The sequence below is a fragment of the Glaciecola sp. KUL10 genome, from assembly GCF_003203515.1.
In the GTDB taxonomy this organism is placed as follows: domain Bacteria; phylum Pseudomonadota; class Gammaproteobacteria; order Enterobacterales; family Alteromonadaceae; genus Glaciecola.
This window is the reverse complement of record NZ_BGNG01000001.1, coordinates 634,386-692,056: the sequence shown is the minus strand read 5'-3', so window position 1 is coordinate 692,056 and position 57,671 is coordinate 634,386. Positions and strand designations below refer to the sequence as shown.

Genomic DNA, 57,671 nt, shown 5'->3' with positions numbered 1-57,671 from the left:
TTAATACCGGAGTTCAGGTGAAATAGCTCACGTTAATCAAAGATTGGAAGGAAACACGTGGATTTTTGTTCTTTTATCTCCGATTAAAGTAAAAATTGATGAACCAGTCACACTTAAAAGATAGATAAAAAACGGATTAAAGGTACCCAAATGAATGCGCTAGATTTGTTGCTTAACAGAAGTTCACAACCGCGATTGCAAGCACCCGCCCCGGAAGGAGAGGTACTGGAAAATATCATGCAATCCGCGTTACGAGCGCCAGACCATCGTTGTTTAACACCTTGGCGGTTTGTAGTATGCACCGGTAAAGGTTTGAATAGGCTAGGTGATATATTTCAACAAGCTGCAATTTTGGCTGACGCGGATGAAGCTGTGGTGACTCGAGCTGCACAATTACCTTTGCGTGCGCCAATGGTGGTAGTTGCGATTGCTGATTACAAAGAGGATGAAAAGGTACCAAGAGTTGAACAAATTGCTTCTACAGCATGCGCAGTCAACGCAATGCAGATGGCAGCTGTTGCACAAGGGTTTCAAGGCGTATGGAGAACGGGTTCGTATGCGACGGATGAAAACGTAAAAAGGCTTTTGATTGTAAACCCGAGGACGAGATTTTGGGTTTTTTATATTTGGGCTCTTCTACAATTAAGCCATTGCCGAAACCCACTAGAGTGTCACAGCAGTTTTTCACACTTTGGGAACAATAAGATACTCACTAATAAGTGAGTATCTGTCTAATTTAACTTTTAATAACGAAGCAGGTTAAACTTCAACTTTAAAGCTTAGGCCTGCGTGTTTTTCAAGCCTTTCAATTAGTTTATTGCCAAAGGCAGGTGCTGTAGTGTAAAAACCACCCTCTAGCGTATTGAAGTGTTCGACAAGGCAAATTGCACTTTCTGTAATCATGCGTGAAGTCGAACCATAGCCAGGGTCTAGATCACCTGAAACTGACGTAACATGAGTCTTTCCATTTGTATCCTCAGCAACAAACATTACATCGTAAAAACCATTTTCTCTTTCTTCTTTGCTAGGGCCTTCTCCTGGCTTAGGGCCGTCGTCACTGGCTAACGATTTATCCTTAGCGACAATCTGCGCAAGTTTCTCCCCTTGTTCACCAGGACCGGTTAATAACATTTCATCATACTGAAATGCTTCACCGTACTGGTGCCCAAGTAATTCATTAGAACGGTGCACATTACGTGTATTGATAGCTGCCATTATAAACATCGTCGCCCAACTGCCTAACTTTTCGTCGTAATACGGTTTATCCCCATTCGGTTGTTCAACTGGCGACGTATTTAATGCTAGGGCATATGGGTTTTGTAACACTTTCATGACTTTTGGATCGGCGAACGCAGCTTTGAGTGTTGCTTTTAAGCTTGCGGCGGTGCCACCTGAAAATGTCCCCTGCATCTTGCGCACTCGACCCTTTACATAATTTGCAGGATTACCCGTTTCAGCGATCACTTTTTGTTGTAGTTGGTACACACCCAAATCAAAAGGGATACTATCAAAGCCACAAGAAAACACGATTTTCGCCCCACTTGATTTGGCTTGTTCCTCGTATTTAGCAATCATGTCATGCATCCATACGGGCTCGCCGCAAAGGTCTACATATCCTTTGCCCAGTTGACAACAGCTTTTGACCAATGTTTCTCCATAAAGCTGATAGGGACCAACTGTAGTCAGTATCACTTGAGCTTTGCTAACCATGCTATCAATACTGGCTTGATCACTGCCGTCAGCGACAATCAAATCAATATCATTGGGCATATCGAGTGAATTAGCGATAGCTTTAAGTTTATCTAAGTTCCTACCGGCCATCGCCCACTTCAAGTCTTTGTTTGAGGCGTGTTCATTTTGAATATATTCAGCGACGAGCTGCCCAGTGAACCCTGTAGCACCATAGACGATCACATCATATTGTTGATTATTTTGATTTAACATGTCTCTCTCATAGTTGTTTGTTAGCAATATGTTAACTATACGAGGGAAAAGGGGGGCGTTGCATTACATTTACTGATTAATGAAAATTAATATCAGTGTTAAAGAAAAAAGGCTGGACGAGGAGGGCCCGAACAGCCTATGCATCAGTTACTTGCTAATTAAGCAATTGTCACAATTTTACACGTATTTGTTGCGCCGATTGTTTCCATTTGATCGCCATAGGTCAACATAATTTGATCACCGACTTGTAACATGCCAGATTCCTTTAACTTTTTAACGACATCTGCCGTGATTTGACCTGGTTTACTTATCGTTGAATCGAAGCTCATAGGAATCACACCTCGATACAATGCCATCATGTTCAAGGTTGCTGTATGGCGACTCATTGCAATGATTGGCAATGAAGTTGTAATACGTGACATGAGTTTTGGCGTTGTTCCACTCTCTGTCAAAGCAACAATTGCAGTAATTGATTTTAAGTGATTTGCAGCGTAAACGGCGGCCATTGAAGTTGTTTCACTGACATCGTTAAAGTGTTCTTCCAGTCTATGTTTTGAAATACGAACACTTGGGTGACTTTCTGCACCCTCACAAACCCGAGACATAGCCTGTACCGTTTCAACTGGATACTGACCGGCAGCTGTTTCAGCAGATAGCATCACCGCATCAGTTCCATCGAGCACCGCATTTGCCACGTCCATTACCTCAGCGCGTGTTGGCATTGGACTTTCGATCATCGATTCCATCATTTGTGTTGCGGTAATAACAACTTTATTCAATTGACGAGAACGAGCGATCAGTTTCTTTTGCACACCCACTAGTTCAGCATCACCAATTTCAACGCCTAAATCGCCTCGCGCCACCATGACTGCATCTGATGCTTTTATCACATCGTCCATCGCTTCATTACTTGCAACCGTCTCAGCGCGTTCGACTTTCGCACAAATCATTGCATTTGAGCCTGCTGCTACAGCAAGTTCACGCGCGTAATCAAGATCGGCACCAGAACGAGGGAAAGAAACAGCCAAGTAATCAACACCAATGGCAGCCGCTGTTTTGATGTCTTCTTTATCTTTTTCTGTCAAAGCTTCTGCAGATAATCCACCGCCTTGCCTGTTGATACCTTTGTTGTTTGAGAGTTTTCCACCGACGGTAACCTTAGTGTGTACTTTTCGACCACTTACTTCCGTTACAACAAGTTGAATCCTGCCATCATCCAACAATAATAAATCATCTTTACTCACGTCATCTGGTAACGCTTTGTAATCGATACCAACTGTTTCGCTATTACCTTCTTCTTTACCCAGCTCTGCATCGAGGCAGAAAGATTGGCCTATAGATAAATGAACTGGACCGTCTTTGAATCTTGAAACTCGGATTTTAGGACCTTGTAAGTCGCCCAAAATGGCTACATACTTGTTTAGCTTTTTGGCCGCAGTACGGACTTTTCGTGCGCGCTCTATATGATCTTCGGCTTGACCATGTGAAAAGTTCATGCGTACCACATTTGCACCAGCTTCAATAATCGCTTCGATTGTTTCTTGTGTATCAGTTGCCGGACCTAAGGTAGCGAGTATTTTTGTTCTACGAGACATAGTTTTTCTCAATGTAAAGTTAGTTGGTTGTTTAGTTATCTTGTTTTGTGTAACGAGAGCCTCGTAACGTGTCTTTCACACGTTTGAGATTTTCTCTAAATTTGGTGCCTCTGCGCAGCGTAAATCCTGTTGCTAGCACATCAATAAGCGTTAACTGAGCTATTCTAGAGGCCATTGGCATATATAAATCAGTATCTTCTGGAACTGCTAGAGACAAAACATAATTACATTCCTTTGATAAAGGACTACCAGCAGAGGTGATACCAACGACTATTGCGTCGTTTGCTCTGGCAATTTGTGCAACTTCCACCATGCTTTTAGTTCTGCCTGTATGCGAGATTAAGATTACAACATCGCCTTCAGTACTATTCATACAGCTCATACGTTGCATTAATATGTCTTCGAAAAACGAAACAGGCACGTTGAAGCGAAAAAATTTATTACGCGCATCATGAGCAACTGATGCCGATGCACCAAGGCCGAAGAATGAAATATTGTTAGCCTGTGTTAATAAGTCGACTACCCTGTTTACAACAGCAACATCGACCGATTGGCGAGCGACCTCTAGGGATGCCATCGTAGACTCAAATATTTTGTTTGTATATTCGCCGGGGCCATCGAATTCGTCGACATGTCGGTTAACGTAAGGTGTTCCGTTAGCTAGACTTTGCGCTAGATGAAGTTTGAAATCTGGGTAACCTTTGGTGTCTAGGCGTCGGCAGAATCGATTGACTGTTGGCTCACTCACATTAGACATTTTTGCAAGTGTTGCAATGCTTGAATGAATAGCCACTTGCGGATTAGCAAGTATTACCTCAGCAACCTTTTTCTCTGATTTACTAAATTCCGCATGTTGGCGCGTAATTTTTTCTAAGATGTTCATGCTGTTTTGTTCCAATATTATCGTTTTCGACAATTCTGTAATAATACTACGTTTAAAAAACGCATTTGTCATTCATCTTGTAACTTTTTAACAAAAAAAACTTAACACTTATTCGAAATAACAGAGCTGTAAGGGATGGTAAACTCGATGCTTACTCCTTTTGTTTGATAATTGATATAAAATTTATTGGGTTGAAAGTTGTTATTTAACAATAAGTTAGGATTTATATCCATGTTTTGCAAAAGACGCCAACGATTTCACCCCAAATGTCACTAATTTAGATCATATTTGTTAAATCTTAAGGTTGTAATTTTACTACATTTATAGTTTACTATGCTTCTAATAAAAATATCGCACACATATTATTAACAAAGGACAGGGGCCGATTATGGTTACTGAAACAAACAGCAAACACGCTGGGTACGAACCGATTGATTTCGTACTATTTGGCACTTTAGGCGATTTAGCTCGCCGTAAATTGCTGCCTTCACTCTATCAGTTAGACAAAGCTGGTTTTATGCATGAAGGAACAAAGATTTTAGGCGTTGCTCGTCAAGCACACAGTGCTGAAGAATTTGTAGAGCAGGTGAAGCTCGCTTTAGAAACTTTTTTAGGCGAAGACCTGTGTCAAGATACATGGTCCAGATTCGCTGAACGTTTGGGCTATGCTCAAATAGACATGAAGAGCCCTAAAGATTACAAGCAACTAAAACAACATGTTGACGCCCAAAGAACAATGGTGTGTTACTTTGCGACGCCACCGTCTATTTATGGTGACATATGCAGAGGCATGGATGAATCAAAAGTCATTGACGAAACTGTGAGAGTAGTACTTGAAAAGCCAATTGGCCATGATCTCGCTTCTTCAAAGGTTATTAACGAACAAGTTGCTGAGTATTTTGATGAATCGCAAATCTACCGAATAGATCATTATCTTGGTAAAGAGACTGTACTTAACCTTATTGCGCTGAGATTCGCTAACTCTATATTTGCAACCAATTGGGATCACAATTGCATAGACCATGTTCAAATAAGCGTAGCTGAGTCTGTTGGGATAGAAGGGCGTTGGGGTTATTTTGACGACGCTGGCCAAATGCGAGATATGGTTCAAAACCACCTTTTACAAATCCTGTCTTTGGTCGCAATGGAACCACCCACAACATTAGATGCAGATAGTATTCGAGACGAAAAGCTCAAAGTATTGAAAGCACTGCGCCCAATTAATGCATCCAATATCGCTGATAAAACAGTAAGAGGTCAATATGCCGCAGGCTTTGTACGTGGAGAAGAAGTGCCGGGCTATTTAGATGAACCTGATGCAAACGAAAAAAGCACCACTGAAACTTTTGTCGCTATCAAAGCTGAAATAGACAATTGGCGCTGGGCTGGCGTTCCTTTCTACTTGAGAACGGGTAAGCGACTGCCTAACAAAACGAGTGAAGTCGTCATTTACTTTAAACGTCAACCTCACAATCTTTTTGATGGTAGCTTTGCAACATTGCCGCAAAATAAATTAGTTATTAGGCTTCAACCTGATGAAGGCGTCGAAGTAACCGTCATGAATAAAGTTCCAGGGCTCACTACCACTGGTTCGATGGATTTACAAAAATCAAAATTAAATCTCAGTTTTTCGGAAGCCTTTGCCGATGATCGCATAGCTGATGCATACGAAAAGTTATTGTTAGAAGTAATGATCGGAAACCAAGCATTATTTGTTCGCCGCGATGAAATAGAACAAGCTTGGACATGGGTTGATTCAATAAAAGCTGCGTGGGACGCTAGCAATGAGCCTCCTGAATCTTATCAAGCAGGCACATGGGGACCCGTTTCTTCAATTGGCCTGTTAGCTCGCGAGGAACGCTCTTGGTACGAAACCAAGCTTAAGCGTACCAAGCCAGCTACTTCGAAATAAAGCTGAGACATATTATGAGCTTAAGCACACATACATTTGAAAACAGTGACGAACTCGTCACTGTATTTAGTCAGCGAATAGCTGATACCTTAAAGCAAGCGATTGCAGAAAAAAATCAAGCAACGCTCGTTGTCAGTGGTGGCAGTACGCCACTTCCTTTGTTTAAAAGCCTATGCCAACGCGATTTAGATTGGTCAAAGGTCGTCATTACCCTTGCTGATGAAAGATGGGTTGACGCGCAACACTCTGCCAGTAATGAAAAGCTAGTGCGAGAGAACCTCTTACAACAAAATGCGGCCAACGCTACTTTTATTAGTCTTACTACTAATGATGAATTAGCCGCAGACGCCGTTGAAGAAATTACATCTCGTTTTGCTTCTGTTAGCCAACCCTTTGATGTGCTTATATTAGGAATGGGTGAAGACGGTCATACCGCTTCTCTGTTTCCTTGTAGCGAGCAAATTGAAGCTGGTCTAGACACTAACTCTTCAGCCATGTTTATCGCAACTCAGCCTACTACAGCGCCACATCAAAGAATGTCGCTTACCCTTAAGGCTTTGATAAGCAGTGCAAACATTTATCTGCATTTGACAGGTGAAAAGAAGAAAAACGTGCTTGAAGACGCATTAGCAAACTACACTGAAATACAGAAGCCTATTAAGGCAGTATGTGACAGAGCTGACGTCCAATTAATGTGGGCGCCATAGGAGATTAAACATGAATACTATTATTCAAGAAGTAACTGACAGAATTATTGAGAGAAGCCAAGCAACCAGAAAGGCTTATCTAGAAAAAATTGAAAGAGCACGTAAAAACGGACCACTACGCGGGCAATTGTCTTGTGGTAACTTAGCGCACGGATTCGCAGCATGTAACCCTGCAGATAAAGCTGACTTGCGTAGCATGACAAAAGCAAACGTCGCAATCGTATCGTCATATAACGATATGTTATCAGCTCACCAACCTTACGAGACGTATCCACAAATTCTTAAACAAGCTATTGCTGAAGTGGGTAGTGTTGCACAGTTTGCTGGCGGCGTACCTGCAATGTGTGACGGCGTTACCCAAGGTAACGCGGGCATGGAACTTAGCCTAATGAGTCGAGACAATATTGCAATGGGAGCGGCTATTGGGCTTTCTCATAATATGTTTGACTCCGCGATTATGCTGGGAATATGTGACAAGATTGTCCCTGGTTTGCTTTTAGGTGGTCTTAGCTTTGGTCACTTGCCTACCGTTTTTGTTCCAGCTGGCCCAATGCCATCAGGTTTACCGAATAAAGAAAAAGCGCGAGTACGTCAAGAGTATGCAGAAGGTAAAGTCGGCAGAGATGCATTGCTTGAAGCTGAGTCCCAGTCTTATCACTCTGCAGGAACCTGTACTTTTTATGGCACCGCAAACAGTAACCAATTAGTCGTTGAAGTCATGGGCTTACATCTTCCTGGTTCATCATTTGTGAACCCTGGCACGCCTCTGCGTGACGCGTTGACAAAAGCGGCAGCCGTACAAGCAACGCGATTAACTGATTTAGGCGAAAATTACATGCCGATTGGCCATGTTGTTGATGCAAAATCAATGGTTAACGGCCTAGTTGCTTTGTTGGCAACAGGTGGTTCAACAAACCATACTATGCACTTAGTTGCAGTCGCCCGAGCTGCGGGACTCATTGTAAATTGGGATGACTTTTCTGACCTATCAAAGGCTACCCCATTATTAACACGTATATATCCAAATGGTTCTGCAGATATTAACCACTTTGTTGCTGCAGGCGGCATGTCTTTATTGTTCAAACAATTACTAGACGCGGGCTTGCTTCACAATGATGTGAATACGATATGTGGTCGCGGATTGGATCAATACACTAAAGAACCACAACTTCGCGATGGCGAACTTGAATGGGTGGATGGACCACAAACTTCACTTGATAAAGAAGTATTGGCTTCTGTCGAGCAACCGTTTAAGCCAGACGGCGGCCTATCAGTACTTGATGGTGCGTTAGGAAGAGCGGTTATAAAAACATCTGCTCTAAAAGAGCCTGTTTGTCACATAAAAGCGCCTGCAGTTGTATTTGAAGATCAGTATGCATTGGACGAAGCGTTTCAGTCGGGCCAATTAGATAAAGATTGCATCGTGGTTGTGCGTTTCCAAGGCCCATCTGCGATTGGTATGCCTGAGTTACATAGATTGACACCTCCATTGGGTGTTTTACAAGATAAGGGTTACAAAGTGGCATTAGTCACCGACGGTCGTATGTCAGGTGCATCGGGTAAAGTACCTGCGGCTATCCATTTGACTCCAGAAGCCTACAAAGGCGGTTTAATTGGTAAAGTGAAGGATGGCGATCTAATCGAAATAAACACCGCGACAGGCGAACTCATCCTGCATGTCGACCAAGCAGAGCTCGATGCAAGAGAATTCGCTAAAGTCGACCTAAGCATGAGCCATGTTGGCATGGGCAGAGAAATGTTTGGCGGCATGCGCGCAACCCTTACGGGCGCTGAAGAAGGTGCTTGTTCATTGTTTTACGATCAAGGGCCGATAGCATGAGTCAGCGATTTATAGCCGATGTTGGCGGCACTAATATTAGACTAGCTCTAGTTGAAAATGGGCGTATTTCGCTGATTAAAAAGTATTTGTGTACTGAGTTTGACACCATTGCAGACGCGATACTTTTCTTTCAAAACGAATGCACAGATACAGGTTTCACTGAAGGTTGCATAGGCATTGCTTGCCCAGTAAATAACGATCTAGTAAAAATGACCAACCACACTTGGGAATTTTCTAAATCTGCATTGCAAACTCAGCTTGGCCTTGATGCTTTGCACGTCATCAATGACTTTACCGCCGTGGCTCATTCTCTCCCAACGCTTAATCACAACCAAGTGATCGCCGTTGGTCAAGGAAAAGCCAAGGATAAAGGCAATATCGCAGTATTCGGGCCCGGAACAGGTTTGGGTGTAGAACACTTAACGTGGACGTCTAAAGGTTGGCAGACACTTGACGGTGAAGGTGGTCATGTAGACTTTGCACCGACTGACGAAAATGGCCTCATTGTCTGGCAGTACCTACAAAATAAATTTGGCCGTGCTTCGGCAGAAGAAGTGTTGTCAGGTCGCGGTATCGTAAATATCTACAACGCTTTAGCAGAAGCGAAAGGCATGGAAAAACAGTTCAGTGATCCTGCTGACATTAGCGAAAACGCAATTAATAATTCGGATCAATTATGCGTAGAAACTGCCCAACAGTTCTGCCGTGTAATGGGAAGCTTTGCTGGCAATCTCGCACTTAATTTATGCACCACTGGTGGTGTATTCATTGGTGGCGGAATTGTCTCAAAACTTGGTAAATTCTTTGTGAATAGTGACTTTAGAGCTTACTTTGAAGCGAAAGGTGATTTCAAAGAATACGTTAAGGATATTCCTACTTACGTAATTGATGAACCAGACCATGGGCTACTCGGCGCATTGGCATTTTTGTTACAACAATCAAAGAGAACTATAGAAGATGAATAACTGGAAATACACCTCACAGGAAGTTTTTAACCAAGGGCCAGTCGTACCTGTCTTAGTAATAGACAAGGTAGAGGATGCTTTGCCAATCGCCGAAGCACTTATTGCTGGTGGTATTAATGTACTTGAGGTGACGCTTCGTACTGAAGCAGCCATGGATGTTATTCGAACAATTGCTGAAGCACTGCCTGAAGCCTATATTGGCGCAGGAACCGTGACGAACAGAGAGCAATTGAAGGCGGTCACAGATGCAGGCGCTAAATTTGCGATAAGCCCTGGCTTGACGGCAGACTTACTAAAAGCGGGTAAAGAAGGTTCTATTCCGCTAATCCCTGGTATTTCCAATATTTCTGATTTAATGAAAGCCAAAGATGCTGGTTACGACCATCTTAAATTCTTCCCAGCAGAAGCCGCAGGCGGTGTTAAAGCACTTAAATCTATCGGCGGGCCATTCCCAGATATCGTATTTTGCCCAACGGGTGGTATCAGTCCAAGTAACTATCAAGAATACTTGGCATTGCCAAACGTAAAATGTTGCGGTGGTTCATGGTTGGCACCTACCGACGCAATTGAAAATAAGCAATGGTCTATCATCACAGACTTAGCAAAAGCGGCTTGTGATATCTAAACGGCGCTTTATGATGCTATAAAAAAAGATGATGCTATAAATAACAATGGCTCACATTTATGTGGGCCATTTTTTTATTTTATCGTTTGTGAAAGGCAATGGGATTGCATAGCTAATAGTTTTATTGGCGCCACAATTGCAGACTCAACACATACCATTGTTTTATATCCATCATCCTGCATATCAGGCAATGCTTGACTATTGAGCATCCAAGGATTCCATATCACTGCAGCATTATTTCCCTGGTTGCTGACCTGAATATTGCTAAGCGATTCGTTGCTTTTTGCGATATTAATGACTTCTACATCTTCCATGTTATCTTTGCCATGGATTCGGTCAACTTCTTTATTGATAACATATGGTGACTGGGGAGGGCAGGTTGCGAACCCTTGCGTTTTATCTTGATATTCAGAATTGACGCCCTCAAGCGTTACATTTTTTATATCTTCTACAGCGAAATAAGAATGCAATGCAGAGCCAAACTCGACGCTCGATGTAGATTGATTATGAGTAATAAGATCCATTTTACATTCGCTATCAAAGCGAACTATCAATTGAACACTAAAATCACTGCAATATGAAAACTGAGCCAATTCAGTTGGACTCAAACGAAGTTCAACAAAGTTATCGTTCTCCTCAAATTCATCTAATTGCCAAACTTGAGTGCGAGCATAGCCATGTGAGGGCGCTTTTAAGTTATGTTGTTCACAGTATTCATCAACTGCTTTTGGCTGGTTAGCTGCAAACCAAGGCCAGCAGACGGGAACACCACCTCTTATTGGCTTGGAACCATTTGACACACTGCTTGGGCTAAGCCAAAGCCGGTTTATATTGTCACTTGACGGGGTAAAACTTAAGAGGTGTGCACCAAATAATGAAATAGCCGCTTTACATGTGGGATGATTTATCTCAATTGTATCTAATTCGCCGTACTGACCCAGCGACAGATATTGCGCATCATTTAAAACTGCTTTTAAATCGGTTTGACTCATGATTCTTTTCTCATTTTATTAACGGCTTGAGGTTTAGCTAACATAAGAAAACAAAAAAGCGGCTGTGATAGCCGCTTTTACAAGATTGTTTAGTAATGCATTTGTTTACTTAGAAATATGTGCAACCAAATCCAATACGCGGTTTGAATAACCTACTTCATTATCGTACCAAGATACAAGTTTAACGAAGTTATCTGTCAACGAAATACCCGCAGTTGCATCAAAAATTGAAGACTGAGTATCGCCAATGAAATCTTGTGAAACGACGGCGTCTTCTGTGTAACCAAGAATACCTTTTAAGCTTCCTTCTGAGGCTTTTTTCATTGTCGCACAGATAGTTTCATAAGAAGCTGGCTTTGCTAGGTTAACCGTTAAATCAACAACCGAAACGTTTGCTGTAGGGACTCTAAACGCCATACCAGTCAGTTTACCGTTTAAGCTTGGGATAACCTTACCAACCGCTTTTGCAGCACCTGTAGACGAAGGGATGATGTTTTGAGAAGCACCACGACCGCCACGCCAATCTTTTGCTGAAGGTGCATCAACAGTTTTTTGAGTGGCTGTTGTTGCGTGAACGGTTGTCATCAATCCATCAACAATACTAAATTCGTCATTTAATACTTTAGCAAGTGGCGCTAAACAGTTAGTTGTGCATGAAGCGTTAGAAACAATTGCTTGTCCTGCATATTCTTCATGGTTAACACCCATTACAAACATTGGCGTATGATCTTTTGAAGGTGCTGACATGACAACTTTCTTCGCACCTGCTTGAATGTGCTTCTGAGCTGTATCTTCTGTCAAGAATAAGCCCGTTGATTCAACAACTACATCAACATTGACGTCATTCCATGCAAGCGCCGCAGGATCGCGTTCAGCGGTCACTCTGATTTCTTGACCATTGACAACAAGTTTGTCGCCGACTACTTCTACTGTACCGTCAAATTTACCGTGTGTTGAATCATATTTGAACATGTAGGCAATATAATCTAAATCCAAAAGATCATTGATTGCGACGACATTCACATCGTCTCTTGTCGCTGCTGCGCGTAATACTAAACGTCCGATTCTACCGAATCCGTTAATTCCTACATTGATAGCCATTGCTAACCCTCTTGATTCGAATTTAAAAAATTACTATGAAATAAAATTACGAAAATTATGGATCGAAAGTAAACAAAATGCAAAATATTCTTTATAATTGTTGTTTAATTACAAGTACGTTAAAAAGTTGTACAAGCCTTATGTGCGCTTACAGTCTATTGCAAACGTATTCAAATGCGCTATTGCTCAAACTACTGAATAATGCGCAGTTAAAATAATGTTGCAAAAACGCTAAATTAATCACCAAGGCAAAGGTTTTTGCCAATGGCGCAGGAAAGTTGAATGAACCAATACTTAGAACGCTTAGTTGAAGAACGCGGAATCGAATCAAACTTCATCGATGCTTGGGGAAAACCCGCAGTGATATCTGAGCAAAGCAAAATAAAGTTGCTTAAAGCGATGGGCTACGACACTGAAAACGAATCGGCACTTGCCGAGCAGGTTCAGCAAGAAGCTGAAGAACAATGGTTGACGCCGCTTAACCCAGTAAAGGTTAGCAAGGTTGATGAACATTTTAGCTTTGTGGTTCGTGTTGCAATTGAGCATGCCGCCAGCAAACATAAACTCGTCATTGAGCTAGAAGATGGTGAAGAGCAAGTCGTTGATTTTGTGCCAGTAGATAATCAGCTACAGGCCAGTGTCGATATTTCGGATATCGAGTTTCAACAATATCTTGTTACAACAGATATGCTTTTGCCTCTTGGTTATCACGCATTGACTTTAAAACGCGGTAATAAAAAACTTTCTACGGGCAGACAAATAACCGTTCCACAACGTTGTTTTATCCCTAACGAAATCCAAGCGGGGAAAAAAATCTGGGGATTAAGCGTTCAACTATATTGCCTCAGAAGCGAAGCAAATTGGGGTGTTGGCGATTTTTCTGATCTTGCGAACTTAGTCGAGCAAGCTGCCTTGCAAGGCGCAGACTTTATCGGACTCAATCCCATTCATGCTTTGTATCCATCTAACCCCGATGCGTGTTCGCCATACGGGCCAAGTTCAAGACGTTGGTTAAACTCCTTGTATATTGACGTCACGACAATAGACACCTTCGAGGATGAAGACACACAAGCTTGGTTCAACAGCGAAGACATTCAGCAAAAGCTAAGCCATTTAAGAAGCCTTGAATACATAGATTATGAGGGGGTAGCAGAAGTTAAGTATGAAGCCTTAAAGCGTGTATTTAAGACGTTTAAGGCAAAGCACCTGAGCAAAAACACGAAGCTAAACAAAGCTTTTAAAGCATTCATCGCAGAAGGCGGCGAAAGCCTTGCAACGCTTTCGATATGCGAGGCACTACAAGAAACACTCAAGCGCGATGGCAAAGATCACTGGGGTTGGCCTGTTTTCCCAGATGAATACAAGGATTTCGATTCGCCTGAAGTCGCTAAATTCGCGAAAAAAGAAAAAGACCTTGTCGCGTTTTATCAGTTTCTACAATGGCAGGCAGCACAACAGTTTGAAGCAGCAAGCGACAAAGCTAAAAGTAGCGGCATGTTGCTAGGTTTGTATCGAGACCTTGCTGTCGGTGTAAGCGAGGGTAGTGCGGAGATTTGGGGAAATAAATCTTTGTATTGCACTGATGCTAGCGTAGGCGCTCCGCCAGATATTTTGGGTCCACTGGGTCAAAACTGGGGACTGCCGCCAATGGATCCTCAAAAATTGTATGAGCAGGCCTATCAGCCGATCATCGATTTATTTAGCTCAAACATGAAAAAGTCAGGCGCACTGCGAATCGATCACGTAATGGCCTTGTTACGCTTGTGGTGGGTTTATCGTGGTGACGACGCAGGAAAAGGCGGTTATGTTTACTATCCTGTAGACGATTTACTGGGTATTCTAGCATTAGAAAGTGTACGCAATGAAAGCCTAGTGATTGGTGAGGATTTAGGCACAGTACCAGAAGAAATACGCAGTAAACTTGCAGACAACGGCATGTATTCGTATCGCCTATTTTTCTTTGAGCAAGCTCAAGACGGTGGTTTTTATTCGCCTTCACATTATCCAGTACAGTCGATGTGTACTCTTACCACCCACGATATGCCGACACTAAGCGGTTATTGGCATTGCGATGATTTGGCGCTTGGCAAAGAAGTGGGTTTGTACCCTGATCAAGATGTGTTGAATACCTTGTACAACACTCGTCATGATAACAAGCAGCAAATTTTAAATACCTTGCATGGTCACCATTCTATATCTGAACATATTAGCCGTGACGTTAATCATGTGGGTATGACGACTGAATTGAACTATGGCATGCAAACTCATATGGCAAGCGGTTCAAGTGCGCTATTGAGCTTGCAATTAGAAGACTGGTTACAAATGGATAAACCCGTTAATATCCCTGGTACTTTTAAAGAATATCCAAACTGGAAGCGCAAATTGAGTCGCAATTTAGTGGATATTTTTAATGACCAAAGTATCTCTAATTTGGCAAAGGCTGTCGATAATAGACGTAAGGCAGCAAGTACAGATTAAACCATCACATTGAGTAAATTAGGAATCTATATGGCAGTTAACCAGCAATTGATAGAGGCTCGTTGTACCTTTCCATTTGAAGTATTGGGAAAAAGAACACAAGATAAAACGACTAATATCACTGCATGGTTACCTGCAGCTCAACAAGTTGAAGTATTAAAGTTAGGCAAGACGAAAAAAGCAAAACCAAAGTCACTTGGACTGATGACCGAAGCGTCTTCTGGTCTTTTTGAGTTTGAATGTGCAGCATCTAAGTTATCAGATGAAGACATTTATACCTTAAAAGCGACCTACCCAGAGGGTGAGCACACCGCTATTGACCCGTATCAATTTCAAAGTGAAGCTTATCATGCGGTTCATTACGTTGATCATGCGCCTGAAAACCTATACCAACAAATAGGTGCACAGCTCGTCGAGATCAACGGTATACAAGGTACTCGTTTTGCTGTTTTTGCGCCTAACGCCAGTTCAGTTTCATTGATCGCCAGTTTTAACTATTGGGATGCCAGCAAACATCCTATGCAAAAAACAGAATTGGGTTATTGGGTTTTATTTGTGCCTGAAATAGCTGCGGGTGAAACTTATAAATTTGCGATTAAAGACGCACATGGCCATGCGTTACCCGATAAGCAAGATCCGCTTGGCTTTCATCATCACCAGTATCCATCTCATTGCTCAGTCGTGTATGACCACAATCACTATCAATGGAAAGACAGCGCATGGCAAACGCGTAAAAATCATAAGCCTTATGAACAGGCAATGAGCATCTATGAAGTTCACTTAGGCTCATGGCGTAAGCCTGGTGATGAGAATCAACGCTATTTAAGCTATCAAGATTTATCTCAACAGTTGGTTGATTACGTCAAAGAGATGGGATACACCCATATTGAAGTATTACCCGTTTCTGAATTTCCTTTTGACGGCTCTTGGGGGTACCAACCCGTTGGCTTGTTTGCGCCGACGAGTCGTTTTGGCGACCCCGATGCGTTTAAAGCCTTTGTCGATATGTGTCACCAAGCCTCTATCGGTGTGATCATTGATTGGGTGCCCGCTCACTTCCCAGAAGATGGTCATGGTCTAGCACGATTTGACGGTAGTCATTTATATGAATATGAAGATCCCAAAAAAGGATGGCACCCAGATTGGAACTCTTGTATTTATGATTTCGGCAAAGATACCGTTCGCCAGTTTTTAGTGGCCAACGCCTTGTATTGGTTTGATAAATTTCATGTGGATGCGATACGTGTAGATGCCGTTGCCTCAATGTTATATTTAGACTACTCGCGAAATGATGGTGAGTGGATCCCTAATGTCGATGGCGGTAATCACAACTACGAAGCGATCAGTTTGTTGCAATGGATGAACACAGAAGTGTACGCCAAGTTCCCTAATGCGATGACGATTGCAGAAGAATCAACCTCTTTTGCTGGAGTATCTAAGCCTGTTGATCAAGGCGGCCTAGGATTTGGCTTCAAATGGAATATGGGCTGGATGCACGATTCATTGCATTATATTGCAAAAGATCCCGCGTATCGACGTTATCATCATGGTGAATTAAGTTTCAGCATGGTCTATGCCTATGATGAAAACTTTGTTTTGCCAATCTCACACGACGAAGTCGTGCATGGCAAAGGCTCTATGCTACAAAAGATGCCAGGTGATGATTGGCAGCGATTCGCAAATCTTCGAGCCTATTATGGCTTTATGTTTGCTCACCCAGGCAAAAAGCTCCAGTTCATGGGCAACGAATTTGCACAAAATAAAGAGTGGAATCATGACATCAGCCTTGATTGGCACTTGTTAGATGATTCAAATGCTAAACATGCAGGCATTCAAAGGCTTTACAAATCACTCAACCATTTATATACAAGCCAGCCAGCATTGCACGTCAATGACCACCAAGCTGAAGGGTTTCAATGGATTGATCACAATAATGCAGAGCAATCGGTCTTTTCATTTTTGAGAAAAGGTGCCAATGAGACTGTTTTAGTCATTTGCAATTTTACGCCTATTCCTCAAGACGGTTTTAGAGTAGGTGTGAACGAAGCAGGTACGTATGAATTGTTGTTTAACACTGACAAGGGGGAGTTTGGCGGGTCAGACTATCCAGTGGTTGACAGTATTGATGCGCAAACAATCGCTTGGAACGATCAAAATCATAGTGTATTGATCAACCTACCTCCATTGAGCGTGATTTTTTATAAGGTGATTTCTTGAGTCGCTTGAGTTAGCTTAAGCGACACCTCGATACTGATGTATCACTTAGTGTTTTCCAATGTAGAGTGTCTAAATGCAATATGAAATAGAATCATCCGCCTTTCAGCTAAGCCCCGGTAATTTAAAACCCTTTGGGGCGACCCTTTCTGAAAAGGGCTGTAACTTCTCTATTTATTGCCCAGACGCAGAAGAAGTCTATTTATGTCTGTTTGATGAACAAGAACGACCTCTGCAACAAATATTATTGCGTGAGCGCATCCAATCAAAGTGGTTTGGATTTGTAGAAGGCGTGAAAGAAGGTCAGTTATACGCTTATCGAGTGCGTTCAAAAGCGCACAAAAAGGTCAGTGATGACATGAGCATTGGCAAACTACTCATAGACCCTTATGCGAAAGCACTGAGCAAAGCTTTAAATTGGAATGAAAGCGCTTATATTCAAAACGATAATCATAGTTTTATTCCAAAGGGTATTGTCTTAGCACAAAGCAGTTCAAAGCATCTTCCCCAGCCAAAAGCATCTCATCAACGCGTTATCTACGAAGCGCATGTAAAAGGGCTCACTCAACTGCATCCCGACGTGCCAGAAAAACACAGAGGGACTTATCTCGGTTGTACTCATCCCAGTGTTATCAAGCATCTTAAAGCGCTCGGAATTACCACTATTCAGTTTATGCCGCTCAATGCGTTTATGCCTGAACCCTTTATTACACAAAAAGGCTTAACTAATTATTGGGGATACAACCCGATTAATTTTTTCAGCGTTGAAACTCGCTATGCCTATAAAAATGCGTTTGTTGAATGCCAGCAAATGATTAACAACTTAAAACAAGAGGGGTTTGAGGTGATTTTAGACGTGGTCTTCAATCATACTGCTGAAAGTGGAGAAGGCGGGCCGATATTAAGTTTTAAAGGCCTTTGTCACAAGCATGCCTACCTCACAATGGAAAATGATGAACATCATGAACCCATTTATCTGAATTATTCAGGTTGTGGCAACACAGTCAAAGTTTCGAATACGTTTATGATGAATCTGATCATGGATGCCATGAGGTATTGGGTTCAAGTGATGGGCGTAGACGGCTTCAGGTTTGATTTGGCGTCGGTATTAGCGCGTGAACCAATGGACTTCAAATGTGACGCGACGTTTTTCAAATTATTGCGCCAAGATCCAGTTTTGAGTCAAGCGGTGATGATTGCTGAGCCTTGGGATATAGGCCCAGGTGGCTACCAATTGGGTCAATACCCAGATTATTGGTTGGAAGTTAACGACAAGTTTAGAGATAGCGTGCGTGGTTTTTGGCGCGGTGATATAGGCCTAAAAGCTGACTTTGCAACACGCCTGATGGGGTCAAGAGATATCTTTCGCAAAGGCGTTAGGCCCATGCATGCGAGTATCAATAATGTGACTTATCACGATGGCTACACGCTTCACGATGTCGTGAGTTATGAGCAAAAGCACAATTTAGCTAATAAAGAAGATAACCGAGATGGACACAATCATAATTTAACCGCGAATTATGGTGTCGAGGGCGAGACTGACGACAAAGACATTATTGCGATCAGGGAGCAACAAAAACGCAATTTGTTCACCACTTTGGTTTTTTCACAAGGTACCCCACACGTGTTAGGTGGTGATGAATTAAGTCGGACGCAAAATGGCAACAACAATGCTTATTGCCAAGACAATGAAATCAACTGGTATGACTGGCATTTAGATGCGCGCAAAGCGTCGTTCTTGGCATTTTGTCAGTACGCTATTAACTTGCGACACGAAAATAGCTTACTCGCAAACATGCTATTTGAAGACGATATGTACACAAATGCAGTGAATATAGAGCTTGCAGATTGGTATAGAGTTGACGGTACTCACAAGCGAGAAAAAGACTGGGTTAACGACAATCACAATTGTTTTGCCCTGCACATCAAAGGGCAAAACGAGAAAGGACAAGCAGAAGAATGGCTGTATTGCGTCAATAGTAGTGACGAAGCGTGCGAATACAATCTACCGTTGTTACTAAACAATAAAATTTGGAACTGTGTGCTCAATACGGCCCTAGAAAATGTTGACGAATATAAAACATTCCCAGTGTCACCCTTATTCACCGTGACACCTAGAAGCATATATTTATTTAAAAAGGTAGCTTAAGCAAAACCTAGGGCTGAATTATTTCATTTTGATCTTTGGTTTTCTCTCGTGGCAGTTTGTTGTTTTTTCTTTAGGTGTTATGATCTTTAGTAATAAAAGCAGCGCGTGGCCAACGTAAGTTGCATAACGACACTCATTTCACAGAGATTAATAACATGACCAAAGCTTCCCTTTCTCGCCAACAATCAAATTCTGACAACCTGTGTGACATCGGCTTTATTGGCCTTGGGGTAATGGGGAAAAATCTCGTTTTGAACCTTTGTGATAACGATTATAAAGTCGCATGTTTCGATCTCGATCAAGCAAAAATTGATGGAATCGTCGAGCAAGACGCACTAGAGCGTAAAACTGAGCATGCGCGTGTTGTGCCATGCAAATCATATTCTGAATTATTAAGTTGCTTAAAATCACCCTGTACAATTGTGCTTTCTGTACCCGCTGGCGAACCCGTAGATCATGTTTGTAATCACCTAATTGACGCAGGAATTGAACCAGATGACATCGTTGTCGATACAGGAAACAGCCTATGGACAGATTCTGTTGAAAGAGAAAGTACCTACAAAGGAAAATTTGTATTCTTTTCCACTGCCGTGTCGGGCGGTGAAGTCGGTGCACGTTTTGGTCCGTCTTTGATGCCCTCTGGCGACCCATATGCATGGACGCGTATCGAGAAAATCTGGCAAGACATTGCTGCAAAAGTTGACCCTAAAACTGGCAAGCCTATCGAATCTTACGAACCTGGAAACCCAGTCAAACACGGTGAACCTTGCACGACTTATATCGGTCCGGTGGGTGCGGGACACTACGTTAAAATGGTTCATAACGGTATTGAATATGCCGATATGCAGTTAATTTGCGAAGCCTATCACATAATGCGCGAAGGCTTGTCGATGTCGCCCGCTGAAATCGCTGAAACCTATCGAGAATGGAATAAAGGTAAACTCAATAGTTACTTGATTGAAATCAGCGCAGAAGTCTTAGACCAGCAAGATCCTGAGTCAGGCAAAGCCTTGGTCGATATGATTATGGACAAAGCAGGTCAAAAAGGAACAGGCTTATGGACTGCGGTTAGTGCTTTACAAGTCGGCAGTCCAGCACAAACAATCACACAAGCTGTATTTGCAAGAAGTTTATCAGCGTTCAAAGATGAGCGCGTTAAGGCGAGTAAAAAGCTAGCCGGTCCTAATGCATCAATTACTTCAGTAGACAGTAAACAAGAAGTCATAGATCAACTTCACGATGCACTTTATTGTTCAAAGATTTGTGCCTATGCACAAGGTTTCCAATTAATGGCTATTGCGGCTAAAGAGCACGGATGGACATTAGATTTTGCTGAAATTGCCAAGATATGGCGAGCTGGCTGTATCATTCGTGCGGTATTTTTACAGTCGATCACTCAGGCTTATGAAAGTAACGAAAAACTTGAAAACTTGTTGCTAGATCCGTTTTTTGTAGAGCAAATCAACAAGTATCAGCACAACTGGCGACGCGCTATTGCAGGCGCTTGTATCGCTGGTATTCCATGCTCTGCGATGTCTTCGGCTCTAAGCTACTACGATTCTTATCGCTGCGAAGTACTCCCTGCTAATTTGTTGCAGGGGCAACGAGACTTCTTCGGTGCGCATACTTTTTCTCGAATGGATAAACCAGAACACAAAAAATTCCATATAGAATGGAATACGCCTGAACGTAAACAGGTAACCATAAAAAAATAGGGTAGTTTTTTTACCCGCGATAACGTGAGTAGACACAATGACTGATACAAGTGATTCGCCTAAGGTAAGTAAAACTGACGCCGAGTGGAAAGAAACATTAAGCGCCGAAGAGTACCGTGTGACTCGATTAGCAGGCACCGAATTACCGTATACTGGAGAGTTACTTAACAATAAAGCAACGGGTAATTACGTATGCAAGTGCTGCGGCGCTAAATTGTTTGAATCAGACGCAAAATTTGATTCAGGTTGTGGGTGGCCTTCATTTTATGAACAAAGTGAAGAAGCAAACGTCACCTATAAAGAAGACAACAGTCTGGGCATGAGGCGTGTTGAAATACTTTGTAAACAATGTGATGCACATTTAGGTCATGTGTTTAACGACGGCCCTGCACCCACTGGGCAACGTTATTGTGTGAACTCCGTTTCGATGTCGTTCGAAGAGAAATAGCACACGTCGGTTATTGTAGGGAGGTGTTTCTTGTTAAGCCTCCCAAAGCTACTCAATTCCTAACTTACCAAGATTTGCCTCGTTTAGCGTTTTCAATGCAAATGCTCAGTGAAGACGCTGGTTGTGATGACGAATAATAATTGAACGGGCCGAATCGTCTAATAAATGGTCAATTGCATCTCGATTTATAGTCAATTAGTCGTAAAATCAAACAAATTTGATGTAATTTAATTACAAATGAAACTGCTTTGCTCTAACTGTTTGCTATCTTTCCTGTTATTGAAATAGTTTTTTAAATTTCAGTTGCTTAGCTAATATCGGTCAAGCTAGACACATTAGTTTGATTTTATGAGTTGGCTTAATTTCACTCAAAATACCCTCGAATTTATGAATTTTCACATTCAATTTATTAAATTGTTGAATTATTACCTGTAAAACGACATTAAATTCAAAATACTCATGATTTCTGAAACTTTTTGCCAATTTGGTAATAAGAAAACTATTGCTTAGAATGCGCGCGCAATCACCTATTTAGCGATTACTTTGTATAGAGGAAAGGTTAAAAATGAATCAGCAGTTCGAGCAAGAGTTATTAAAAAGTTGGCAAGAACGCCAAGAGTTTGCAGAAAAAATGTTACCCGTCATCGGTAGCCTGTTTCGCAATAAAGCAATCGAAATTACCCTGTATGGACGCAGCCTTTTAAATGCTAGTGCTATCGATATTATTAAAGCACATCGAATGGTCAGACGCTTTGAAGGTGAAAAGTTAAGACTGCGTGAAAGCTGGCCCTTGCTTGAAGCTATCAGTCAAATGCCACTTGCACCCGCAGAGATCGATTTGGGCAAATTAGCTTATAAATTTCATTTTGGCGCCAATAGTGGTGACGTGAGCATCCAAGAATTTCTCAATTTTGAATTGGCAGATGCATTAAATACAAATGACAAAGCAGCGCCAAGAGACGTCGTACTTTATGGATTTGGTCGTATCGGTCGTTTATTAGCGAGACTATTAATCGAAAGACAAGGGACTGCTAATCAACTTCGCTTAAAAGCCATTGTTGTTCGTGGTGGTAAAGATGGCGATTTAGAAAAACGCGCCAGTCTTTTAAGACGTGACTCAGTTCATGGTCCATTTAATGGAAGCATCACGGTTGATACCGAGAAAAAAGCAATTAAAGCCAACGGTGCATTTATTCAAGTCATTTATGCAAACAGCCCAGAAGAAGTCGATTACACTCAATATGGCATCAATAACGCCTTAGTCATCGACAATACGGGCATGTGGCGCGATGAAGAAGGTTTGGGCAAGCATTTGAAATCGAAAGGTGCAGCCAAGGTATTGTTAACCGCACCCGGCAAAGGTGACATCAAAAACATCGTTCACGGCGTTAATCACCAAGATATCGAAAACTCAGATACTATTTTGTCAGCCGCAAGTTGTACCACTAACGCGATTACGCCTGTATTAAAAGCTTTGGATGAAGAATATGGAATTGAGAACGGACATGTAGAAACAGTCCATTCTTACACCAACGATCAAAACTTAATTGATAACTATCACAAGGCAGAACGCCGTGGCAGAAGTGCACCACTTAATATGGTGATTACTGAAACAGGTGCAGCTAAAGCAGTAGCAAAGGCTTATCCAAAGTTGGGTGGTAAGCTAACAGGTAACGCAATTCGAGTGCCGACACCTAATGTATCAATGGCTATTTTGAGCCTTAACCTCAAATCGGATACCGACAAAGAAAGCTTAAATAACTTCCTTCAAAATGTGTCACTGTTTTCACCACTGCAGCACCAAATTGACTTCACAGCGTCTACCGAAATTGTATCATCAGACTTGGTAGGGACGCGTGCTCCAGCGATTGTGGATTCGCAAGCGACAATCGTTTCTGACAACCGCGCTACCTTGTATGTATGGTATGACAACGAGTTTGGCTATAGCTGTCAAGTGATGAGAATCATCCAAGATATGGCAGAATTAAATACGCGTATATTACCCAAACTTTCATAATACGTTTTAACACTGAAATTTATTAAGTTAAGCTCAGGTCTTTATAAGCCCTGAGCTTTTTTATTTTTAAGGTTAATCCAATGTCATCTCAATCGGTGGAGCAATCAACCAAAACATCTGCTCCAGAACAAAGCAAGCCGCTTAAAGCCAAGCTGTTCTCGTGGACAAAAGACATTGTGATAATGGGCGTGGTCATTTCTGCATTATTCGCTTGGCAAGGGCGTAATCTGCTTGATGACGATGGCACGGTAGTCATTCCAGAACAAAATTTCGTCACCCTACAAGGCGATGTTTTTTCATTGCAAAAATCAAACAAAAAAACCGTCATGTATTTTTTTGCGCCATGGTGCTCAATTTGTCGCTACAGTATCAGTAATTTAAGCATCATTGATGAAAGCGAGTACAATGTCGTGCGCGTTGCCCTTGATTATTCTTCTACGGAAGAAGTACAACAATTCATTGATGGGGTAGGCGTATCAGGCACCGTTTTAATGGGCAATAACGTGCATAAGGACATGTTTAACATCAATGCCTATCCTACCTATTATGTGTTGGACGAAGCGCTTCAAGTTGTTGCCAATGATATGGGTTATTCTTCGACGCTTGGTCTTAAAATGCGGACGAGTTTTTAATGCAAAGTTGGTCTCTTTCTTTATTTAAGAGAGTGCAAGATGTTCAGTTAATCTCACCTCGAAAAAGACACAATTGGTCCATAGATCAATATTGGCAAGTGTTTATAAGTTGATTTGACTTTGTGATTACTACACATGCATTTTTAATCCGTAATTACTAAATCGACTTTTCATTAAGTGTCTGTTTTTAATTACAAATAAACAACATAGGAGTGCGGTTACGATGCATGCATAGTAATCCCAGAAAAACTGCTGGGATTTATGGTTCAAAAGATAGTAAGCTGTTGATATTAAATAATTATAAGGTCGTGATGTAATGAAAGAGTGTAGAGGTTACCATGCGATCTTCATTATAAGTTATTATGTTCTCAGCAAGGATGTGGGATGAATTTGAGACTCAAATCTAGATATCGGATGTGTTCTTTCCAGGTTGCCAAGGCTATCGGGATTAGCTCTACAACCACTCGCCTATTGATTAGCTCTTTCATTTCAAATTATTTTTTAATGCGATTTATTTCCCGCTATTAACTTATTGTCTGTTAATAAATTATATGTCAGAACATAATTTTTTTAGCTATGACCTGTTATCCGATAATTTCTTTGCAATAAATCTATTCGTACTAGCAATGATCGCAGGCTTGATGCTCACCATGCTGGCGCTTTTTAGTTCGGGTATTTTGTTTTACGCCAATCGAAAAGGGTATAACTTGCCATTCAAATCATACTGGCCACTATTCTCAGTAAACTGCCTTTCTTGGGTCGTAATCGTGTTAGTAATGTTTAGTGTTCAAGACAAAGTTTTTTCAGTTTTTGTACTTGGTATATGCGCCTACATGACTATTCATTATTCAATTTTTATTTTTGGGGATTTAAAGCGCAAGGTTGTTTCTCTCGCTCTTTTGCTGGTTATATCTATTGGCCTTGTGTTTATTGTTCCATCAAAATCCTCAATGGTTTTTGGCAACGGACTAAGAGCATTCGGCGTCGGCGGGAGTATAAATGTCTTGATTTATGATGAGTCAACTCCCGAAGGATATCCAGCTGAATTATTAATGGTAACCCCCAACACAATTTATTTTAAAGTCGAAAACAAAACAGGTTTTGTTCCCATCGAAAAATTAAATAGATTTATGGAGCAGTAAGAACACAACGAGAGACTATTGGAAGACAATTATTCAGCATTGCTGCATAATCGCTTCAAAGCTAGGCGTTAGGCTTTAAAGCAGATTTGGTTGCACTTTATAAGGAATTAACGTGAGTATTGAATTTTTAGAAAATGATTTTGATAAGGTAAGCTACCTTGCAAATTTGTTAACAGCAAGAGCTACTGGATTGTCAGCTGAAAATTGTGAGTTTGAATTTCTTCGACGAGAACTTTTACAAAATTCAAGTGTTGCATCCATGCTACCTAATTGGGTCAAACAACATAGAAATCTTGATTCTTTTTGGGGGTTTATTAAAGAAAAGTACGGTACTTATGCAGAGAGGCGTACATATATTTCAGAACAATTTACTCCTTTATTAGACTTACTTGAATTTGGTCAGCAACCTGCTCCTATAAAACAACTTCTTAGTTATAATACTTCAGTACCGTCTGCAACTGTTCATTCCGTAGCTAGAAATAAACGTAAGGTTTTTATTGTTCACGGTCGTGACGACGCAGCAAGATATGAAGTTAGTCGGTTCATAGAAAAGCTTGGATTAGAAGCGATAATTCTGCATGAGCAGGCTAATGCAGGCATGACAATAATTGAAAAAATAGAACACTACTCCAACGATGCTGATTTTGCATTGGTTTTATATACTGGCTGTGATCATGGGCGTGGCGTACATGAGCCAAATGTCCCTCCAAAGAATAGAGCTAGACAAAATGTAGTATTTGAGCATGGATATCTAATGGCTAAACTAGGTAGAGAAAATGTGTGTTCATTGGTTAAAGGTGAGATCGAAACACCTAATGATATTAGCGGTGTCGTTTATGTCCCATTAGATCCTAATTCTGGTTGGAAAAATGCGGTAGCAAAAGAACTAATTGCGTGTGGTTACAAAATTAACACCTTTTTTTAATGTAATTAAACGGTTCTGGTCAAGTCCAATCGGACACCCTCCAACCGGAATTTTCATAGTTAATCGGCGATTGGTCAACGTTAGCTGAATTGAATCTTATCATGTTGTAATACCGCATATCCCCTGCGACATCGTTTTTGGTAAATTCGCTCGCGAGCTGAGGCACTTTGAATAGCCAATCATATTTAAGGCTTCCAAAGAATCTCTCAACCAAAGCATTAACGCTCAGCATGCGCCAACATCGCCCATGCTAGCTCTGCATTTAAGCTGCTGTAGCAACGATCAAAAACGCTTACTTGTGTATTGGGAGCCACGGTCGCTGTGAAATAAAAGCCCTTTAGTTGGGCAATTCAGGCGATTGGCTTTCTTAAACGCTTTAATCACAAAGTTAGTGGTCATATGCGTTGAAATATGCCAGTCAACGAGGCCATGTGAGTATAAATCCATGACGACGGCTAAATATAGCCAACCTTCGCCCGTTTTCAGATCGCGCACGTCACCGGTCCAATTGGGTTAAAGTTCCTATTCAGCAGGTTGTCGGCTATTGAGTCACTGTGATTTCGCTTATTCGTGACCTTTTTGTAAGCCACGCGCTGCTCAAACACTAAATTCAATCGTCTCATTAAGTTGATGTCACGATATCTTGTTATTTTAAACCCTTCTTCAAAAAGCTTTTTAGCGAGTTCGCGACTAGCCAAACTGTTCCTGCTGGCCTTGAATATGGCCTTAGCACTGCAAAAGAGATCAAGCGCGTTGACGCTGATTACCATTGCAGGATGCTTTGACCATTTATAATGAGCCGACTTACTGACTTTCATTTCTCTGCATGCCATAGCAAAATGATATTTACTATCTAAACTCTAGACAAATGACTACTTTACTTCATTTCTTGCGTAAAAAAATTGTGACGCCTTTTTTTGGAATGAAGATAGCCCAGATTATAAAAAAGACGTAGCTAGCGCGAAAAACGCTCTAAGAGACGAGTATATAGGTGTACCTCTTTCAATTTTAGGTACTTTAATTTGGGGGTATGGAGATCTTTTGGGGTTACTGTTCACCTAACAAGGCCATAGAGCAAGTCACTCATGCTTCTTCTGTTGCGCAATTATTTATGGCGATGTTAACTGTACAGGGAAATAGCAATGGAATTAAATGACTATGTTTCATTTATAGTGATTCTAATTGCAATTGCATCGGTACTAATAACCAACACCGTTTATAGGTCAAATAGCGACCCAGACGTCATTGTCTACGCAGATTTAGATCTTAAAAGAGCGGGGCTTTTGATTTTGATTATAAAAAATATCGGTAAGGGCCCCGCGGTCGACATACGAATTAGTACAAGTAGACCTTTGCCTCAAGAGGCGTTTAATTCCGATATCTCAGATGAAGAAATGAGTAGTGGGTAACTTATCACTGGTGTTTCCTATTTAGCTCCTGGCCACAAATTGATTCTTACTTGGGGACAATTTGGTGATCTCAAAAAGTGGTTAGGTGTGGGGTATATAGATGTGACGAGTAGCTTAAAGCGAGCGAAGCAGATTTGGTCTTTTTCGAGTCGTTTAAAGAGTATAAGCCAACTCGATATTGCTCAGTTTGAACGTTTTGATGCCAGTGACCATAATTGGGGGGCCAAAGTTGTTGAGCAAGCCAAAGCTCACAACAAGCATCTGGCAAAAGTGACTAAGGTTTATAGAGGTCGTGTGATTGACAGTTAACAAGTGCTTCATGTGCGCAGGCAAATTTTGCAGGATTCACTTCGTTTACCGCATAAACAAGCGTTGAACGTCCGTTGAACTCGAGGCCTTAACCGAACTCAATTTCATCATTGCATTTTCAATTTTTAAAAAGTCTGAAAGTACGTAATACAAACTCTTCAGAGCTTGACTATTCAGCATGTGAGACACTGTTGACGTTAGGTATATTTTTATCTAGAGCTACAATTCAATAAAATAAATCTACCTCTACAAACTAACTCTGATTAATCCAAGTAAATAGTGATATTGTTACAGTGTATTAATGTTCCGCAAACCAAGTTAAAAGTAAGGAGTGCATTACACAATAATAGTAAAAAGAGATGAGAGAACTCGAAAAAAGTAAGCGCGTGCGTCAATGATTCCAGCAAGGCCCAATGGCTTATGTTTACTAGAGCGCAGCTGGTTCTACTTGGGCTTATCTACTAGATTGCTGTCTCGCCTAGCTTGGGCAAGTGCCGTCGCAAATATTCCAGTAGGAACCGCAACGAGCCCCATTCCTATCATGAGGACGAAGAAAGTGAATAGTCGTCCGCCAATCGTAATTGGATACATATCGCCGTATCCAACGGTTGTAAATGAGGTAACCGCCCACCATAAGCAATCACTTAGGGATTTAAAAACAGTTGGTTGGGCTTGGTGTTCAAAATGAAATATGCCAACAGCGGACAGAAACAATAAAATAAAACTGGCAAATACATAAACCACCAGTTCATCTTTCGCTATATAAAGTGCCCTGTTTATGCGCGAAATAGCGCGATTATATCGAGCTAATTTGAGTAACCGAATAAGCCTAATCAGCCTTAATAATCTAATACTTCGTAAATCCACGCCAGACGCAATGTAGAAAGGTAAGATGGCTAATAAATCAACAATGCCATAAAAACTAAATAAGAAGGCTCTTTTATTTGATTCACTTAAAAGTCTGTATACATATTCTAGTGTGAAAATAGCAACAAAGAAGTATTCTGTATATAGGAGCCATTGCTTTTGGGTATTTGACAGGTTAGGAATCGTTTCAATTGCAAATGCAACTACAGATAGCACTATTAACCCAGCAATTATAGAGGCATTCAAAGGCCTATCAAGAATATTGATCTGTGTTTGCTTCTCTTTCATTATTTAGTACTCAATCCAAAGTAGCTTGCTCACTGAGCATTGCAATTTAGGGCTCTTCGCTTCGAGGCTCAGCTTCAAACTCGGTCAACTCATAGTTGCCATCATAATTCGCTAGCTCGACGATGACTTCATCATGAGACACGTGAAAAAACTCTCTACGTCGATTCACAAGGTTTACGCGTTTTTCTTCGAACTGATTGTGCAGGTAGTTTTCAAGTGCAGGGGCATTTTCGGTGAAAATGAAGGCGTGCACATCGAATACCTCTGGTACTGAAGCGTCACCAAGCTCATTGACTCTGTCTTGCGGATCAACACGTCTGGTCATGCCGATTTTCACCACACCGTCACCAAAGGACGTTTTATTGCAAATGATATAGACGTAACCTGCACGCGTTTGTTGGGCTAGTGAAATGGCGCGCTGTTCTTTTTCTCTGAGTTTTTTAAGTTCTTGCTTATGAAATTCATAAAGGGATTTTTGTTCTTCGCTGCTAGATTCGAGTTTGGCCAGCTCTTCTGCTACCAGTTTTTCCATTAGCATGCGTTCTTTTTCTGCTTTTTCGGCGGCAGCTTTGATGCGTTTTTCTTCTCGCTCGGCTTCACGTTGGATGCGTAGCTCCTCGTGTTCAGCTTCAATCGTTTCTTGTTTGAGTTTATTGAATTCGTAGTTTAAACGTAGCTCTTTGATCTTGAGATTGAGGTATTTATCCGATATGTAGGTTTTGACTAGACCGCCAGAGGCATTTATTTCCTTAAACGTATCTCTTGTGCGTTGGATGAGACGGTTAATATTATTCCAATCCACAATAGCATTGGCAGCTTTAAACTCATTATCGAGGCATCTTAGGCGCAGTTTGATTTCTCGGTTAAAGAGCTTCTTCGCTTCCGATTTTTTGCCATTGACCTCAACGTCATTGCCCATGTTACACACGCAGGCCTCTTTATTGCTGACCATGAACTTATGTGAGAATTTGATTTCTTCAAGCTCGGCTTCTATTTGCTGGAGACTTTTGTCTTTCATTAATGGTTTGTAAGTCGACGTGTCCGTAGTGCCAACACCAAGATGATACTGAGTCAGGCGTCGTTCGCCTTTTTTTAGTTCAGATAGTTTTTCTTGATAGTTCTTTTGCAGTGCCTTGTATTGTTTTTCGATAGCAGAGAGTTTTTCTTCTTCGAGGGAAACGGGCGCATAGGTCGTTTCAATTTCATCATGTCGCACTTTGAGTGCGTTAAGCTGTTTTTTTTGATTGAAAAAAAAGTAAGCACAGATAACAAATAAAAGAGCCGATGCGATAAGTATGATCATGAGTTGCTTCACTTATATGCTTGATGGATAAAGAAGAAACGCATTCGGCGCTTTGGACTTTTCTTTTGATTTTTCTATCGCATCTCTAATTAATAAGCTTTCGCGATATTCTTTTGCTTCGATGTCAAAAAACCAATCAGATTCGATGTCAAGCGCTTCAATTGCTTTGGCCACTTCTTGAGGGGGGACGTTGAAAAATTCTTTTCGGTAGTTCTTAACATTTACGCGCCGATCTTCAAATTTTCTATGCAATAACTTTTCCATTTTGGGTGCATCGTCGACAAAGGCGAGCGTGTGAACATCAAATTTAAAAGGCACGCTGGCATCGCCGAGTTCTCTGACGCGATCCATGGGCTCCAATCGTCGGGTCATGCCAATTTTAACCACACCCTCCCCGAAGCTGCCGATGTTGGAAATGACGTAAATGTATCCAGCTTTGGTGATTTGGGCTTGTGAAGTCGCGCGCTCAAATTTTTGCTCGAGTTTTTCGATTTCCTTTTGCATTTTCGCCAACTTCATTTCCATGTCCTTGGCGCTGGCACCGTGCATTTGTTGTGCGAGTTTTTGTGCTTTTTTAAGATCGGATTTTCGATAGTATATGTCATCTTCTAGCTCTTCAGTATCTTTCCCACCGGATTGTCTAGCTTGAGCGCGAAGCATGGCTTGTTGTGTTTTCTTTTCTTGTTTGAGCTCTTCTTTATGTTCAAGCTCACTGTGCCACTCGTCAAGCTCTCGGAGTTTCAAATTAAAGTATTCGTGGGAGATAGTAACGTTGGCAGTTTCACCTAGTCGGTCGAGTTGCTCTTCAAGGCGTTCGAGTTTATTGACGGCGGCATCGTAACTTGAGTGGCGCATTTTCTTGTGGATGACATCGAACTCTGCATTAAACGCCTTTAACAATAAGCGGCGGTAAGCATTAACCATTTTTGTGCCATCGGATTTGCTTCCCATCCATGTCCAGTTAGTATGAGCAGTCGTGGCATTATCTGCTTTTATGGTTTTAAATTGGGCCAATCTGCATTGCTTAATGCTTTTTTTAAGGGATTCGCTGTGATCTAATTTGAAAGTCGGAGGAAGTAGTCCAACGTCAATGTATTTAAGCTTGTCGTTGATTTGCGTGAGCGAGTCTCGGACTTTATCAAATACTAGATTACCGCTATCAATTTTTTGCTGGAGGTTATATTGAATTTGTTTAAGGTCGGCGAGGATCTGATTGATGGGCTTTTGTTGAAGCGCGCGTTCTTTGCGTTCAATCTCAATAGTAATGGTTCTAGAGGATTTAGCCATTGAGAAAAGCGAGAGCAATAGAACAGTAGAAAAGCCAGCTATAATTAGCGCAGCAAGCTGATAAGGGTCGAGTTCTTGTGGCATCCTTTCTCCATTGGTCAAGCAATCGTGCTTGGCTTACATCCTTTTAATAACCACTCAAAGTGTGCCAAATTATTGTGCAAATAGATAGTTGTGCTTTTTAAAATAATCAAACTTAAAGGTGTTAGCTATCTGCCGCATTAACAAAATAAGCCGCTTCGTTCCCATATAGGCGTGCCAGCGCATACATTAGGATTAGCTTTGATATTGTTTTTTTCTCTTGATGTTTTTTAGCTATCGCAAGAGCGTTGAGACGCAGTTTTATTATCGTCGCCTTTGCAGGCTCTGCAAAATTTATCATAAAGCAAAAATTTTATAATACAGAATTATTTTGTGAAAATGGGGTTGTTCAAATGCAAAAATTAATGATTTTAACGAAACCAAAAATAGCTGGTTGGACTGGACCAACAGTCAATAAACTACTTATTTTTGTCTGATGGTTTGTGGATCTTTAGAGTCCGCAATGCTAACGAAACAGAAGTTTAGCTTGATTTAGCTCTCTAAAAACCCAAGCAACTCTTTCACAATACAGACACATTTAGACAATACATAAAGTAGCTGTTTCCAACCCTAGAATACAAATAACCCATTTTTTTAAATAAAAAATCGCAATTTTTTTATCATTTGATTCATTGTCCATTACTCAATTAACGTGCTTGTGTTACAGTTATAAAACAACGATTGGAAGGGCACAAAAATGATAATAACAAGCCAATTCGATAGCGGAAACATCAAGGTAATCAAAGCAACCTCTCCCGATGATATCTTGCTCGAAATAAATAACGATAATCAATCTGAATTCTATCAGTGGTTTCACTTTAAGTTGGTCAGTGAGCGTTTTGTGAATCACAAAATTTGTATCACCGATCTCGCCAAGTCGGCATACCCCGACGGATGGAAAAACTACCAAGCGGTTTGTTCATATGATCGCCAAGAGTGGTTTAGAGTAGATACTGACTTTGATGGCAATGATTTAACCATCGATTTCACACCCGAATATGACACTGTCTATTTTGCTTATTTCACCCCTTACAGCTACGAACGTCATCAAGACTTTATCAGTGAAGCGCAAATGGCATTTGAATGCCAGCAAAAGCATCTTGGCTTTACGCTAGATGGCCGAGACTTAAGCCTGTTAGTGATTGGTGAGGAAAAACCTGAACATAAAAAAGTCTGGATTACTGCACGTCAACACCCGGGTGAGACAATGGCAGAGTGGCTGGTCGAAGGATTAGTACGCAGATTACTAGATGAAGACGATGGTGTTGCTCGTGCTTTGTTACAAGACACCACGTTTTACATTATCCCTAATATGAATCCTGATGGTTCGGTAAGAGGGCATTTAAGAACGAATGCGGTTGGGACCAACCTGAATAGAGAATGGCAAACACCGTCTCTTGAAAAAAGTCCTGAAGTATTTTACACCTTAGCAGAAATGCAAAAAACCGGTGTTGATATGTACTTAGACGTGCATGGTGACGAAGCGCTGCCTTATAATTTCGTGGCCGGCAGTGAGGGAAATCCCAATTACAATTCACGTATTCAAGCCCTAGAAGAAACCTTTAAATCATCATTAATGGCAGTTACGCCAGAGTTTCAAGATACTTATGGGTACGATAAAGATGAACCTGGCAAAGCTAATTTGACCGTGGCTTCAAATGCAGTAGGTCACCGATTTGATTGCCTTGCTTATACCCTAGAAATGCCATTTAAAGACAATGCGAATTTACCTGATCCTGCCTTTGGTTGGTCTGCTCCGCGTTGTCAGCAGTTGGGTGAAGATGTGTTAATTGCGATCAGAGCCGTTCGCGCTAAACTCTAGTGTGAAAGTGTTTTAAATTAAGACGCTTTAAAGTTAAAACGCTTTACCCCTAAACCATTTAATAACAAGAAAGAAACTAGCAACACATAATAATAAGAGGATAACATTTTGGAAGGATTACTGGACTTTTTTAACTTGCTTGACGGCTATTTAGGGAGTGCCTTTTGGTTTCCTTATGTGTTGTTAGGTGTCGGTGCATTTTTTACTATTTACCTTAAATTTCCTCAGGTTCGCTTTTTTAAGCATGCTTGGTTAGTGGTAACGGGTAAGTTAGACAAAGGCGATGAACCTGGCGATACATCTCACTTCGGTGCATTAACAACAGCGCTTTCTGGAACGGTAGGTACGGGTAATATCAGTGGTGTTGCATTTGCAATATTTTTGGGTGGACCTGCGGCACTGTTTTGGATGTGGGCAACTGCATTCTTAGGCATGACGACTAAATTCGTCGAAGTGACCTTGTCGCATAAATACAGAGTTAAAACCGATGACGGCACTATGGCCGGTGGTCCAATGTACTATATGGACCGACGCCTCAACATGAAATGGTTGGCTGTTGCATTTGCTATTGCAACCGTCATTTCTTCGTTTGGTACAGGTAACTTACCGCAAAGTAATGGTATTGCTACGAGTATTGAAGCGACTTTCGGCTTTTCTCCTTATATTGTAGGCGGTGTATTAACGGTGCTACTTGGACTTGTTATATTAGGGGGTATCCACAGAATCGCAGCAGTCACCAGTAAGATCGTGCCGTTTATGGCAGTTATCTACTTAATCGGTGCGTTTGCGGTTATCTTTGCCAACGTTGAAAACATTGGACCTGCTTTTGCGGCGGTGATCAGCGATGCATTTACCGGCTCTGCTGCTGCGGGTGGTTTCTTAGGAGCAACACTTGCGTATGCCTTTAACCGAGGTGTAAACCGCGGATTGTTCTCTAACGAAGCCGGTCAAGGTTCTGCGCCAATTGCACATGCCGCAGCTAAAACCAAAGAGCCTGTTTCTGAAGGTATGGTGTCTATTTTAGAACCGTTCATCGATACGATTATCATCTGTACAGTGACTGGACTTGTAATCTTGTCTTCGGGCGTGTGGAAAGAAAAGCACGAAAACATCTTTGACCGTTCTGATATGACCTTTATTGCAGGTGAGTATCAAGAAACTGACTCTGAAGACCTTAAAGTGCTTTTCGAACACTTTAATGAAGTGAATGAAAACGTCATCGAAAACTATACGGGTGAGATTCAGGTCGTCAACGGTGTTGCGATAAGTGGCGGTTACACCCTTATTAATGCGCGTTCGTTTGCTGAAAACGTGACGTTTAACATCGGTTCAGTAGGTGACTTAGAACCGTTCAATGGCCGATTAAAAGTAAAAGACGGTGCATTGGTTAGGCGTTCGATTATTGTACAAGGTGATTCGCTTGTGCACTCTGCTTCATTAACCACGATCGCATTTACCCGAGGATTCTTTGGTGATTTCGGGCAATACATTGTATCGGTTGGTTTATTGCTGTTTGCGTTTTCTACTGCAATCGCATGGTCATACTATGGTGATAGAGCCATGACCTATTTGTTAGGCCCGCGCTCTGTTATGCCGTATCGCGTGATTTATTGCGCTGGTTTTATGTGGGCTGCGGTATCAGATACAACGCTAGTATGGGCCTTATCTGCGGTTGCGATAGTGGTCATGACGCTACCTAACTTGTTTGGCATTATGATGCTACGCAAAGAAATGAAAGAGTCAGTTAATGAGTACTGGGACAAAGTGAAAAAATAATAAATTTTCACGCTAGTGAAAGGGATTGCTGCGAAAGTGGCGATCCCTTTGCTATTTTAAAAATAGTGATAAATGCTTTTTTATATTTGTGTCTAACGATCAAAATTTGGTCAAATGCATATACAAAAACGCAATTGTAAGAATAAAGACAAAAGATAAAAGATAAAAAGAATCGGAGAGATACATGGCGATCACAGCATGCCCATCGTGTAAAAAACCTATTTCAGATAAGGCCCCAAGTTGTTCTCACTGCGGTTTTAATATTGGAAGTGCGACTGCAGAAGACTTAGAACGAAAAGCGAGCTTATTGCGTTTTCAAAAAATGCAGGCACTTCAAAACCAGTCACTTTTAGCTATTTTAATATTTGTTGCAGGTTTTGGATTTATGTATTGGGGCGGCGTTCAGCCTGGTGACTTGCAGCATAATCTGGCGTTAGGCGCCGCTATCGTTGGTTTTGTTTGGTACGGTGTTAATAGGGTCAGAATTACACTAGCAAAAAGGAAATAAGATGGACGTTGAACAGCTTGTAAGTGCAATGACGCCTCAAATCTACGAGAATTTACGCAGTGCAGTGGAAACTGGGAAATGGCCAGATGGCACGCGCTTAACTGACGAGCAAAAAGAAAACTCGTTACAAGCGGTGCTGTTGTATCAAGCTAAGATTGAGCAATCAGAAGAACACATGACCATTGGAAAAGATGGTGAAGTTGTGCAAAAAAGTAAATCAGAACTGCGCCAAGCGTTAAAACAATCGCTTAATAACGAACAACCAATAGCCAGATTTAAACAAGATGATATTTGATCGATTTTTTACGCCAAAACACAAAAACAAAGACGCTACGATACGCTTACAGTCAATTGAAAACTTGGATGTGCCTAAAACAGCTGATAAACAAATTCTTCACGAGCTAGCGTTTAACGATAGCCATCCAGGCGTCACTGTTGCCGCCTTAGAAAAGCTAAATTCGTTTTCACTTTGGTTAAAAGCATCTGAGATTTCTGAGCATAAAAGTGTAAAAAACAGGGCGCATCAACGTGTTTTAGCCGAGTTAGACAATCCAGATTCGCAAATGCTGAATGAGCACGAATTCTTTACTTTTTGCAAAGAGCTCAAAAATCTTTCAATGTTGGAATCTTTGCTTCTCAATAATGTGCGTCTTCAAAGCCGAGATGAACTTGTTTTAGAGAGTCTTGCGCGAATTGATAAACCCAACACAACACGCTTGTATTTTAAACAAGCTGCAAATCTTGAACAACGTATCGCGATTGTGAACAAAACAGATACAGCTGCTGAGTTATCAAAACTGGCCAAGATTGATGTTCAAAAAGCGGTTAGCGATTTAATTGAAGAAAAGCTAGAGGCAATTCGAGAGTTAGAAGCAAAACCTGCCAAAATAAAACAAGCTGCTTCTTTGATTACATCTAAACTTCTGGCTGCCAAAGATATTGGTGATTATTCGATGTTGTTGGAAAAGCAAACATCGTTAGTCAAAGAGTTTGAAGATTTAAAACCTGATTTTAATATGCTTAAAGGAGATGAAGCGTATGAAATCGCGGGTAAGTTCTTAGCGGTTAACGAAAGCTTGGAAAAGCGTTTGCTCGACTTAAAGCAAGATTGGGAGAAACAACAATTACTTGCTCAAACAACAGATGAAATTGCTAAGGTCGAAGAGCAAGTCAACGAGGTCATTACACAAATCGATGCATTAAGTATTGAGCAAAGTGAAAATGACTTAATAGCACAGTCAAAGATACTTAAATTGTCATTACAAGACGCAAGTTCTCGTCTAGTTGAAATCGAACAATTGCCAACCACCAGTGCTCATCAGCAGTGGATAAAGAAGTTGTTAGCAAGTTTGGATAAACGCCAAAAAGAACTCGCCAATTTGCCGCTTATCAGTGAGCTTAACCAAAAAGCAAATTTGTTAATTGAACAATTCAACGAGCAACTAAAGCAAATTGAAAATATCGAGGACATTGAGGCCTTAAATAAGACCGAAGAAGCCGTAAAGCAAATCAAAAACGATTTTCATTCAGAACTTAAACGTGCGTCAGTGAGTCTATCAAGCTCGGTAAAAAGTGCTTGGGACCTTGCCAATAGCTCATTTTCAAGTCATTTGAAGCATCTTAGAGCAGAGCAAGAAAAAGCTAAAAAGCAAGCTGTTAATAAACTCAAAACGGTTCAGCGTTTAATTGATCAAGGTAAGTTTAAATCGGCTATTGCAAGTTTTGCCTATGCCAAAAATCAATTTGATGAACTCAATCAGGCAGCCAGAAATCAAGTAGACAAAATATATCAAGATGTCTCTGAAAAAGTCTCTGAACTACAGGATTTGCAAGCTTTCATTGCCGCACCAAGAAAACCAGCATTACTAGACGAAGCAAGTGCTTTGGCTAAGGCTGAAATGGAAGATGTAAAACAGCGAGTAGAGCAGGTAAAAAGCCTAAGAGCACAATGGACTTCACTGGGGCAATTAGGTACCGAAGAAGACAAAGCTTTAAATGAAGCCTTTGATGAGCAAATCGAAATAGCCTTTGCACCGTGTAGAGAGCATTTTGCAGAACAAGAAAAAGTGCGTGCAAATAATAAAATAAAGGCAGAGGGCTTACTGCAAAAAATCAATGATTTATCTTCTACTGAGGATACCACTGTGCTAGCGAAGTCGTTTATGGCGTTACAAAAGCAATGGCGTGAACTAGGTCAGGTTGAAAATGCGGATTATAAGCACCTTCAGCAGCAGTATAAGCAAGCTTTTTTGCCAATTTCAAAGCGACTTGATGCGTTTTATTCACAAAACGAAGCGGCAAAAATTAGCTTAGTGAAAAAAGCGGAAGCGTTATCCAATAGTGAAGATCTAAAAACAGCATCAGAGCAAGCCAAAGCACTGCAAAAAGAATGGAAGAACATTGGTTTTGCTGGCAGAAAGCAGGATGACAAACTTTGGAAACAATTTAGAGCGGCTAACGATGCCTTATTTGCTCGACTCAATGAGCAACACAATGCTTACAAGCAAGCCAACCAAGCTCAACTAGACGTGTGCAATGAGAAAATTGAGCGCCTAAGACAAGCCTTGAATCAAGCTAATGAAGTGAAAGGCTTAGATGATTTAGCAGAGCAAATCGCTTTGTTGGATCAAGATGTGAATCAACTTGCTGATAAACAGCGCTCAAAGGTGTTTGCTACGATAAACAAGTTAAGTGATCAAATAAAAGCGAAAAAGTCGTCTTTACTACATGCTTCAGACATTAATGAGCTAGAAACGCTTTTTGACACACTTGCAAATTGGACATCTTCAGAGCTTCCAGAGACCCATTCAAGCTTGAGCAATAAGTTTCAAAGTGCGTTTACAACGACATATCAAGGCGAGTATTCACGTAAAGAACTCACCGTCATTGCAGAAATTATCGCTGACAAAAGCAGTATCAAAGCAGATGATAAATTACGTAAAAGCCTGCAATTAAACTTAATGGCTGCAAGGCTCGAAGGGCAAACTTTGTTAACCCTTGATGAGTTATTGATTCACTGGATTAGCAAGGGACCACTCGAAGAGGCCGATTCAAGCTTATTGAAACGCCTCAAGAAATTGTACTTAACAAAGCGCACTGACGAAGAAACTCCGAAAGCCGAGATCGAATAATTGCATGAACGCACGTAAGCACATTTATATTGCCTACACGGGCGGTACTATTGGCATGAAACCATCGTCACAGGGTTTCGTGCCTGCGGCAGGGTATTTGACCGAAACACTGGCAAACATGCATGAATTTCAGCGAAAAGAAATGCCGCTTTTTACCATTCATGAATATGACGACCTGATTGATTCAAGTGATATGTCGCCAAGTGATTGGCAAATTATCGCAGATGATATTCAAGCGGTTTATCACCAATATGACGGGTTTATCATCTTACACGGCACGGATACCATGGCGTATACCGCTTCTGCTTTGTCATTTATGTTTGAAAACCTAGCCAAGCCCGTCATCGTGACAGGCTCTCAAATTCCATTGGCGGAACTGCGCTCAGATGGACAAACCAACTTACTAAATGCGCTGTATATCGCAGCCAACTATCCGATTAGTGAAGTCAGCTTGTTTTTTAATAACAAGCTATACAGAGGAAATAGAGCGCGTAAAGTCGATGCAGACGGCTTTGATGCATTTGATTCGCCTAATTTCCCGCACCTAATAGAAGCGGGCATTAATATCGAGATTAGTTTCTCAGAGTTGATTCAAGACTCCGCGGATAAGCCTGTTCAAGATTTGATAGTAAACAAAGTCTCCTCGCAACCCATAGGTTTGGTGAGTTTATATCCAGGTATTTCGTCCGAGGTAGTCAAAAACATCATTCAACAGCCTGTAAATGCGCTTATCTTGTTGAGTTACGGAGTTGGCAACGCTCCACAAAATAAAGCTTTACTTGCTCAGTTAAAACACGCACAAGAGCAAGGAATTATCGTGGTTAATTGCACCCAGTGTTTTCGCGGCAAGGTAAATATGAAAGGCTATGCCAATGGACACGCCCTTTTTGACACAGGGTTAATTTCTGGTGGAGACATGACGCCAGAAGCGACATTGGCAAAACTTCATGTATTGCTCAGTAAACCAAGCTTATCACTTGAAGCACGCAAGCGTTTAATGACATCAAATTTGAAGGGTGAACTTTCAATTTAGTGCAATAGCTACTATCTAAAAAGATTCAATATGCATGTTTGCAAGCACTAATAATGCTCGTCATCATGCATTATATTGTGACCTCTTAGCAGCACAGTCATAGCGTCGAACGCTTCAACCTCTTATTATTGCCGACATCACGATGCATATTACGAGCTCATAACACGATCTCCTTGGAACTCATCATATCTAACTAACTCAACCAACAAGCAAACAAACACCACTTATTACCCCCTCGTATTAACCCTTTAGCAAAAAACATAACTCAACTAAATCCACACCAAAGCTTGATCTAAATCAAAATGTATTGTACTTTCAGAAAATACTGAAACTTTAAAAGGTTTGGCGCTAATGAAAATGACACCAATGATTGAGAGCTTTGTGATGCACTTCGGTGAAATGGGCAGTAAATGGGGGTTTAACAGAACAGTAGGGCAAATTTATGCACTGCTTGTCATGACTAAAACACCTATATGCGCTAATGAACTAGCGGAAACACTCAGTATTTCACGCGGGAATGTGAGCATGGGGCTTAAAGAGTTGAATTCATGGCAACTCATCAGCACCAGTCACAAACCAGGTGATCGAAAAGAGTATTACCAAAGCAAAGGCAGTATTTGGGACATGGCTAATAAAGTGTTTGAAGAGCGCAGAAAACGTGAAATTGACCCTACGCTTTCATTGTTACGCGATATTTTATTAGATCAGCCCGCCAACGAGCAAGAACAGTATGCGCAAGAACAAATAGCAGAAATACACGATTTGTTAGAAGACATTACCCATTGGACTCAAAGCCTACAATCACTTAGCCCTGAAAAGCTAAATACCCTGATGAAACTGGGTTCTGGAGTAGGGCGAGTCCTAGATATGAAAGATCGTCTACTTTCGAAAAAGGAAGCTGATTAATTCAGTTGGTGTATTCAACACCTCTTTCTTTTTAACAATTTGCTGTATTTGTGCTGTTTATTTTTAAGCTTTAGGAGTGTCTTTATGTTTGATGTTCTCTTGCTATCGCGGATTCAATTTGCTGCGAATATCAGTTTTCATATTTTATTTCCCACTATCACCATTGCCCTTGGTTGGTTTCTTTTCTATTTCAAAGTCAGGTACGATATTTCCAAACACCCGGTATGGATGCGCGCATATCGCTTTTGGGTAAAGGTCTTTGCACTGACGTTTGCACTTGGTGTCGTTTCGGGTATCACGATGTCTTTCCAATTTGGCACTAACTGGCCCGGATTTATGGAAAAAGTCGGTAATATTGCAGGGCCGTTATTAGCCTACGAAGTGCTTACCGCGTTTTTCCTCGAAGCGACGATGCTCGGGATTATGCTATTTGGCTTTACACGTGTACCGGGATGGTTGCACACGACCGCGACTTTCTTGGTTGCCTTTGGTACAACGATGTCTGCCTTCTGGATTCTGGTGCTCAATTCATGGATGCAAACGCCTGTCGGTTTTGAACTTCGCGATGGTGTTGTTCATGCGACTGACTGGTTTGCCATTATATTCAATCCTTCATTTCCATATCGGTTTACTCATATGTTGATGGCATCAGCGCTAACTGTCTGCTTCTTAGTGGCAGGGATTTCTGCTTATCGTATTTATAGAGGCGATAACAAAAAAGCGCCAAGACTGACCTTAAAAACAGCACTATTTAGCGCAGCCTTACTCGCACCGCTTCAAGCATTTGTAGGTGATTTACATGGCCTAAATACGCTTGAACACCAACCACAAAAGGTCGCGGCAATGGAGGGGATTTGGGAAACTCAAAAAGGGGCTGATATGTTACTTTTTGCGATTCCTGATGAAGAAAACCGAGAAAATAAATTTGAAATTGGGATACCGAAGCTAGCGAGTTTAATTCTTACACACGATCTCAATGGCGAATTGCAAGGCTTAAATGATTTTGAGGGCGCTTATCCGCCAGTAGCCCCCGTGTTCTTTAGTTTTAGAATAATGGTGGGTATAGGCCTGTTGATGATCGCCGTGGCTTGGTGGTGTGCTATCAGTTTAAAGCGCAAGCAAACGCTTTCAAAACTGCAACTTGGCGTCTTAATATCAATGACCTTTGTTGGATGGATAGCGACGCTCGCAGGATGGTATGTCACCGAAATTGGCCGACAACCCTACCTTGTCTCAGGAATACTAAAAACGGCTGATGCAGTCACAACGATAGCATCAGAAAATGTAATGCTCACATTTGTAATGTATATGTCACTTTATATTGTGTTGTTGATTGCCTATGTCAGGACACTGTTTTTGTTAGCACGCAAAGCTGTAGAAATTGAAGAGTATGAGCACCCAAAAGCGAGCTTAGTGCCAAATACTGTCGGCATGCTGGATTCATCAGTATCAGGCAATGTATTAGGCAACAGACAAACCGAACAAGGAGCTTAGCCATGGATACTTTTTTTACTCAACATAACTTGGCACTGATATTTGCTGTTTTGACAGCTATTTCGGTCCTTATGTACGCCATCTTAGACGGCTACGATCTTGGGGTGGGTATTCTATTACCCATGAACAACAGTGAAGCAAGAGATATTTCAATAGCTTCGATTGGACCTTTTTGGGATGCAAATGAAACTTGGCTTGTGTTAGCCGTTGGACTATTGCTTGTTGCTTTTCCATCTGCGCATAGCGCAATTTTAAAAGCCTTTTATTTACCTGCCACGTTTATGCTGATGGGTTTAATTTTGCGCGGTGTGGCGTTTGATTTTCGCGCTAAGGTAAAGCAAAGTAAAAAACGTATGTGGGACTACGCATTTAAATCAGGCTCAATTATCACGGCCTTTATGCAAGGGTTTATGCTCGGCTTATACGTAATGGGGCTAGAATACACGGCGACAAGCCTCATATTTGCCACGTTCAGCGGACTATGTGTGTGTGCAGCCTACGCATTGATAGGAAGTGCATGGCTAGTCATGAAAACACAGGGCGAAATTCAAAAAGATGCAGTGCGAAACACAAAGACAGCGGGAGCACTCACATTTGCAGGCATACTGGCGGTTTGTATGGTTAACCCATTAGTGAATACCAATGTACTGCAAGTTTGGACACAAGCACCTTGGGCTTACTTTTATGCAGCTATTCCGTTGTTGTGTTTCGCAATGTTCGCCTTAGGTTATCTGGTGCTAAAGCGCTTGCCGATGAAAAATGACTACGGTTCTTGGCTTCCTTTTACCATGACTTGTATTGTATTTGTATGCTGCTTTTTTGGCTTGGCGTTCAGTTTTTACCCCTATCTCGTACCTGGGCAACTTACGCTTTATCAGGCCGCCAGCTCAAAAGAGTCACTGATGATTATCTTTGTAGGCAGTGTTTTTGTGTTGCCTATTATTGGTGCTTATACATTCGTGGCTTATTATATTTTTAGAGGTAAGGCTAAGAAGTTGAGTTATTATTGAGCTACCCCTAATTGTGTGCGCTTTTCTTGTCCAACTGGCAACACCGCATTTTCGTTGAATTAAGCTTTATAGGTCGGAAAAAAACGGCCCAACCCACCTTGGGAAGTTGAGAAACGATTATAATACCGTATCAGGAACAGACCTCTGCAGTTGTATTCGTTAACTCCACTTGTAACAAACAAGTAAGCTGTTGGGCCAACAAAAAGCCATTAGAACTATTTGTCATTATGACTAATCCATTATTTGTGTTTGGATAAAGTAAAAACCTTGAGTGCCAACCCCGATTATCACCACCATGTCCATAAAAGACAGGTTCAGTATCGGTAACAAAATAACCAAAACCATAGTTCCTGTGTGAGAGATGATCGCTTCCTATCGATGCATTTGAGTCAATGGATACCATTTGAGTTATAGTCTCTTCTTTCAAAACGGTTTTATTTGATGGATTATCCAATCTATTGAGCGTCGCTGCTGCAAAGCGAGTTAAATCGTTCAGGGTTGTTTGTAAACCTGCAGAACCTGTCGCGGTAAACACTAATCTAGCCGTTTCAATCCCTGCTTGGTCATAAGACGTCGCTAATGTTGAAAGTAAAGGACCATCTGGTTCAAAGCTACTGTTAAGCATCCCCAATGGCTGTAATATTTCGTTTTCCATGTAGTCTGAAAACTCAATACCTGAGACCTCTTCAATTAATAGTTGTAATACGGTATAACCACCGCCTGAATATCGCCATTGAGCTCCTGGGGGGCTTTCTAGCCTTACTTTATCACCATGATAGTTACTAGAGTTTTTTAGTGACTCTTCAATAGACGGCAGTTCTTCGTGAACCTCAAACTGCGGGACAGCATGTTGTGAAAGGCCCGAGGTATGACTGAGTAGCCTGCGAACTGTCACACCTGAAGAGTTGTAATTAGATTTGGGGATTTTCCAGCGGCTGATATATTTCTCGACAGGTGAATCCAGCGCTACTTTGCCTTGTTCCACTAGTTTCATTACGCCCCATGCCGTAAGGGATTTAGAAACAGAGCCTACGTTAAAACCGCTATCTTCATCAAGTAACTGCTTGGACGCTAAGTTGGCAAACCCAAAATAATAAAACTCTGTTTTTCTACCTTTTTGCAAAATGGCTAAGGAAACCCCAGGAACATTATGTTTCTCCATTAATTTGGGGACATGGAATCGAACCAATGAATCAATATTTGCATTCGTACTTGCTGCCGATTGACAGAAAACCAAACCGGTTATCAATAATAGTAACCTGCTCATAACATTCCCTTTTATTATCTAAATTTGATACGCTTATTATGTAAATGGAATTAGATGATTAATGGTCATTACGCGCCATGGTGAAATATTGATTTTTGTCTGATGATTACCTGATGTTTATATTAATCAATAACTTAAGTAAGTAGATGTGAAAAATAAATTTAAGCTAAATAACATCGAAGTTGATGTGAAGCGGAATTCATTAAAGGTTAATGGTGCTTGGGTTACTATTGAGCCAAGAACTATGGATGTTTTAACTTACTTAGCTCGTTATCCCAAACAGGTTATTTCACAAGAAAGTCTTTTTAAGGCACTTTGGCCGAATACAACTTTTAGTGCTGGCGCTGTTCAACGTTGTATAGCACAACTCAGAAAAGCATTGAACGACGATGCAAAAAAGCCTTTTTTTATCATCACCCATACAAAACGAGGCTACAGTCTAGACGTAACACCTAAAAGTCTTACGGTAACCTGGATCTCTTCAAAGTATGTTGGCTGGCTGTGTTTACTACTAGTGGGTATTTCTCTTTTTATTCTGCGTGTTTTTGACCATAAATCAGAATTTCAGTCTAAACATTTGTCTCCTTTGACTACATCTAGTTCTTTTGATCATAGCCCTGTCTATTCTGCGAACGGGAACGAGTTAGCATTTATTCGTAAAAACGAATCAGCTAATCAGGTGATTGTTAAAGATCTCAGCGAAGGAATCGAGCATGTGCTTTTATCGAGTTATGATGACTATCAGTCTCTTGTTTGGGGAGCCGACAATGAAAATCTTTACTTCGTTGTGCGTGAAAATAACACTGAATGGGTTGGAAAGCTCAACCTCAATGGTACTTTACAAAAAGTACTAAGCGTAAATAAGCCTCATCGGATCTGGAAAGTAATAGATGATAAGCATTTCCTTTATTATCTATCAGTTGAAGAGTCGGTAAATGAGTCCGCAAATACAAAGTTAATGCGTCTAGACAAAAATACCAGTGAAGAAGTCGTGTTAATTGCGAGTTCTTATGAATTTACGCCCTATAGAATCAGTCTGTCCCATAATAGAGACAAAATTGCTGTCGCGGGTGAAACGCAGTTTGGGAAATTAGATATTCGTGTGTTTGCAGTTGAGGAAAGACTATTGTCCAAGTCATTGCATAAAATGCCTTTAGGCTTTACTGAAATTACATGGTCTGCAAAAGATCAAAGCATAATTTTAGCGCATGAAAACCGACTCTACAGTTTGAGTTTAGATGGTGAAATAGACGAACTTCCTCACATCGGATTTCAGAGAATATTTAATCCACGCGGGCATCCAACTGAAAATAAGATCGCGATGTCATACACTCACTATAAGACTGATCTAGTCGAAGCTAAACTTGGACAGCAAACCATTAACCGACTTATTGATTCAATTGGCCAAGATCATCTTGCAACATATTCACCTTGCGGAAAAAGTGTCGCTTTTGTTTCAACACGAAACGGACATTCTCAGATTTTTGTTTTACAAAATGGACAACAAATCTTGATTGAAGAAAACCCATCACATGAAAATATTTACCGCACCCCCGTCTGGTCTAACTATGAAGATAAATTGTTCTATTCTTTAGGGAGTGCACTTTACGAGTACTCTATACCTGATAATCAAGTTATCAAGCACGAGTTACCGAATTATTTTGGCTATGTTCTAGATGTTTATAGTGATGACGATAACTTACTTGTCGCAACAAAACGAGAGAACGGCGTGCGTTTTGAGCGCTATGATTTGATCACAAAAACATTTACATCGCTAGCTAATTCGGGCGTAAATTTTCAAGCAACCCTCGATCAAGAGGATAATTTGGTGTTTTTGAAAGACAATAAATTACATTGGGGGGCAGATGAGTATGATATGTCCGCTTACTCTGGCTTGGATGGTCGGTTTTATTCTCTGAATAACAAATTGTTATTTCAATCTAAAGACACCATAGTTAGTTTTGATAAAACCTCTTTTGAAACTGTTCAAACTTTCTTGCCTAGTGAAGCGGTATCATTAATAGACGTTTTTTCTAATGAACAGCTTATGTTTGTGACTGTCGCCGAAAACCGAGCAATTATTGCAGAATATGAAATTGCGACTCAATAAGAAAAGGCCTTCAAAAAATTTGAAGGCCTTTGCATGTAAGAACGCATCAAATCAAACTACTTAACCTCAACACCCGCCGCTTGTTTATCCGCATGATAACTACTTCTTACCATCGGACCGCAAGCTGCGTGCGTAAAACCAATCTCTTTAGCATATTCACCTAATTGATCAAACTCAGCAGGTAGAACATATCGTTTTACAGGGTAGTGGTGTTTGCTTGGTTGCAGATATTGACCTAGCGTGAGCATTTCAATGTTGTGCTTGCGCATATCGTCTAATACTTGCTGCATTTCTTCAGCGCTTTCGCCCATGCCCATCATTAAACCAGACTTAGTCGGGATTTCTGGGTGTTGTTCTTTAAACTTGCGCAATAGATCCAGTGACCACTGATAATTCGCACCTGGACGGCACTCACGATACAAGCGTGGGATAGTTTCTAGGTTGTGGTTGAAGACATCAGGTAAGCCTTGGTTGAATATTTCTAGGGCTTTGTCCATTCTGCCTCTGAAATCGGGCACTAGCACTTCTATCTTTGTGCTTGGGCTGTGTTTGCGTATGGCATTGATACAATCCACAAAGTGTTGCGCGCCACCATCTCGAAGGTCGTCACGGTCTACTGAGGTAATTACCACGTAACTTAAACCCATCTCTGCGATAGTACTTGCAAGTTTTTCTGGCTCTTCGGCACTTGGTGGAAGTGGCTTTCCGTGTGCAACATCACAAAATGGGCAACGACGTGTACAGATATCACCTAAAATCATAAAGGTGGCTGTGCCGTGGTTAAAACACTCAGCTAGGTTGGGGCAACTTGCTTCTTCACACACTGAGTGAAGTTTATTTTTACGCAATGTCTTTTTGATGTGCTCAATGCGATCAGTGGTTCTAGGCAACTTGATTTTTATCCATTCTGGTTTGCGCAGCATCTCTTCTTTTTCAGTCGGAATTATGGTGACTGGAATATGCTTTACCTTTTCGTCATCACGAAGTTTTACACCTGCTTGTGGACGTGAATTACTCATCAAAACCTTCTTTCTTAATTAGTTGTTTTATACCCAGCGCGTTTGCAAAGTGTTGAGCAACGCGTTGACCTGCTTGTTTTATATCTGCAATGCCGCCAAGCCCTTGACTATCGACCATTTGCATACCTGCGTAGCCGCAAGGGTTGATTCTTTGAAAAGGTGATAAGTCCATATTTACGTTAAACGCTAATCCATGAAACGAACACCCTTTTCGTATGCGTAAACCAACCGAGCATACTTTTTTTTCATCAACATAAACGCCTGGTGCATCTTTTTTGGGATAGGCGAGGATGTTGTCATCTGCCAAGGTCGCTACAATACACTGTTCTAGTGCATCAACCAAATATCTGACACCGAGTTTACTTCTGCGCACGTCGATTAATATGTACATCATCAATTGACCGGGGCCGTGATAGGTGACTTGCCCACCGCGATCGACTTGTACAACGGGTATGTCGCCTGCAGCCAAAATATGCTCAGCTTTACCTGCTTGTCCTTGCGTAAATATCGGAGGATGCTCTAGCAACCAGATTTCATCAATAACACTTTCGTTTCGGTTATCGGTGAAGTCTTGCATCAACTGCCATGTCGGCGTGTATTCTTGCACACCCAAGTCTCTGACAATGACTTTATTTATTTTGAATGTATTATCTCCAACCATGCCATTGTGAGTGCTTGCATCACTCACTAAAGGACAACCTTAACCAATTCTAGCGCAGACAACTCGGTATAAATCGTCTCCATGTGCTCTTTGCTAGTGCATTTTACTTTTAGAGAAAGCGCATGATAATTGCCTTTACTACTTGGCTTAATCGTCGGTGAATAATCTCCCGGTGCGATTTCTTGCAAACGCGAGACAACCACATCAGGTAATTCTGGAACGGCAAGTCCCATCACTTTAAATGTTTGAAAACAAGGAAACTCTAGTAACTCGTCAAAATGTGTTTTCATTGCAAACTTACTCTTCTAGCCCAAGTTTTAGTGAAATATAGTCAGACAACTTATCCATTAAACCGCCTTCCTGAACCTCATGAAGCGTGACTAGTGGATACTCAGCAATGTTTTCGTCGTCTAATTGTAAATACAAACTGCCAACCACTTGACCTTTTTCGATAGGCGCTTCAAGCTTTTCGGTGAGTTTGAAGTGAGCTTTTAGTTTTTCTGTGGCGCCACGAGGCACAGTAATCGGTGTATCTTGGTTTAAACCAAGTTCAACTGTGTCTCGATCTCCCATAAAAATGCGTTGCGCAACGAAAGAATCGCCAGCAGAGTAGGGAGTGACGGATTCATAAAAACGAAAGCCGTAGCGAAGCAGTTTTTTGTTTTCTACTTTTCTTGAGCGCTCACTTTCAGTGCCCATGACAACGGAGACTAAACGCATATCACCTTGTGTTGCTGAGGTGATCAAACTGTAACCCGCGTCTGATGTGTGTCCCGTTTTGATGCCATCAACATTCATGCTTTTATCCCATAAAAGGCTATTGCGATTGAATTGTTTGATGCCGTTGTAAGTAAATTCTTTTACGCTGTAAAGGGCGTACATATCCGGTACTTCGCGGATTAATGCCGAAGATAGCGTAGCCATATCACGAGGTGAGGTGTAGTGGTCAGGATCGTGTAAACCATGGCTATTCACAAAGTTAGTATTGTCCATGCCTAGGCTTTGTGCGTGCGCGTTCATCATGCTCGCAAATGCTTCTTCGCTACCCGCTATATGCTCAGCAATCGCAACGCATGCATCGTTACCCGACTGAACCATGATGCCATGCATCAAATCACTGACGGATACTTTTGTACCGACTTCGATAAACATCTTTGATGAGTCAGGAAAGTTTTTAGCCCATGCGTTTTCAGAAATAGTGACCATATCATCCATGCTGATATTGCCCGCTTGGATTTCTTTACCCACTACATACACGGTCATGATTTTAGTAAGGCTTGCTGGATGAAGGCGCATGTCAATATTTTGCTCAGCAATTACATGCCCAGTATTGTGGTCCATCAATAAAAAGCCGCCTGCTGCCACGCTAGGTGGTGGGGGAATGACAATCGCCGCGTGTGAAGCAGGAACGAATACTGCGAGTGGAGCAATTAAGCAAACTAACAAGGTAAATACTAAGCGCATGTTTACAACCATTTTTTAATTTTAGAATTTTTTTCTGCGGGCAGTATTTTATACTACCTAGCCCCTTTAAGACTAGGAAACTCGGAAGTATTTTAAACTATTCTGCCTGCACTAAGACTTGAAAAGCGTTATCAAAACCGTTTTCTTTCAGTTCTTCGATTAACTTTTCTGCTTTTTGTTCAGTTTTAATGGGGCCTAATCGCACTCTATACAAGTCCTTAATTAAAGGCGCATCGGTATTGACTTGATACATTTGGGCGAGTGTTTCACTGAGCTCCTTTGCTCTTTCTGGTTGAGAAACAGCTGCTATTTGAATAAATCGTTGCTCCTCGCTTATCAACGGAGGTCTATTTTGTTCTATGGTAACTTCAAGCGTGCTGGTTTCAGATGAGTTTTGCGCACTTGCATGGGTAATTGTGCTATTAACGTTGTCTTTAGGAAGTGCTGCGATACGAGTTGGAATATCAGGTGCAAGAGTGGGGCCCGTCCCGACTGTTTTATAACCCGCTTCATCAATATGTATCACTTCTAGCTTTATTGGTGCTACGCCAGTAGAAATAACATCTAGCTTCTTCGCAGCTGCATATGACAGGTCTATCACTCTGCCAGGATGAAACGGCCCACGGTCGTTTACTCGCACAACAGCTGTTTTGTTATTGTTTAAATTAGTGACTCGGACATAAGAGGGCAGTGGAAGCGTTTTGTGTGCGGCCGTCATACTAAACATATCGTATGTTTCGCCATTTGAAGTAGTGTGTCCATGAAACTTCTGTCCATACCAACTGGCGTCACCCTCTTGCACAAATCCTTTGCCATCAAGCATGGGGGTGTAGTTGCGACCAAAAACAGTGTAAGGGCGGCTGTTAATTGTCCGATAAGGCTCATAGCGGGGAACGGCGTCAGTTAAATCGATGTCACCGTAGTCAAATTTTGGCTTTGAATCGACTTTTTGATGATAGCGTCCAGCCGATTGGCAAGCTGTTAACGTGCTAAGTGCAATCAATAAAAATACAAAGTATCTCATCTGCTTCCCTGTCTATGCTTTGTTCTACTTATTATTTACTGTCTTATGTTTGCCGCGACAGTAAGCGTTTTTGTGTGCTTATAGACATCAACACACCAAAGCCTGCTAGTAAGGTCACCATCGAGGTGCCCCCGTAGCTCACCAGTGGCAATGGCACACCCACAACAGGCAACAAGCCAGATACCATGCCCATGTTTACGAACACATAAACAAAAAAGGTCATCGTAATACTGCCTGCTAATAACTTACTAAATGCATCTTGTGCACGACTTGCGATTAGCATGCCTCTAGCAATGATACACATATAAATAAACAATAAGCCAATTACGCCAAATAAACCAAATTCCTCACTGAAAACGGCGAAAATAAAATCGGTGTGGCGCTCAGGTAAAAACTCTAATTGAGATTGTGTGCCTTGAAGCCAACCTTTGCCGCTCACACCACCAGAGCCTATCGCAATTTTGGATTGAATAATGTGATAGCCCGAGCCGAGCGGATCTGATTCGGGGTTTAAGAAAGTGATTACGCGTTGTTTTTGGTAGGCCTGCATTAAGAAAAACCACATGATGGGAGCAAATGCACCTGCCAAAACGACAATAAATGAAATTAAACGCCAAGACATACCAGATAAAAATAAAGCGAAAATACCGCTACTTGCAACAAGTAGAGAAGTACCTAAGTCGGGCTGTTTAGCAATAAACAATGTCGGTATCAAAACCAAGATAAAACCAAAAATAATATGCTTAACTCTTGGCGGTAAGCTAAATTTGCTGATGTACCAAGCCACCATCATTGGTACAGCTAATTTCATTATTTCAGAAGGTTGAAATCTGATAATGCCCAAGTCTAGCCAGCGTTGTGCGCCTTTACCTATATCACCAAAGAGTAGCACGGCTACCAGCATGGCTAGGCCCACAGAATAAAAATAAATAGCACTTCGTCGATAGGCCATCGGCGGCACTTGAGCGATAATAAACATAACAACTAAGGCTACGCCTAGACGTGTTAATTGACGCTGCACTAAGTCCATTTCTTGGCCACCAGATGAATAGATGGTTACTAACCCAATCCCCATCAAGCATGCCAAGGCAAAAAGTAAAAAGCCGTCTATGTGGAGTTTTTCGAGAAATGTAGTTTTTGTAGTTGCGAATTGAGTCTCCACTTACTTCAATGCTCCAGCGCTTGTCTGCTCAACATAGTCAGTTACTGATTGAATAGATACTAGTTCATTTGGTTTTGGACGAGAAAAGTAGTAATCCATTACCTTGCGGGCAACAGGTGCAGCATTTGAACCTCCACCACCCGCATTTTCTACTGTCACTGCGATTGTTAATTCAGGGTTTTCGTAGGGAGCATAACCAATATACATTGCATTATCTTTTAAATGGTCGGCAACGTTTTCTTCGTCGTATTCTTCATCCTGTGCAACGGAAAAAAGCTGAGCAGTGCCGGTTTTACCAGCTGATATATATTCGGCACCTCTGTATGCTGTATGGGCAGTGCCGTGATTTCGGTTTACCGTTCCGTATAAAGAGTCGAGCACTAAATCCCAATTCGCTTCATCAACTACTGGAATAGGGTTTTTCATTTCTATCGGAAATGCGTCGACCATACCATCTTGCATGTATCCTTTTATCAGCCTTGGCACATGTCTTTGGCCTCGATTCACTAAGAAATTAAGTGATTGAGCTAATTGTAGGGGAGTTGTGTTCCAATAACTTTGGCCAATGCCCACTGAAATCGTATCGCCAATATACCAAGGTTCGTTAAATCTAGCGCGTTTCCATCCTCGAGTAGGCATATTTGCACGCGATTCTTCGTGCAAATCTATACCTGTATGTTCACCAAATCCAAAGAGGTTCATGCTATCACTAATCCGATCAATGCCTAACCTATAGGCGAGGTCGTAATAAAAAGTATCACACGAAACTTCAACCGAACGCGTAACATCAACTTTGCCATGCCCACCTTTTTTCCAATCGCGCCAAACGTGTTCAACATTCTTTAGGCGGTAGGTACCGTAATCTCTTATTTCGGTATCTCTGTCAATTACACCTTCCTCAAGACCAAGTAGCGCAAGATGTGGTTTGATCGTTGACGCTGGAGGATATTTACCTTGTGTTGCTCTGTTGAGCAGTGGGCTAGCACTCGACTGTAGAAGCTTGTTGTATTCTTTAGTGCTGATGCCGTGGACAAACAGGTTCGGATCATAGCTTGGACTGCTGTATAGGGCGAGAACGCCGCCGTCTCTAGGGTCAGTTATCACGACAGAACCTGTGCGCCCATTCAGCGCGAGTTGGGCTGAACGTTGTAATTCGATGTCGATATTGAGCACAATATCTTTTCCAGGAATGGGAGGCTCAAAGCTTAACACACGAATAATGCGCCCTTGATTATTGACCTCGACTTGCTGATATCCAACTTGCCCATGAAGCGTTTCTTCGTGATACCGCTCGACACCTTGTTTCCCAATATCGTGTGTTGCCGCGTAGTTTGGAGCTCGTCCTTCATTTGTGAGTTTTTCTAAATCACGTTTATTGATGCGAGCAACATAGCCTAGCATGTGAGTTAGCGTATCTCTGAATGGATAAAATCGGCTCAATCTTGCTTCGACCGATACACCTTCAAATCTGTGCTGTTGTGCGGAGAATAAAGCGACATCTTCTTGCGATAACTGTTTCCTCAATGCTAGTGGTTTAAAACGACGTTGTCGTTTCATATCGCGATAAAAAGCTTTCTTTTCGGCCTCAGTAATATTCAACAAGTTAACGAGTTTTGCGACGGTAGAGTCGAGGTCGTCGACTTCTTCGGGGGTAATCTCTAAACTGAAAACAGGCCTGTTTTCCGCCAATATCACCCCATTTCTATCATAAATTAACCCGCGATTAGGGGCGACAGGGAGGACCTTAATTCGATTGCCATTTGAACGTGTTTGATAATCTTCGTATTTTTCGACTTGCAGTACATACAAATTAGCGATGATGACCATCATCAAGCTAAAAACAATACCCAACGATACCAACGCCCGCCGCGCAAATAGGTTTGATTCGGCGGAGTGGTCGCGTATTACTTGTCGCTGTGCTGGCATGTCTACTCTCTATGATACGGATGGTTTTGTGTCACCGACCATGCTCGATAAAGACTCTCTGCTACAATTACACGCACCATTGGGTGGGGGAGCGTTAGCGCAGACAAGGACCAACGTTGCTCTGACTGCTGTAAACAGTTCGGTGCAATGCCTTCTGGGCCGCCGATGATCAAACTAACGTCTCGGCCATCCATTTTCCATTTATCTAATTGCTTCGCCAATGTTGGAGTATCCCAACTATTTCCCAATACCTCTAGTGTAACTATACGATTGCCTTTGGGCACTGCCTGCAGACACCTGTTACCTTCTTCTTCTAATATACGCCTAACATCAGCGTTCTTGCCGCGTTTCCCTGCAGTTACTTCAGTGAAGTACATCTGACAATCAGCAGGAAAACGTTTTACATATTCTTTCGTTCCTTCGACAACCCATTTGGGCATTTTGTTCCCAACAGCAACCACTTGGATGCGCATGAGTTTACTGCCAGAGTTTTTCTAGTTGATAAAAATCACGTGTTTCGTCTTGCATAACATGCACGACTATTTCACCTAAATCAACTAAAACCCATTCACCTGTCTCTTTTCCTTCGACGTTTAAAGGAGCGTGCCCGATGCGTTTAGTTTCAATCACTACATTTTCGGCTATCGAGGCCACATGTCGCTTTGAGTTGCCAGAGCATACAATCATGGTATCTGTCACGGTTGATTTTTCAGAAACATCTATTTTAACAATGTCTCTGGCTTTCATGTCGTCAATCTTATCACTCACGAAATCTAAAAATTCTTCTTGGTTCAATTTATTTCCTAATGTGTTTTTACGCATCTATTGCGTCGTCGTTTGATGAGTATATTTGATGTGCTAGAACATACTCAAAAACGGCTTGTGGCAATTTTTTTCTTGCTTGACCTAAAGGTGTTTCATCAATGCTCATGTTTGTGGCTAAATTATCTGCAAAATCGCGGCCATGTTTGAAAAATGAGCGGATTTCGGTAGATGAAATATCAAAAAGAGCCAGTTTACAAAACGTAACAGAGCATCGTTCATGCTGCCAAGCTTCTTGTGCTAAGGATACCTGATCTTTTACTTCGGTTGAAACCCAAAAGTATTTAAGCGCTAGTTTATTTGCGACTGCTACTAATGATTTATCACGCGTTACCTTGCCTTGCTCATTGTCTAGGGGACGTTGAATAACGATAAAGTGATAGTTGTGAACGAGTTCCTTATACTTATACCAAGACTCGATACCCAGCCAAGAATCGGCTCCCATTATAAAAATAAGTTTTTGGCCTTTATGCTGTTCATTTATTCGCGCGAGCGTATTGGCAGTGTAACTAATATCAGACGAGTTTAGTTCGAAATACTCAATATTAAATATACTGTTTTCGCGGCAAACTAAACTGAGCATATCAACACGTTGCTGCTGCGAAGCCGTTGCAATATTCTTGTGCGCCGGAATTTTGTTGGGCATTAAAAATATTCGTTCAATCTCAAAGATTTGAGCCAAATCCTGAAGTGGATTTATATGCCCATAATGAATAGGGTCAAAAGTACCGCCAAATATAAAACGCAATGCCTTCATACTAATTCGGGCAAGTTGTTCGTATCAAATAGCAGTGTAATGTGACTCAGCAGAACAAAAGGTTTAGCCACACTCTCGCTTTTCAGTTTTAAATCAGCGATCTGTAGGTCTTCAGTTAGTCGTTTCAAATGATATGGGCTTAATCTCGACAATGCGCTTTTATATAGACTTTGTTTATTTGCCCAAATTTTTAGTTGGTTAAAGTTGATTTGACCGCTTAACTGCTTCATCTCAATACAAGCTTGAAGCGTCTGCGCCTCTTTGGCTAGGGCCCAGAGCACGATGTTGGGCTCTATTCCTTCAGATTCCAAGCGCTGCAGAATTTTAATTGCTCGCTGCATATTTCCAGCAAGTACTTCATCGATAAACTGGAATACCGTAAAACGTGAATGGTCTATTATCGCATTTGCAAGGGTTTCATCATCAATCATTGAAAGCGTGTTAGAACCATCATTTACCAGAAGTGTTAGCTTTTCAATTTCTTGCTTCGCAGCGATCAAATTGCCTTCACTATAGTCTGAAAGCATATTGAGCCCATTTGGACTAAGCTGTATACCATTTGCTTGACACTGAGTTTTAAGCCATTGAGTCAATGCGTTATTTTCAAGAGTGTAGGTATGAACAAAAATTGCGTTGTTTAAAACTTGCTTGAACCATTTTGTGTTTTGTACATCTTTTCCAATTCGAGGGCCTTGAATAACAATTAATGTATCTGAAGAGGGATCATTTGCTATATTTGTAAGCGTTTTGCCGCCCTCTGTTCCAGGTTTTCCGGTAGGTAGCGTCAACTCGATGTATTGCTTGTCTGAAAATAACGACATGGTTTGTGTCGCATCCACTAATTGTGACCAAGAAAACTCGCTATCAGCCGTGAGTGTTTGCCGTTCTTCAAAACCATTTTCGATTGCATACTTTCTAATCCTATCGAGCACTTGAAGCTTCTGTTGAGGCTCATCACCAAATAGCAAAACAAACGGAGGGAGCCCTTTATTTGCAACATGGGCGTCAAACTTATTTGGATAGACCTGCATCACTAATTACCATCAGTGCTGTTTAGTGAGCGAGACTGGCTATACTGGCTAGATAGTAACCTTATGATCCTATCAGCTGCGTCCAACCTCATTTCTTGCAGTACTAATTCAAGCTCTCTAGACTTTGCCAACACTTCATCTGGATCGTCCTGATATTCGCGAGCTACAGTAACATTCGAATAAATGGGAGCTTTACCATCAAAGCTAACAACATAGTCAACTGAATACATCAGTTCATATTCCGCAACTTGTCCAGTTGAGAAGATTGATAGCAACCTACGTTCAAGTTGCTCAGGTTGAAGGGAAATTAACACAGCGTTCTTCATATCCGCTTGATTCAAGTCTTTACTTTCAACTATGTTGCTCTGTAATTGATATACTGGAAGTCTCGTATCGAGCGCCCTTTGCAATGGGGCGTAAATGTAGTCAGCGGTGATATAAACATCCTTCACATTACTTGGCAGCGCTTGCGACCCACGAAGTTTGAAACCGCAAGATTGAAGGATAGTGATTGAACAGGCCAGTACCAAACAAATCAATATCTTTTGCTTATTTGTTTGGTACATATTGTGTGTGTTACGCAAAAATTGGCTCATTAATTCGCCACTATATTTACCAGTTTACCTGGAACGTAGATTACTTTGCGAATCGTTTTCTCTGATATGAACTGCTGCACATTATCATGCTCTTGCGCTAGTTGTTCAATTTCGTTTTTACCAATATCAGCCGCAACTGTTAGCTTAGCTCTAACCTTGCCATTAACCTGAACAATAATAAGCTTTTCATCTTCAATTAAAGCTGCCTTATCTACTTTAGGCCACGCAGCAGTTTGTAAAGACTCTTTTTCACCTAGGGCCTGCCACAAGCTTTCGCAAATATGCGGCGTTATTGGGTTCAGCATTTTTATCATCGCAACAATG

The 57,671-nt window shown here is 41.4% G+C and carries 50 protein-coding genes and 1 pseudogene (1 of these 51 only partly in view); 27 read left to right on the top strand and 24 right to left on the bottom strand.

What is annotated here, in order from left to right; all coding sequences use genetic code 11:
• Window positions 1-150: 150 nt before the first annotated feature.
• Window positions 151-704: pseudogene (locus KUL10_RS03100) on the top strand (NAD(P)H nitroreductase).
• A gap of 55 nt (window positions 705-759) precedes the next feature.
• Here KUL10_RS03100 and KUL10_RS03095 read toward each other — a convergent pair.
• The 3 genes from KUL10_RS03095 to KUL10_RS03085 form a co-directional block, all read right to left on the bottom strand.
• Window positions 760-1,944 (bottom strand): trans-acting enoyl reductase family protein, encoded by a 1,185-nt coding sequence (locus KUL10_RS03095; protein WP_110427416.1) that lies wholly within the window; start codon window positions 1,942-1,944, stop codon window positions 760-762.
• Between the two features lie 158 nt (window positions 1,945-2,102).
• A complete protein-coding gene (gene pyk, locus KUL10_RS03090; protein WP_110427415.1) occupies window positions 2,103-3,539 on the bottom strand; it encodes a pyruvate kinase in 1,437 nt (478 codons plus the stop codon).
• A 31-nt stretch (window positions 3,540-3,570) separates the two neighbouring features.
• Window positions 3,571-4,422: a MurR/RpiR family transcriptional regulator gene (locus KUL10_RS03085; protein ID WP_110427604.1), complete on the bottom strand. Its 852-nt coding sequence runs from the start codon at window positions 4,420-4,422 to the stop codon at window positions 3,571-3,573.
• Between the two features lie 388 nt (window positions 4,423-4,810).
• On the opposite strand from KUL10_RS03085, the gene zwf reads away from it, so the two are divergent.
• Genes zwf through KUL10_RS03060 form a run of 5 tightly spaced genes read left to right on the top strand, consistent with a single transcriptional unit; the run spans window position 4,811 to window position 10,471 of the window.
• Complete coding sequence (gene zwf / locus KUL10_RS03080) at window positions 4,811-6,334, top strand: glucose-6-phosphate dehydrogenase (RefSeq protein WP_110427414.1); 1,524 nt, start codon at window positions 4,811-4,813, stop codon at window positions 6,332-6,334.
• Window positions 6,335-6,348: 14 nt separating this feature from the next.
• Window positions 6,349-7,041: a 6-phosphogluconolactonase gene (gene pgl, locus KUL10_RS03075; RefSeq protein WP_110427413.1), complete on the top strand. Its 693-nt coding sequence runs from the start codon at window positions 6,349-6,351 to the stop codon at window positions 7,039-7,041.
• Window positions 7,042-7,051: 10 nt separating this feature from the next.
• Window positions 7,052-8,881 (top strand): phosphogluconate dehydratase, encoded by a 1,830-nt coding sequence (gene edd / locus KUL10_RS03070; protein ID WP_110427412.1) that lies wholly within the window; start codon window positions 7,052-7,054, stop codon window positions 8,879-8,881.
• Window positions 8,878-9,846: a glucokinase gene (gene glk, locus KUL10_RS03065; protein WP_110427411.1), complete on the top strand. Its 969-nt coding sequence runs from the start codon at window positions 8,878-8,880 to the stop codon at window positions 9,844-9,846. The genes edd and glk overlap by 4 nt, the downstream gene beginning before the upstream one ends.
• Window positions 9,839-10,471 carry a bifunctional 4-hydroxy-2-oxoglutarate aldolase/2-dehydro-3-deoxy-phosphogluconate aldolase gene (locus tag KUL10_RS03060; RefSeq protein ID WP_110427410.1) on the top strand — a complete coding sequence of 211 codons (633 nt, stop codon included), beginning with the start codon at window positions 9,839-9,841 and terminating at the stop codon, window positions 10,469-10,471. Before glk ends, KUL10_RS03060 begins: the two co-directional genes overlap by 8 nt.
• Before the next feature lie 74 nt (window positions 10,472-10,545).
• Here the strand turns inward: KUL10_RS03060 and KUL10_RS03055 are convergent, their stop codons facing one another.
• Together KUL10_RS03055 and gap are read right to left on the bottom strand one after the other, a co-directional pair.
• On the bottom strand, window positions 10,546-11,463 hold the full coding sequence (locus tag KUL10_RS03055) for a D-hexose-6-phosphate mutarotase (RefSeq protein WP_110427409.1): 918 nt from the start codon (window positions 11,461-11,463) through the stop codon (window positions 10,546-10,548).
• 105 nt (window positions 11,464-11,568) lie between these two features.
• On the bottom strand, window positions 11,569-12,564 hold the full coding sequence (gap, locus tag KUL10_RS03050; protein WP_110427408.1) for a type I glyceraldehyde-3-phosphate dehydrogenase: 996 nt from the start codon (window positions 12,562-12,564) through the stop codon (window positions 11,569-11,571).
• 282 nt (window positions 12,565-12,846) lie between these two features.
• Here gap and malQ point away from each other — a divergent pair, with 282 nt between their 5' ends.
• The 9 genes from malQ (at window position 12,847) to KUL10_RS03005 (ending at window position 26,284) form a co-directional block, all read left to right on the top strand.
• Window positions 12,847-15,042, top strand: coding sequence for a 4-alpha-glucanotransferase (gene malQ / locus KUL10_RS03045; RefSeq protein WP_110427407.1), 2,196 nt, complete (start codon window positions 12,847-12,849; stop codon window positions 15,040-15,042).
• Between the two features lie 30 nt (window positions 15,043-15,072).
• Window positions 15,073-17,259, top strand: coding sequence for a 1,4-alpha-glucan branching protein GlgB (glgB, locus tag KUL10_RS03040; protein WP_110427406.1), 2,187 nt, complete (start codon window positions 15,073-15,075; stop codon window positions 17,257-17,259).
• A gap of 73 nt (window positions 17,260-17,332) precedes the next feature.
• Entirely contained in the window at window positions 17,333-19,405 is a 2,073-nt protein-coding gene (glgX, locus tag KUL10_RS03035; RefSeq protein ID WP_110427405.1) for a glycogen debranching protein GlgX, read from the top strand.
• 155 nt (window positions 19,406-19,560) lie between these two features.
• The gene (gene gndA, locus KUL10_RS03030) at window positions 19,561-21,120 is read left to right on the top strand and encodes an NADP-dependent phosphogluconate dehydrogenase (RefSeq protein ID WP_110427404.1); all 1,560 of its coding nucleotides are present in this window, start codon (window positions 19,561-19,563) and stop codon (window positions 21,118-21,120) included.
• Window positions 21,121-21,157: 37 nt separating this feature from the next.
• Window positions 21,158-21,568, top strand: a complete 411-nt coding sequence (gene msrB / locus KUL10_RS03025) for a peptide-methionine (R)-S-oxide reductase MsrB (RefSeq protein WP_110427403.1) — start codon at window positions 21,158-21,160, stop codon at window positions 21,566-21,568.
• 565 nt (window positions 21,569-22,133) lie between these two features.
• Window positions 22,134-23,585, top strand: coding sequence for a glyceraldehyde-3-phosphate dehydrogenase (locus tag KUL10_RS03020; RefSeq protein ID WP_110427402.1), 1,452 nt, complete (start codon window positions 22,134-22,136; stop codon window positions 23,583-23,585).
• Window positions 23,586-23,665: 80 nt separating this feature from the next.
• Entirely contained in the window at window positions 23,666-24,217 is a 552-nt protein-coding gene (locus KUL10_RS03015; RefSeq protein ID WP_110427401.1) for a TlpA family protein disulfide reductase, read from the top strand.
• A 551-nt stretch (window positions 24,218-24,768) separates the two neighbouring features.
• Window positions 24,769-25,359 (top strand): hypothetical protein, encoded by a 591-nt coding sequence (locus KUL10_RS03010; RefSeq protein WP_146216747.1) that lies wholly within the window; start codon window positions 24,769-24,771, stop codon window positions 25,357-25,359.
• Between the two features lie 112 nt (window positions 25,360-25,471).
• Window positions 25,472-26,284: a TIR domain-containing protein gene (locus KUL10_RS03005; protein ID WP_110427399.1), complete on the top strand. Its 813-nt coding sequence runs from the start codon at window positions 25,472-25,474 to the stop codon at window positions 26,282-26,284.
• Between the two features lie 282 nt (window positions 26,285-26,566).
• Here KUL10_RS03005 and KUL10_RS02995 read toward each other — a convergent pair whose 3' ends face one another.
• Window positions 26,567-26,779, bottom strand: a complete 213-nt coding sequence (locus tag KUL10_RS02995) for a DDE-type integrase/transposase/recombinase (protein WP_110427397.1) — start codon at window positions 26,777-26,779, stop codon at window positions 26,567-26,569.
• Window positions 26,767-27,102, bottom strand: coding sequence for a hypothetical protein (locus KUL10_RS02990; RefSeq protein ID WP_110427396.1), 336 nt, complete (start codon window positions 27,100-27,102; stop codon window positions 26,767-26,769). Before KUL10_RS02990 ends, KUL10_RS02995 begins: the two co-directional genes overlap by 13 nt.
• Before the next feature lie 324 nt (window positions 27,103-27,426).
• Here KUL10_RS02990 and KUL10_RS02985 point away from each other — a divergent pair, with 324 nt between their 5' ends.
• On the top strand, window positions 27,427-27,693 hold the full coding sequence (locus KUL10_RS02985) for a hypothetical protein (protein WP_110427395.1): 267 nt from the start codon (window positions 27,427-27,429) through the stop codon (window positions 27,691-27,693).
• A gap of 39 nt (window positions 27,694-27,732) precedes the next feature.
• Window positions 27,733-28,002, top strand: a complete 270-nt coding sequence (locus tag KUL10_RS02980; RefSeq protein WP_110427394.1) for a hypothetical protein — start codon at window positions 27,733-27,735, stop codon at window positions 28,000-28,002.
• 444 nt (window positions 28,003-28,446) lie between these two features.
• Here the strand turns inward: KUL10_RS02980 and KUL10_RS02975 are convergent, their stop codons facing one another.
• From KUL10_RS02975 to KUL10_RS18710, 3 genes are read right to left on the bottom strand one after another with little or no spacing between them, the layout of a single operon-like run.
• Window positions 28,447-29,157, bottom strand: coding sequence for an ion transporter (locus KUL10_RS02975; protein WP_110427393.1), 711 nt, complete (start codon window positions 29,155-29,157; stop codon window positions 28,447-28,449).
• A 46-nt stretch (window positions 29,158-29,203) separates the two neighbouring features.
• Window positions 29,204-30,460 (bottom strand): GIY-YIG nuclease family protein, encoded by a 1,257-nt coding sequence (locus KUL10_RS02970; RefSeq protein WP_146216746.1) that lies wholly within the window; start codon window positions 30,458-30,460, stop codon window positions 29,204-29,206.
• A gap of 12 nt (window positions 30,461-30,472) precedes the next feature.
• On the bottom strand, window positions 30,473-31,831 hold the full coding sequence (locus KUL10_RS18710; protein WP_110427391.1) for a DUF4041 domain-containing protein: 1,359 nt from the start codon (window positions 31,829-31,831) through the stop codon (window positions 30,473-30,475).
• Window positions 31,832-32,525: 694 nt separating this feature from the next.
• Between KUL10_RS18710 and KUL10_RS02955 the strand changes: the two genes are divergently transcribed.
• The 9 genes from KUL10_RS02955 (at window position 32,526) to cydB (ending at window position 43,508) form a co-directional block, all read left to right on the top strand.
• Entirely contained in the window at window positions 32,526-33,650 is a 1,125-nt protein-coding gene (locus KUL10_RS02955; protein WP_110427389.1) for a M14-type cytosolic carboxypeptidase, read from the top strand.
• Window positions 33,651-33,758: 108 nt separating this feature from the next.
• Window positions 33,759-35,426, top strand: a complete 1,668-nt coding sequence (locus KUL10_RS02950) for a sodium:alanine symporter family protein (RefSeq protein ID WP_110427388.1) — start codon at window positions 33,759-33,761, stop codon at window positions 35,424-35,426.
• Between the two features lie 184 nt (window positions 35,427-35,610).
• A complete protein-coding gene (locus KUL10_RS02945) occupies window positions 35,611-35,934 on the top strand; it encodes a hypothetical protein (RefSeq protein WP_110427387.1) in 324 nt (107 codons plus the stop codon).
• Window position 35,935: 1 nt separating this feature from the next.
• Window positions 35,936-36,229: a YeaC family protein gene (locus tag KUL10_RS02940; RefSeq protein ID WP_110427386.1), complete on the top strand. Its 294-nt coding sequence runs from the start codon at window positions 35,936-35,938 to the stop codon at window positions 36,227-36,229.
• The gene (locus tag KUL10_RS02935) at window positions 36,219-39,065 is read left to right on the top strand and encodes a DUF349 domain-containing protein (protein ID WP_110427385.1); all 2,847 of its coding nucleotides are present in this window, start codon (window positions 36,219-36,221) and stop codon (window positions 39,063-39,065) included. Before KUL10_RS02940 ends, KUL10_RS02935 begins: the two co-directional genes overlap by 11 nt.
• A gap of 4 nt (window positions 39,066-39,069) precedes the next feature.
• Window positions 39,070-40,098 (top strand): asparaginase, encoded by a 1,029-nt coding sequence (ansA, locus tag KUL10_RS02930; protein ID WP_110427384.1) that lies wholly within the window; start codon window positions 39,070-39,072, stop codon window positions 40,096-40,098.
• Window positions 40,099-40,449: 351 nt separating this feature from the next.
• A complete protein-coding gene (locus tag KUL10_RS02925) occupies window positions 40,450-41,004 on the top strand; it encodes a GbsR/MarR family transcriptional regulator (protein ID WP_110427383.1) in 555 nt (184 codons plus the stop codon).
• Between the two features lie 84 nt (window positions 41,005-41,088).
• Complete coding sequence (locus tag KUL10_RS02920; protein WP_110427382.1) at window positions 41,089-42,498, top strand: cytochrome ubiquinol oxidase subunit I; 1,410 nt, start codon at window positions 41,089-41,091, stop codon at window positions 42,496-42,498.
• Window positions 42,499-42,500: 2 nt separating this feature from the next.
• Complete coding sequence (gene cydB, locus KUL10_RS02915; RefSeq protein ID WP_110427381.1) at window positions 42,501-43,508, top strand: cytochrome d ubiquinol oxidase subunit II; 1,008 nt, start codon at window positions 42,501-42,503, stop codon at window positions 43,506-43,508.
• Between the two features lie 130 nt (window positions 43,509-43,638).
• Here cydB and KUL10_RS02910 read toward each other — a convergent pair whose 3' ends face one another.
• Complete coding sequence (locus KUL10_RS02910) at window positions 43,639-44,775, bottom strand: serine hydrolase (protein ID WP_110427380.1); 1,137 nt, start codon at window positions 44,773-44,775, stop codon at window positions 43,639-43,641.
• A gap of 148 nt (window positions 44,776-44,923) precedes the next feature.
• Here KUL10_RS02910 and KUL10_RS02905 point away from each other — a divergent pair, with 148 nt between their 5' ends.
• Window positions 44,924-46,885, top strand: coding sequence for a winged helix-turn-helix domain-containing protein (locus tag KUL10_RS02905; protein ID WP_110427379.1), 1,962 nt, complete (start codon window positions 44,924-44,926; stop codon window positions 46,883-46,885).
• A gap of 56 nt (window positions 46,886-46,941) precedes the next feature.
• On the opposite strand, the gene lipA is transcribed toward KUL10_RS02905, so the two are convergent.
• From lipA to leuS, 13 genes are all read right to left on the bottom strand, one after another.
• Complete coding sequence (lipA, locus tag KUL10_RS02900; protein ID WP_110427378.1) at window positions 46,942-47,904, bottom strand: lipoyl synthase; 963 nt, start codon at window positions 47,902-47,904, stop codon at window positions 46,942-46,944.
• Window positions 47,897-48,565 (bottom strand): lipoyl(octanoyl) transferase LipB, encoded by a 669-nt coding sequence (gene lipB / locus KUL10_RS02895; RefSeq protein WP_110427603.1) that lies wholly within the window; start codon window positions 48,563-48,565, stop codon window positions 47,897-47,899. Before lipB ends, lipA begins: the two co-directional genes overlap by 8 nt.
• A 26-nt stretch (window positions 48,566-48,591) precedes the next feature.
• On the bottom strand, window positions 48,592-48,855 hold the full coding sequence (gene ybeD / locus KUL10_RS02890) for a DUF493 family protein YbeD (protein WP_110427377.1): 264 nt from the start codon (window positions 48,853-48,855) through the stop codon (window positions 48,592-48,594).
• A gap of 7 nt (window positions 48,856-48,862) precedes the next feature.
• The gene (locus tag KUL10_RS02885; protein ID WP_110427376.1) at window positions 48,863-50,029 is read right to left on the bottom strand and encodes a D-alanyl-D-alanine carboxypeptidase family protein; all 1,167 of its coding nucleotides are present in this window, start codon (window positions 50,027-50,029) and stop codon (window positions 48,863-48,865) included.
• Between the two features lie 97 nt (window positions 50,030-50,126).
• Window positions 50,127-51,053 carry a septal ring lytic transglycosylase RlpA family protein gene (locus KUL10_RS18765; protein ID WP_110427375.1) on the bottom strand — a complete coding sequence of 309 codons (927 nt, stop codon included), beginning with the start codon at window positions 51,051-51,053 and terminating at the stop codon, window positions 50,127-50,129.
• A gap of 43 nt (window positions 51,054-51,096) precedes the next feature.
• Window positions 51,097-52,215 carry a rod shape-determining protein RodA gene (gene rodA, locus KUL10_RS02875; protein WP_110427374.1) on the bottom strand — a complete coding sequence of 373 codons (1,119 nt, stop codon included), beginning with the start codon at window positions 52,213-52,215 and terminating at the stop codon, window positions 51,097-51,099.
• Window positions 52,216-54,141 carry a penicillin-binding protein 2 gene (gene mrdA, locus KUL10_RS02870; RefSeq protein ID WP_110427373.1) on the bottom strand — a complete coding sequence of 642 codons (1,926 nt, stop codon included), beginning with the start codon at window positions 54,139-54,141 and terminating at the stop codon, window positions 52,216-52,218. It abuts the gene before it with no gap.
• Window positions 54,142-54,143: 2 nt separating this feature from the next.
• On the bottom strand, window positions 54,144-54,614 hold the full coding sequence (gene rlmH, locus KUL10_RS02865) for a 23S rRNA (pseudouridine(1915)-N(3))-methyltransferase RlmH (protein WP_110427372.1): 471 nt from the start codon (window positions 54,612-54,614) through the stop codon (window positions 54,144-54,146).
• A gap of 4 nt (window positions 54,615-54,618) precedes the next feature.
• Window positions 54,619-54,936, bottom strand: a complete 318-nt coding sequence (rsfS, locus tag KUL10_RS02860; protein WP_110427602.1) for a ribosome silencing factor — start codon at window positions 54,934-54,936, stop codon at window positions 54,619-54,621.
• A 19-nt stretch (window positions 54,937-54,955) separates the two neighbouring features.
• Window positions 54,956-55,720 (bottom strand): nicotinate (nicotinamide) nucleotide adenylyltransferase, encoded by a 765-nt coding sequence (gene nadD / locus KUL10_RS02855; RefSeq protein ID WP_110427371.1) that lies wholly within the window; start codon window positions 55,718-55,720, stop codon window positions 54,956-54,958.
• Window positions 55,717-56,751, bottom strand: a complete 1,035-nt coding sequence (holA, locus tag KUL10_RS02850; protein ID WP_110427370.1) for a DNA polymerase III subunit delta — start codon at window positions 56,749-56,751, stop codon at window positions 55,717-55,719. The genes nadD and holA overlap by 4 nt, the downstream gene beginning before the upstream one ends.
• Before the next feature lie 2 nt (window positions 56,752-56,753).
• On the bottom strand, window positions 56,754-57,347 hold the full coding sequence (gene lptE, locus KUL10_RS02845) for an LPS assembly lipoprotein LptE (RefSeq protein WP_110427369.1): 594 nt from the start codon (window positions 57,345-57,347) through the stop codon (window positions 56,754-56,756).
• Window positions 57,347-57,671, bottom strand: partial view of a leucine--tRNA ligase gene (leuS, locus tag KUL10_RS02840; protein ID WP_110427368.1) — the final stretch only. Its footprint extends 2,297 nt past the window's final position; the window shows 325 of its 2,622 coding nt (coding positions 2,298-2,622); the start codon falls outside the window, past its right edge — the gene reads right to left on this strand; its stop codon occupies window positions 57,347-57,349. The genes lptE and leuS overlap by 1 nt, the downstream gene beginning before the upstream one ends.

Bases quoted from the DNA above. Each gene is read 5' to 3' on its own strand.
- KUL10_RS02970 (WP_146216746.1), bottom strand. From the start codon at position 30,460: ATGATCATACTTATCGCATCGGCTCTTTTATTTGTTATCTGTGCTTAC.
- lipA (WP_110427378.1), bottom strand. From the start codon at position 47,904: ATGAGTAATTCACGTCCACAAGCAGGTGTAAAACTTCGTGATGACGAA.
- glk (WP_110427411.1), top strand. From the start codon at position 8,878: ATGAGTCAGCGATTTATAGCCGATGTTGGCGGCACTAATATTAGACTA.
- KUL10_RS03015 (WP_110427401.1), top strand. From the start codon at position 23,666: ATGTCATCTCAATCGGTGGAGCAATCAACCAAAACATCTGCTCCAGAA.
- KUL10_RS03020 (WP_110427402.1), top strand. From the start codon at position 22,134: ATGAATCAGCAGTTCGAGCAAGAGTTATTAAAAAGTTGGCAAGAACGC.
- lipB (WP_110427603.1), bottom strand. From the start codon at position 48,565: ATGGTTGGAGATAATACATTCAAAATAAATAAAGTCATTGTCAGAGAC.
- KUL10_RS02925 (WP_110427383.1), top strand. From the start codon at position 40,450: ATGAAAATGACACCAATGATTGAGAGCTTTGTGATGCACTTCGGTGAA.
- KUL10_RS02975 (WP_110427393.1), bottom strand. From the start codon at position 29,157: ATGAAAGAGAAGCAAACACAGATCAATATTCTTGATAGGCCTTTGAAT.
- KUL10_RS03085 (WP_110427604.1), bottom strand. From the start codon at position 4,422: ATGAACATCTTAGAAAAAATTACGCGCCAACATGCGGAATTTAGTAAA.
- holA (WP_110427370.1), bottom strand. From the start codon at position 56,751: ATGCAGGTCTATCCAAATAAGTTTGACGCCCATGTTGCAAATAAAGGG.
- KUL10_RS18710 (WP_110427391.1), bottom strand. From the start codon at position 31,831: ATGCCACAAGAACTCGACCCTTATCAGCTTGCTGCGCTAATTATAGCT.
- ybeD (WP_110427377.1), bottom strand. From the start codon at position 48,855: ATGAAAACACATTTTGACGAGTTACTAGAGTTTCCTTGTTTTCAAACA.
- msrB (WP_110427403.1), top strand. From the start codon at position 21,158: ATGACTGATACAAGTGATTCGCCTAAGGTAAGTAAAACTGACGCCGAG.
- zwf (WP_110427414.1), top strand. From the start codon at position 4,811: ATGGTTACTGAAACAAACAGCAAACACGCTGGGTACGAACCGATTGAT.
- rlmH (WP_110427372.1), bottom strand. From the start codon at position 54,614: ATGCGCATCCAAGTGGTTGCTGTTGGGAACAAAATGCCCAAATGGGTT.
- KUL10_RS02920 (WP_110427382.1), top strand. From the start codon at position 41,089: ATGTTTGATGTTCTCTTGCTATCGCGGATTCAATTTGCTGCGAATATC.
- lptE (WP_110427369.1), bottom strand. From the start codon at position 57,347: ATGAGCCAATTTTTGCGTAACACACACAATATGTACCAAACAAATAAG.
- KUL10_RS02990 (WP_110427396.1), bottom strand. From the start codon at position 27,102: ATGAAAGTCAGTAAGTCGGCTCATTATAAATGGTCAAAGCATCCTGCA.
- mrdA (WP_110427373.1), bottom strand. From the start codon at position 54,141: ATGCCAGCACAGCGACAAGTAATACGCGACCACTCCGCCGAATCAAAC.
- pgl (WP_110427413.1), top strand. From the start codon at position 6,349: ATGAGCTTAAGCACACATACATTTGAAAACAGTGACGAACTCGTCACT.
- KUL10_RS02945 (WP_110427387.1), top strand. From the start codon at position 35,611: ATGGCGATCACAGCATGCCCATCGTGTAAAAAACCTATTTCAGATAAG.
- KUL10_RS03060 (WP_110427410.1), top strand. From the start codon at position 9,839: ATGAATAACTGGAAATACACCTCACAGGAAGTTTTTAACCAAGGGCCA.
- pyk (WP_110427415.1), bottom strand. From the start codon at position 3,539: ATGTCTCGTAGAACAAAAATACTCGCTACCTTAGGTCCGGCAACTGAT.
- gndA (WP_110427404.1), top strand. From the start codon at position 19,561: ATGACCAAAGCTTCCCTTTCTCGCCAACAATCAAATTCTGACAACCTG.
- KUL10_RS18765 (WP_110427375.1), bottom strand. From the start codon at position 51,053: ATGAGATACTTTGTATTTTTATTGATTGCACTTAGCACGTTAACAGCT.
- KUL10_RS02935 (WP_110427385.1), top strand. From the start codon at position 36,219: ATGATATTTGATCGATTTTTTACGCCAAAACACAAAAACAAAGACGCT.
- edd (WP_110427412.1), top strand. From the start codon at position 7,052: ATGAATACTATTATTCAAGAAGTAACTGACAGAATTATTGAGAGAAGC.
- KUL10_RS03055 (WP_110427409.1), bottom strand. From the start codon at position 11,463: ATGAGTCAAACCGATTTAAAAGCAGTTTTAAATGATGCGCAATATCTG.
- KUL10_RS02910 (WP_110427380.1), bottom strand. From the start codon at position 44,775: ATGAGCAGGTTACTATTATTGATAACCGGTTTGGTTTTCTGTCAATCG.
- cydB (WP_110427381.1), top strand. From the start codon at position 42,501: ATGGATACTTTTTTTACTCAACATAACTTGGCACTGATATTTGCTGTT.
- malQ (WP_110427407.1), top strand. From the start codon at position 12,847: ATGAACCAATACTTAGAACGCTTAGTTGAAGAACGCGGAATCGAATCA.
- glgB (WP_110427406.1), top strand. From the start codon at position 15,073: ATGGCAGTTAACCAGCAATTGATAGAGGCTCGTTGTACCTTTCCATTT.
- KUL10_RS02885 (WP_110427376.1), bottom strand. From the start codon at position 50,029: ATGCGCTTAGTATTTACCTTGTTAGTTTGCTTAATTGCTCCACTCGCA.
- KUL10_RS02955 (WP_110427389.1), top strand. From the start codon at position 32,526: ATGATAATAACAAGCCAATTCGATAGCGGAAACATCAAGGTAATCAAA.
- KUL10_RS02940 (WP_110427386.1), top strand. From the start codon at position 35,936: ATGGACGTTGAACAGCTTGTAAGTGCAATGACGCCTCAAATCTACGAG.
- glgX (WP_110427405.1), top strand. From the start codon at position 17,333: ATGCAATATGAAATAGAATCATCCGCCTTTCAGCTAAGCCCCGGTAAT.
- gap (WP_110427408.1), bottom strand. From the start codon at position 12,564: ATGGCTATCAATGTAGGAATTAACGGATTCGGTAGAATCGGACGTTTA.
- nadD (WP_110427371.1), bottom strand. From the start codon at position 55,720: ATGAAGGCATTGCGTTTTATATTTGGCGGTACTTTTGACCCTATTCAT.
- KUL10_RS03010 (WP_146216747.1), top strand. From the start codon at position 24,769: ATGTCAGAACATAATTTTTTTAGCTATGACCTGTTATCCGATAATTTC.
- KUL10_RS03095 (WP_110427416.1), bottom strand. From the start codon at position 1,944: ATGTTAAATCAAAATAATCAACAATATGATGTGATCGTCTATGGTGCT.
- ansA (WP_110427384.1), top strand. From the start codon at position 39,070: ATGAACGCACGTAAGCACATTTATATTGCCTACACGGGCGGTACTATT.
- KUL10_RS02985 (WP_110427395.1), top strand. From the start codon at position 27,427: ATGGAATTAAATGACTATGTTTCATTTATAGTGATTCTAATTGCAATT.